The organism is Micromonospora sp. NPDC005173, from assembly GCF_040608515.1.
Classification (GTDB): domain Bacteria; phylum Actinomycetota; class Actinomycetes; order Mycobacteriales; family Micromonosporaceae; genus Micromonospora.
Map to the genome: position 1 here is coordinate 1 of NZ_JBEXIK010000044.1, position 53,882 is coordinate 53,882.

General features: G+C 71.2%; 39 protein-coding genes and 5 pseudogenes. 14 read left to right on the plus strand and 30 right to left on the minus strand.

Going from position 1 to position 53,882, the window contains the following annotated elements; genetic code table 11:
* The 3 genes and pseudogenes from ABZV00_RS30700 to ABZV00_RS30710 form a co-directional block, all read left to right on the plus strand.
* Positions 1 to 90, plus strand: a pseudogene (locus ABZV00_RS30700) (phytochelatin synthase); the annotation flags it as partial.
* Between the two features lie 243 nt (positions 91 to 333).
* Positions 334 to 1,227, plus strand: a complete 894-nt coding sequence (locus ABZV00_RS30705; RefSeq protein WP_355612616.1) for a DUF1996 domain-containing protein — start codon at positions 334 to 336, stop codon at positions 1,225 to 1,227.
* Between the two features lie 70 nt (positions 1,228 to 1,297).
* Positions 1,298 to 1,921: a DUF305 domain-containing protein gene (locus ABZV00_RS30710; protein WP_355612619.1), complete on the plus strand. Its 624-nt coding sequence runs from the start codon at positions 1,298 to 1,300 to the stop codon at positions 1,919 to 1,921.
* Positions 1,922 to 1,997: 76 nt separating this feature from the next.
* Here ABZV00_RS30710 and ABZV00_RS30715 read toward each other — a convergent pair whose 3' ends face one another.
* The 18 genes and pseudogenes from ABZV00_RS30715 to ABZV00_RS30800 all read right to left on the minus strand — a co-directional run bounded on the left by ABZV00_RS30715 (position 1,998) and on the right by ABZV00_RS30800 (position 23,988).
* Positions 1,998 to 2,819: an aldolase/citrate lyase family protein gene (locus ABZV00_RS30715; RefSeq protein WP_355612622.1), complete on the minus strand. Its 822-nt coding sequence runs from the start codon at positions 2,817 to 2,819 to the stop codon at positions 1,998 to 2,000.
* Positions 2,819 to 4,042 (minus strand): CoA transferase, encoded by a 1,224-nt coding sequence (locus tag ABZV00_RS30720; protein WP_355612625.1) that lies wholly within the window; start codon positions 4,040 to 4,042, stop codon positions 2,819 to 2,821. The genes ABZV00_RS30715 and ABZV00_RS30720 overlap by 1 nt, the downstream gene beginning before the upstream one ends.
* Positions 4,039 to 6,207: an alpha/beta hydrolase-fold protein gene (locus ABZV00_RS30725; RefSeq protein WP_355612628.1), complete on the minus strand. Its 2,169-nt coding sequence runs from the start codon at positions 6,205 to 6,207 to the stop codon at positions 4,039 to 4,041. The genes ABZV00_RS30720 and ABZV00_RS30725 overlap by 4 nt, the downstream gene beginning before the upstream one ends.
* A 4-nt stretch (positions 6,208 to 6,211) precedes the next feature.
* Positions 6,212 to 8,161 carry an SUMF1/EgtB/PvdO family nonheme iron enzyme gene (locus ABZV00_RS30730; RefSeq protein ID WP_355612631.1) on the minus strand — a complete coding sequence of 650 codons (1,950 nt, stop codon included), beginning with the start codon at positions 8,159 to 8,161 and terminating at the stop codon, positions 6,212 to 6,214.
* The gene (locus tag ABZV00_RS30735) at positions 8,158 to 9,096 is read right to left on the minus strand and encodes a ribokinase (protein WP_355612634.1); all 939 of its coding nucleotides are present in this window, start codon (positions 9,094 to 9,096) and stop codon (positions 8,158 to 8,160) included. Before ABZV00_RS30735 ends, ABZV00_RS30730 begins: the two co-directional genes overlap by 4 nt.
* Before the next feature lie 31 nt (positions 9,097 to 9,127).
* Positions 9,128 to 10,480, minus strand: a complete 1,353-nt coding sequence (locus ABZV00_RS30740) for an ADP-ribosylglycohydrolase family protein (RefSeq protein WP_355612637.1) — start codon at positions 10,478 to 10,480, stop codon at positions 9,128 to 9,130.
* A complete protein-coding gene (locus tag ABZV00_RS30745; protein ID WP_355612640.1) occupies positions 10,477 to 11,661 on the minus strand; it encodes an ADP-ribosylglycohydrolase family protein in 1,185 nt (394 codons plus the stop codon). The genes ABZV00_RS30740 and ABZV00_RS30745 overlap by 4 nt, the downstream gene beginning before the upstream one ends.
* A 3-nt stretch (positions 11,662 to 11,664) precedes the next feature.
* Positions 11,665 to 12,957: a sugar ABC transporter substrate-binding protein gene (locus tag ABZV00_RS30750; RefSeq protein ID WP_355612643.1), complete on the minus strand. Its 1,293-nt coding sequence runs from the start codon at positions 12,955 to 12,957 to the stop codon at positions 11,665 to 11,667.
* A 35-nt stretch (positions 12,958 to 12,992) separates the two neighbouring features.
* The gene (locus tag ABZV00_RS30755; RefSeq protein ID WP_328415669.1) at positions 12,993 to 13,832 is read right to left on the minus strand and encodes a carbohydrate ABC transporter permease; all 840 of its coding nucleotides are present in this window, start codon (positions 13,830 to 13,832) and stop codon (positions 12,993 to 12,995) included.
* Between the two features lie 58 nt (positions 13,833 to 13,890).
* Positions 13,891 to 14,826, minus strand: a complete 936-nt coding sequence (locus tag ABZV00_RS30760) for a sugar ABC transporter permease (RefSeq protein WP_328415667.1) — start codon at positions 14,824 to 14,826, stop codon at positions 13,891 to 13,893.
* Complete coding sequence (locus ABZV00_RS30765) at positions 14,823 to 15,929, minus strand: LacI family DNA-binding transcriptional regulator (RefSeq protein ID WP_355612647.1); 1,107 nt, start codon at positions 15,927 to 15,929, stop codon at positions 14,823 to 14,825. The genes ABZV00_RS30760 and ABZV00_RS30765 overlap by 4 nt, the downstream gene beginning before the upstream one ends.
* Positions 15,930 to 15,979: 50 nt before the next feature.
* Positions 15,980 to 16,291: pseudogene (locus ABZV00_RS30770) on the minus strand (ATP-binding cassette domain-containing protein); the annotation flags it as partial.
* Between the two features lie 613 nt (positions 16,292 to 16,904).
* Positions 16,905 to 17,055 (minus strand): annotated as a pseudogene (locus ABZV00_RS30775) (IS5/IS1182 family transposase); the annotation flags it as partial.
* 75 nt (positions 17,056 to 17,130) lie between these two features.
* Entirely contained in the window at positions 17,131 to 17,964 is an 834-nt protein-coding gene (locus ABZV00_RS30780) for an SMP-30/gluconolactonase/LRE family protein (RefSeq protein ID WP_355612650.1), read from the minus strand.
* Positions 17,955 to 18,677 (minus strand): SDR family oxidoreductase, encoded by a 723-nt coding sequence (locus tag ABZV00_RS30785; protein WP_355612652.1) that lies wholly within the window; start codon positions 18,675 to 18,677, stop codon positions 17,955 to 17,957. The genes ABZV00_RS30780 and ABZV00_RS30785 overlap by 10 nt, the downstream gene beginning before the upstream one ends.
* A complete protein-coding gene (locus tag ABZV00_RS30790) occupies positions 18,674 to 19,570 on the minus strand; it encodes a dihydrodipicolinate synthase family protein (RefSeq protein ID WP_355612655.1) in 897 nt (298 codons plus the stop codon). Before ABZV00_RS30790 ends, ABZV00_RS30785 begins: the two co-directional genes overlap by 4 nt.
* The gene (locus ABZV00_RS30795; protein ID WP_328418380.1) at positions 19,571 to 20,731 is read right to left on the minus strand and encodes a mandelate racemase/muconate lactonizing enzyme family protein; all 1,161 of its coding nucleotides are present in this window, start codon (positions 20,729 to 20,731) and stop codon (positions 19,571 to 19,573) included.
* Complete coding sequence (locus tag ABZV00_RS30800; RefSeq protein WP_355612658.1) at positions 20,731 to 23,988, minus strand: hypothetical protein; 3,258 nt, start codon at positions 23,986 to 23,988, stop codon at positions 20,731 to 20,733. The genes ABZV00_RS30795 and ABZV00_RS30800 overlap by 1 nt, the downstream gene beginning before the upstream one ends.
* Positions 23,989 to 24,102: 114 nt before the next feature.
* Here ABZV00_RS30800 and ABZV00_RS30805 point away from each other — a divergent pair, with 114 nt between their 5' ends.
* The 6 genes from ABZV00_RS30805 to ABZV00_RS30830 are packed head-to-tail and all read left to right on the plus strand — an operon-like array spanning position 24,103 to position 30,151.
* Positions 24,103 to 24,909 carry an IclR family transcriptional regulator gene (locus ABZV00_RS30805; protein WP_355612661.1) on the plus strand — a complete coding sequence of 269 codons (807 nt, stop codon included), beginning with the start codon at positions 24,103 to 24,105 and terminating at the stop codon, positions 24,907 to 24,909.
* Positions 24,906 to 25,853 (plus strand): sugar ABC transporter permease, encoded by a 948-nt coding sequence (locus ABZV00_RS30810; RefSeq protein WP_328418383.1) that lies wholly within the window; start codon positions 24,906 to 24,908, stop codon positions 25,851 to 25,853. The genes ABZV00_RS30805 and ABZV00_RS30810 overlap by 4 nt, the downstream gene beginning before the upstream one ends.
* Positions 25,850 to 26,695: a carbohydrate ABC transporter permease gene (locus tag ABZV00_RS30815; protein WP_355612664.1), complete on the plus strand. Its 846-nt coding sequence runs from the start codon at positions 25,850 to 25,852 to the stop codon at positions 26,693 to 26,695. Before ABZV00_RS30810 ends, ABZV00_RS30815 begins: the two co-directional genes overlap by 4 nt.
* 26 nt (positions 26,696 to 26,721) lie before the next feature.
* A complete protein-coding gene (locus ABZV00_RS30820) occupies positions 26,722 to 28,005 on the plus strand; it encodes an extracellular solute-binding protein (protein ID WP_328418385.1) in 1,284 nt (427 codons plus the stop codon).
* Positions 28,002 to 28,967 (plus strand): glycoside hydrolase family 88 protein, encoded by a 966-nt coding sequence (locus tag ABZV00_RS30825; RefSeq protein ID WP_355612669.1) that lies wholly within the window; start codon positions 28,002 to 28,004, stop codon positions 28,965 to 28,967. The genes ABZV00_RS30820 and ABZV00_RS30825 overlap by 4 nt, the downstream gene beginning before the upstream one ends.
* Complete coding sequence (locus tag ABZV00_RS30830) at positions 28,964 to 30,151, plus strand: mandelate racemase/muconate lactonizing enzyme family protein (protein WP_328418387.1); 1,188 nt, start codon at positions 28,964 to 28,966, stop codon at positions 30,149 to 30,151. Before ABZV00_RS30825 ends, ABZV00_RS30830 begins: the two co-directional genes overlap by 4 nt.
* A 145-nt stretch (positions 30,152 to 30,296) precedes the next feature.
* Here the strand turns inward: ABZV00_RS30830 and ABZV00_RS30835 are convergent, their stop codons facing one another.
* The 5 genes and pseudogenes from ABZV00_RS30835 to ABZV00_RS30855 all read right to left on the minus strand — a co-directional run.
* A complete protein-coding gene (locus tag ABZV00_RS30835) occupies positions 30,297 to 31,118 on the minus strand; it encodes an IclR family transcriptional regulator (protein WP_355612673.1) in 822 nt (273 codons plus the stop codon).
* A 143-nt stretch (positions 31,119 to 31,261) separates the two neighbouring features.
* Positions 31,262 to 34,150: a hypothetical protein gene (locus tag ABZV00_RS30840; RefSeq protein WP_355612676.1), complete on the minus strand. Its 2,889-nt coding sequence runs from the start codon at positions 34,148 to 34,150 to the stop codon at positions 31,262 to 31,264.
* Between the two features lie 21 nt (positions 34,151 to 34,171).
* Positions 34,172 to 37,249, minus strand: coding sequence for a TIM-barrel domain-containing protein (locus ABZV00_RS30845; RefSeq protein WP_355612679.1), 3,078 nt, complete (start codon positions 37,247 to 37,249; stop codon positions 34,172 to 34,174).
* Between the two features lie 134 nt (positions 37,250 to 37,383).
* Complete coding sequence (locus ABZV00_RS30850; protein WP_355612682.1) at positions 37,384 to 40,500, minus strand: hypothetical protein; 3,117 nt, start codon at positions 40,498 to 40,500, stop codon at positions 37,384 to 37,386.
* A 618-nt stretch (positions 40,501 to 41,118) separates the two neighbouring features.
* Positions 41,119 to 41,512, minus strand: a pseudogene (locus tag ABZV00_RS30855) (proton-conducting transporter membrane subunit); the annotation flags it as partial.
* A gap of 83 nt (positions 41,513 to 41,595) precedes the next feature.
* On the opposite strand from ABZV00_RS30855, the pseudogene ABZV00_RS30860 reads away from it, so the two are divergent.
* A pseudogene (locus tag ABZV00_RS30860) lies at positions 41,596 to 42,153 on the plus strand (transposase family protein); the annotation flags it as partial.
* On the opposite strand, the gene ABZV00_RS30865 reads toward ABZV00_RS30860, so the two are convergent.
* From ABZV00_RS30865 to ABZV00_RS30875, 3 genes are all read right to left on the minus strand, one after another.
* The gene (locus tag ABZV00_RS30865) at positions 42,122 to 43,549 is read right to left on the minus strand and encodes an ATP-binding cassette domain-containing protein (protein WP_355612685.1); all 1,428 of its coding nucleotides are present in this window, start codon (positions 43,547 to 43,549) and stop codon (positions 42,122 to 42,124) included. The pseudogene ABZV00_RS30860 and the gene ABZV00_RS30865 overlap by 32 nt on opposite strands.
* 235 nt (positions 43,550 to 43,784) lie before the next feature.
* Positions 43,785 to 43,940, minus strand: a complete 156-nt coding sequence (locus ABZV00_RS30870) for a hypothetical protein (RefSeq protein WP_355612688.1) — start codon at positions 43,938 to 43,940, stop codon at positions 43,785 to 43,787.
* Between the two features lie 83 nt (positions 43,941 to 44,023).
* Complete coding sequence (locus ABZV00_RS30875) at positions 44,024 to 44,629, minus strand: TetR/AcrR family transcriptional regulator (protein ID WP_355612691.1); 606 nt, start codon at positions 44,627 to 44,629, stop codon at positions 44,024 to 44,026.
* A 155-nt stretch (positions 44,630 to 44,784) separates the two neighbouring features.
* Here ABZV00_RS30875 and ABZV00_RS30880 point away from each other — a divergent pair, with 155 nt between their 5' ends.
* The gene (locus ABZV00_RS30880; protein WP_355612694.1) at positions 44,785 to 45,888 is read left to right on the plus strand and encodes an aldo/keto reductase; all 1,104 of its coding nucleotides are present in this window, start codon (positions 44,785 to 44,787) and stop codon (positions 45,886 to 45,888) included.
* A gap of 18 nt (positions 45,889 to 45,906) precedes the next feature.
* Here the strand turns inward: ABZV00_RS30880 and ABZV00_RS30885 are convergent, their stop codons facing one another.
* Positions 45,907 to 46,425, minus strand: coding sequence for a hypothetical protein (locus ABZV00_RS30885; protein ID WP_355612697.1), 519 nt, complete (start codon positions 46,423 to 46,425; stop codon positions 45,907 to 45,909).
* A 122-nt stretch (positions 46,426 to 46,547) separates the two neighbouring features.
* On the opposite strand from ABZV00_RS30885, the gene ABZV00_RS30890 reads away from it, so the two are divergent.
* Positions 46,548 to 47,222, plus strand: a complete 675-nt coding sequence (locus ABZV00_RS30890) for a TetR/AcrR family transcriptional regulator C-terminal domain-containing protein (protein WP_355612699.1) — start codon at positions 46,548 to 46,550, stop codon at positions 47,220 to 47,222.
* A 404-nt stretch (positions 47,223 to 47,626) separates the two neighbouring features.
* Here ABZV00_RS30890 and ABZV00_RS30895 read toward each other — a convergent pair whose 3' ends face one another.
* Both ABZV00_RS30895 and ABZV00_RS30900 read right to left on the minus strand, forming a co-directional pair.
* Positions 47,627 to 50,059 carry a M14 family metallopeptidase gene (locus tag ABZV00_RS30895; protein ID WP_355612707.1) on the minus strand — a complete coding sequence of 811 codons (2,433 nt, stop codon included), beginning with the start codon at positions 50,057 to 50,059 and terminating at the stop codon, positions 47,627 to 47,629.
* A gap of 411 nt (positions 50,060 to 50,470) precedes the next feature.
* Entirely contained in the window at positions 50,471 to 50,725 is a 255-nt protein-coding gene (locus ABZV00_RS30900; protein WP_355612711.1) for a LysE family transporter, read from the minus strand.
* A 228-nt stretch (positions 50,726 to 50,953) separates the two neighbouring features.
* Here ABZV00_RS30900 and ABZV00_RS30905 point away from each other — a divergent pair, with 228 nt between their 5' ends.
* Positions 50,954 to 51,712 carry an ABC transporter ATP-binding protein gene (locus ABZV00_RS30905; protein WP_355612713.1) on the plus strand — a complete coding sequence of 253 codons (759 nt, stop codon included), beginning with the start codon at positions 50,954 to 50,956 and terminating at the stop codon, positions 51,710 to 51,712.
* A gap of 10 nt (positions 51,713 to 51,722) precedes the next feature.
* Here the strand turns inward: ABZV00_RS30905 and ABZV00_RS30910 are convergent.
* A protein-coding gene (locus tag ABZV00_RS30910; protein WP_355612719.1) for an IS3 family transposase occupies positions 51,723 to 52,918 on the minus strand; the annotation gives its coding sequence in 2 pieces (ribosomal slippage) (positions 51,723 to 52,666 and positions 52,666 to 52,918; 1,197 coding nt in all).
* Positions 52,919 to 53,259: 341 nt separating this feature from the next.
* Here ABZV00_RS30910 and ABZV00_RS30915 point away from each other — a divergent pair.
* On the plus strand, positions 53,260 to 53,882 hold a 623-nt coding region (locus ABZV00_RS30915), incomplete at its 3' end, for a hypothetical protein (RefSeq protein ID WP_355612716.1).

Genomic DNA, 53,882 nt, shown 5'->3' on the forward strand with positions numbered 1-53,882 from the left:
GACTCCGCCGACCCGAACCAGGCCTCCTACGAGGTCACCGTCGAGCACCTCGCCGACTGGATCGCCACCCGCGGCTACGCCACCAGCTGACACCCAACAACCAACAACGAAGGGCCGGACCCCCACCAGGGGCCCGGCCCTTCGTCGTCATTTCCATCAACTGCGGCATGTATTGACAAGTGTCGACGTCGGGGTGAGGCTGGGACGGGAGAGCGCTCTCTCGCACCCGGGCACAACAGACCACCACCAAAGTCTGGCCAAGGGCAAACTCCGATGTCTTCGGCGGCGGCGCCGGAGCTGTCCCTGACCCGTCCCCCCGACAGGAGTCACGAGATGGACAGGGCCGCACCCCTCTCCGGCATCCACCGCCGGCTGCGCCTCGCCACGGCGATCGGCGCACTGCTGGCGCTACTCGGCACGTACATCGTGTCGACCACCGACCGGGCCGACGCCGCCTCGGGCGTCAACGTCATCCGGGTCGCCGAGTTCCCCGCCGACTGCACGTACAGCCACCGGCTGCCGGACGACCCGATCATCTTCCCCGGCCTGCCCGGTGCCTCGCACATGCACAGCTTCTTCGGCAGCACGGTGACGAACGCCCACACCACGCTCCCCGACCTGGTGAACTCTCCGACCACCTGTAACCCGCGGACGGACGTCTCGTCGTACTGGGTGCCGACGCTGTACAACAACAATGTGCCGGTCGAGCCGGCCATCTCCACGTTCTACTACCTGGGTGAGGGCGTACGCGCGGACGTCGTCGCGGCCACCCAGCCCATTCCGCAGGGGCTGCGGATCGTGGCGGGCAACGCTCGGGCGACGGGGCCGAACGAGAGCATCGCCCGCTGGTCGTGCCTGCACGCCGGGCACGTGCCCCCGTCGAAGGACTTCGTCAACTGCCCGGCCGGCACCATGCTGGAGTCGTACCTGGACTTCCCGCAGTGTTGGAACGGCCGCGACCTGGATTCGGCCGACCACAAGAGCCACATGGCGTACCCGGTGAATCAGGCCTGCCCGGCGACGCACCCGGTGCACGTGCCGAAGCTGCGGCAGGTGCTGCGGTACCCGGTCACCGGCAACCCCGCGCAGTTCCGGCTGGCCTCCGGTGCGGGCTACACGATGCACGGAGACTTCTTCAACGCCTGGCCGGTGGCGGAGATGGCACGCCGCGTCCAGGACTGCATCCGTCCGGTGATCAAGTGCGGGCACGACGGCCGACCGATCTGAGCCGACACGTTCGACCCGAGGGCGGGCTCGGTCACGACGGGCCCGCCCGCCCGGGCGGAAAGGAGGTCGGATGCGGGCCCTCGTCGCCGCACCGCCCACTCTGCTCATCGCAGTTCTGCTCGTCGCCGGCTGCGCTGCCGGGTCACCGGCCCCGGTCGGCAGCACCGCACCGTCCGCGATCGTGCCGCCGGCAGTCGCAGCGCCGAGCGCGGTGCCAGCCACGGGTACGGCAGGAGCGTTCAGCGGCACCGACATCGCCTGGCTCCAGTTGACGGTGGCGATGGCCGAACGACTGCAGCCGGTACTCGACCTGGTGCCGGCCCGGACCACCGACCCGGCGTGGCGGATGCTGGCCGCTCAGGTCGGGGCGGCCCACCGCGCCGATCTGGACCGGTCCCGCCGGCTGCTGGCCGACTCGGGTGCGCCGGCGACCAACCTGCATGAGGGGCACGACATGCCAGGCATGATCACCGGCGAGGAGCTGACCGCGCTGCGGTCGGCCGCCGGGAAGCCGTTCGACCGGCTGCTCGCTCAGCACCTGCGCGCGCACCTGGCGCAGTCGGTCCGGATCGCCGCCGCCGAGCAGCAGGGTGGAGTCCATCCGGCGACCACCGCGTTGGCCGCGGCCGTGGTCCGGGGCGGCAACGCCGAACTCGCGCGGCTCGACGGGCTCGACGGTGCGCCGAGCCGCTGACCCCTCAGCCCCGGTTGGTGACGATCTCGTCGAGCAGCGCCGGACACTCGCCAGCCGAGCCCGCCGACAGCGACGCTCAGGCGGTGTAGCGGGCGGCCAGGTCCACGGTGCGTCGGGCTGCGGCGACCATCGCCCGGTCGGCGAACCGGCCGTCCGGCAGCACCACCGTCCCCGAGTCCCGCCGGTGCGCCTCGGCCACCGCGGCCAGCAGCTCCGCGGCGCGGGCCACCTCCCGATCGGCCGGCCGGAACGCCTCGGCGATCACCGGCAGTTGGCGCGGGTGGATCGCCGCGCGGCCGAGGAAGCCGAGCCGCCGACCCACCGCGCAGGAGGCGGCCAGGCCGGCGTGGTCGGCGACGTCCGCGTACACCGACATCGCCGGCGGGACCAGTCCGGCGGCGCGGGCCGCGACCACTACCCGACCGCGCGCCCAGAGCAACCCGTCGTCATCGCTCACCCCGAGGTCGGAGCGGAGGTCGGCCTCGCCGAGCCCGATCGAGGCCACCGCGGGGTGGGCGGACGCGATCGGGTACGCCGCCTCCAGCCCGAGCGCCGACTCGACCAGCGGGTGCAGCGGCACGTCGACCCGGTCGGCGAGCGCCGCGACCGTCGCGGCCGACTCCACCTTCGGCAGGCGCAGCCCGGCCAGCCCGGGCCGACCGGACACCGCGGCCAGGTCGGCGTCGACGTCCGGCCCGGTCAGCTCGTTGACCCGGACCTGCACCGGAACCGGCTGCACCTCGGCGAGGAACTCGGCGACCGCGTCCCGGGCGTACGCCTTACGCCCGGCGACAACGGCGTCCTCAAGGTCGAGGATGACCGCGTCGGCACCCGAGGCGACCGCCTTGGCGAACCGGTCCGGGCGGTCGCCGGGCACGTAGAGCCAGCTGAGCAGCATCAGAGCACGCCCCGCTCGCGCAGCGCGGCCAATTCGTCGGCGCTCAGGCCGAGCGCGCCGAACACCTCGTCGGTGTCCTGGCCGTGCCGCCGACCGGCGTGCCGGATCTCCCCTGGAGTGTCGGTGAGTCGGAACGGCACGTTCTGCATCCGCACCTCGCCCAGCTCCTCGTCCGGGATGCTGCGCACGGTGCCCAGCGCCGCGTACTGCGGGTCGGCGAGGATGTCCCGCACGTCGTAGACCGGCGCGACCGCCGCCTGCGCCGCCTCGAACGCGGCCACCACCTCGTCCCGGTCCCGCTTCGCCACCCAGGCGCTCACGGCGGCGTCCAACTCGTCGGCGTGCTCGGCTCGGCCGCTGCCGGTGGCGAACCACGGCTCGTCGATCAGCTCGGGTCGGCCGACCAGCCGCAGCACCCGCTCGGCGATGCTCTGCGCGCTGGTGGAGACCGCCACCCAGCGCCCGTCCGAGCACCGGTAGGTGTTGCGCGGGGCGTTGTTGTTGGACCGGTTGCCCAGCCGGGGCTGGATGTAGCCGAGCTGGTCGTACCAGGTGATCTGCGGGCCGAGCATCGCCATGATCGGCTCGATGATGGCGAGGTCCACCACCTGCCCGGCGCCGGTGGCGTCCCGGGCCCGCAGGGCCAGCATCACCGCGTACGCGGCGGCCAGCGCGCTCACCGAGTCGGCCAACCCGAACGGGGGCAGGGTGGGTGGGCCGTCCGGTTCTCCGGTGGCCGCGGCGAAGCCGCTCATCGCCTCGGCGAGGGTGCCGAAGCCGGGCCGGCGGGCGTACGGGCCGACCTGCCCGAAACCACTGATCCGGGTGATCACGAGCCGGGGATTGACCGCGTGCAGCTCGACCGGGCCGAGCCCCCACCGCTCCAGCGTGCCTGGACGGAAGTTTTCCACCAGCACGTCGGCGTCGGCGAGCAGCCGGAGCAGCAGCGCGGCGCCGTCCGGGTCGGACAGGTTGAGGGTGACGGTCCGCTTGTTGCGGCCGAGCACCTTCCACCAGAGCCCGACGCCGTCCCGGGCCGGGCCGTGACCCCGCGACGGGTCCGGCTTGGCCGGGTGCTCCACTTTGATCACGTCGGCGCCGAAGTCGCCGAGGAACGCGGCCGCGAGCGGCCCGGCGAAGAGGGTGGCCAGGTCGACCACCTTCACCCCGTCGAGCGGGCCACGGGTGGCACGCCCGGCCCCCGGATCAGTCGCGGCGGTCACGGCGTTCCCTTCGTCGGGTCGAGGGCGGCGAGGAAGACGTCGCCGTTGCCGAGGGCGCCGCCGCCCACCGGCGCTCCGGCGGTGAGCCCGCTGACCAGCAGCCGGCCGTCGGCGCCGAGGGTCGCGTAGACGTTCTCCTCGCCGAACGGGTCGGCTGCGTCGTCCCGGACCGTGCCGTACTGGGCGACGCCGAGTTGGCGTCCCCGGGCGTCGAGCCGCACGGTCAGCACGTCCGCGCCGCCGACCGGCAGCCCGAGCGTGCTGTTGGTGAACCCGACCACGGCGACCGCGCCGTCGGGCAGCGGCACCACCTCCGCGCCGGCATCGGCCCCGTGGCCGCCGGTCACGGTCCGCCAGCGTTGCCGACCGGTCGAGGTGTACGCGACGGTCAGCACGTCGCTGCCACCGTTGGTCGCCTCGCCGCCGGTGGAGCCGGTGGCCAGCACCGTGCCGGTGGAGCTGATCGCGACGCCGCCGAGCAGGTCGTCTCCGGCGCCGCCCACCGAGGTCACCCAGCTGCGGGTGCCGGCCGGGTCGTACCGGGCCAGCCAGCCGTCTGCGCCGCCGAGCGCCGTCGTGCCCGGCAGGCCGGCCGAGGTGCCGCCGGCCACGTACACGCCCTGCGCGTCGGCCATCACCGCGTACGCCTTGTCCTCGCCTGGCCCGCCGAACTGCCGGCTCCAGGCGACGCGCCCGTCCGGGCCGATCCGGGCCAGCACGGCGTCCTTGTCGCCGGCACCGGTCTCGCCGGCGAACGAGCCACTGGTGTAGCCGGCGACGTACGCACCGCCGTCCGGCGCTGGCGCGACGGCGTAGAACCGGTCCGCCTTCGTCGGGTCACCGGCCTGGGTCAGCCAGGCCCGCTGCCCGGACCCGGTCAGCCGGGTCACCAAGGCGTCGTCGGCCGGGTTGCCGGGGTGCTTTCCGTCCAGGTCGCCGCGGGTGTAGCCGGCGGCGATGACCCCGCCGTCGGCGAGCGGCATCAGCCCGTAGAGGCGGTCGTTCGCGGCGGTGCCGAACTGGGTCGTCCACCGCGCGGTCGTGCCGTCGGCGGCGAGCCGGCTCACCACCGCGTCCAGCCCGCCGGCGTACGGCTGGCCGTCGACCGGGCCGGAGGCGGCGTAGCCGATGGTGGTCGTGCCATCCTGGTGGGCGGCGACGCCGCCGGCCCAGTCCGTGCCCGCGCTGCCGTGGACCGGCCCGGGCAGCCCGGCCGGCGGAGTGACGCTCAACGTGCCGGCGAGGTGCTTCAGACCGTCCACGAAGGCGGGTCGCCAGACATCCCAGTCGTGCCCCCCGTCGAGCACCCGCAGCTCGGCGGCGACCCCGTCGGCGCGGCGCACCGTGTTGTAGAGGGTGGCCGCCTCGTAGTCGAGGTCGTGCGCGGCGTCGGCCGGGTCGGGGTTGGCCCACTCGTCATCGCCGACCGCGACGTACATCCGGACCGGGGACTCCGGGTCCAGGCCGGGCAGCAGGGCGGGGTAGTTCAGCTGCTGGTAGACCTCGTCGGAGAAGCGCTGCGCGCCCGAGCCGAAGGCACCGAACTCGCGCGCCGACGAGTCGGCCGGCGGCAGTGGCCGGTAGACCGCCGGGCTGAGCACCAGCGCGTTGGCGAAGAGGTCCTGGTGGGCGAGGGCGTAGCGCAGCGCCCCGGCGCCGCCCATCGAGTAGCCGCCGACCAGGCGGGCGCCGCGGTGCGCGGCGGTGCGGTAGGTGGCGTCGACATGCGCCACCAGGTCGCGGGTGAGCGCGGTCTCCACCGGCCGGCCCGGGTCGTCCGCGCCGGTGTAGGAGGAGTCGACGTACCAGTTACCCCGGCTGCTCCACGGCGCGTCGGGCAGCACCGCGATCACCGGCGACACCTCGCCGTCGGCGATCATCCGGTCCAGGTCGGCCTTCACCTGGGTCCACGCCTGCATGGTGTCGCCCCGCCCGTGCAACAGGTACAGCACCGGGTAGCGGGCGGCGGTCGCATTGGCGTACCCGTACGGCAGGTAGACGGTGTAGTCGATGGTCCCGTCCAACGCCGGGGACGGCGCGGACGCGGTGGTCAGCGTGCCCGCGCGAAGGCGCTCCGCACTCGCCCCAACCGGTACCGCGCCGGTCAGTCCCAGCGCGAGGAGCACGGCGGCCACGCCGCCGCCGATCCGCCAGCGTCTGCCCATCAGGTCACTCCTTGGGGGTCGGAAGGTCTGCGGCACAGCGGAAGCCCACCTGGTCTGAGCGGGTGAGCCCGGCGCCGGTCAGTAGCAGCTTCACCGAGACGTCCGCCGGCTGCGGGCCGCCGTCGAGGTACCAGTCGGAGCCGTCCGCCCGGTACCCGGCGCCGCCCTTGAGGATGACGAATCGGGTACGTCCGTCGGAGTGCTCGCTCTCGGTCAGGTTCCACACCAGCGGCTCCCGGCGGACGAGCAGCCCTGCCTCGGCGGCCACCTGCCACTCGTCCTCGGTGGGCAGCCGCAGCCCGGCCCACGCCGCGTACGCCCGGGCGTCGGCCAGTTCCACCCCGGTCACCGGTGCGTCGGCCGGCCCGCGCCCCGCGGTGAACCGCTCGGGGCGCACCGGCCGGTAGTCGGTGGCCCGCAGGAACTCGGCGTACTCGCCGTGGGTGACCTCGTGGGTGGCGATGGCGAACCGGCCGAGCCGGACGCTGCGGCGCAGCGTGCCGGTGTGGTGCAGGCGGGGTGGCAGCGGCTTCCACTCGTCGACGTAGGGTGCCTCGCCGTACAGCCCGGTCTCCCGGACCCGGTGCCGGACCACCAGCTCCCGCCGGCCGGCCTCGACGGCGGCCATGCCTCGCGGCAACTGCGGCCGGGGTGCCCACGGAGTCCGGACGCGTACCGCGGAGCGGGCCGGGAAGGACGGGTCGCCGGTGGGTGGCTCGTGCCGGTGCACGGCGGCGTCGGTGACGAGCACGGCGGCGATCGCGCCGGCCGGCAGCGGACCGCCCACCGCCAGCCGGCCGTCACCGGTCTCGGTGACGGTCAGCTCGGCGCCGGTGACCAGGTCGACGAATCGTCGGTCGGCCTGGGCCTCGGTGACCAGCCACGGCCCGTCGTGGTCCGCGCCCCGGTTCACCACCGTCCACAGGGGCTCGTCTTCGTGCGTCCAGCGGGACGCGTACACCTGGCCCTGGCCGGCGTGGTCGGCGAGCGGGACCCAGTCCTCGGCGCGCAACCACGCCGCGTGGCTGGCCTGCACCCGGCGCATCGCCCGCAGCACCGCCCGGTCCCGGTCGTTCCAGCCGACCCAGACGCCGAAGACGCTCTCCCACACCAGCACCCCGACGCCGTTGAGCCAGGCCGAGTGCAACTCGTCGAGGTGGTCGCGGTGCCAACGGCGGGTGTGGTGCAGCACGTGCCGCCGCTCGAACCACTTCGCCCGCAGCACGCCGGGCACCTCGGAGTCGGCGAACCACTGCGCCCACGACATCGAGTGGTCGGCGATCCGGGCCAGCGGGACCCGACTCTCGCCTTCGAGGACCATGCCGGGGCGGACCGCGTCCAGCGCGGCGCGCAGCTCTCCGGCACCTTCCTTGAGGGTGTCCAGGAAGACGCCGTCGACGCCGAGCTTGCCGGCCAGCGCCGCGACCTCCTCGGCGTCGCTGCCCGGCTCGCGGCGGGTGCCGGTGTCCCACGGGTTGTAGTCGATGAAGACCCGCACCCCGCGCTCCTGGAACGCGCGCACCACCTCGGGCAGCTCCGGCACGTCCCGGTACCAGTCGAACTGGTTACGGTCGTCCAGGCCGATCACCGGGTACGCGTGCCAGAGCACCACCCCGTCGAAGCCGCCGAAATCCTGCCCGGCCGCGTCGAGGAAGTCGTCGACGGTGAAGACGCCGCGCTTGTGGTCGTAGAGCGCCTCGTCCCAGAGCCAGATCAGGCAGACGCTGAAGCAGTCGCCGGCGATCTCGTCGTAGTGCGTGCCGGTGTAGCCGATCCGGGCCCGGGCCTCGGCCCGCCAGCGGGTGAGTTGCTCCCGCCAGGCCGGCCAGACGGCCGGGTCGGCCGGCGCGGCGAAGATCTTCGCTTCGTCCAGGGTGGTCAGGTCGGCGTGCCCGCCGAGCGGCACCTCGGTCGGCCGGTCGATCGGGCGCGGGACATACGGGTTGAAGCTCACGGGGTACCTCGGTAGGTCGCGTCGTAGAGGGCGTCGATGGCGGACCGCTCAGGCAGGGCGGTGGACGCGCCGGGCCGCTGAGCGCAGGCCGCGCCGGCAGAGCATGCCCAGCGCAGGCTCGCCGTGACGGTGTCCTCGGTGCTGGCGCCGCCACGCTCGGCCCAGCCCACCGCGAGCGCGCCGGTGAAGGCGTCGCCCGCGGCGGTGGTGTCCACCGCGTCGATGCGCGGGGCCGGGACGGTCAGGCGCAGACCTCGCCGGTCGGCGTACGCGGCACCGCGCGCGCCGAGGGTCAGCACCACCCGGGGCACCAGCTCCAGCAGGGCGTCGAGCAGCACCGGCGGGTCGTCGGAGAAGACCCCGGCCACGACCGCCGCCTCGTGTTCGTTGACCACCAGCACGTCGACCAGGTCGAGCAGCTCCGTCGGCAGCACGGCGGCCGGCGCGGCGTTCAACACCACGGTGGTGGCCTCCGCCCGGGCCCAGTCGGCCGCACGGACCACGGCGGCCAGCGGCACCTCCAGTTGGAGCAGCAGCACGTCCGCCGCGGCGATCGTCTCCCGGTCGTCGGCGTCCAGCTCGGTCAACGTGCCGTTGGCGCCGGGCGCGACCACGATGAAGTTCTCCGCGTCCCGGTCGACGGCGATCAGCGCGATGCCGGAGGGACCGGCGACGGTCCGCAGGCCGCGAACGTCGACCCCCGCGCCGACCAGGCTCGCCCGCATCTGCGTACCGAACTCGTCGTCGCCGACCGCGCCCACGAAGTCGCAGGCGGCACCGGCCCGTGCGGCGGCGACCGCCTGGTTGGCGCCCTTGCCGCCGGGCACGGTCCGGAAGTTCTCGCCGAGCACCGTCTCACCGGGGCGGGGCAGCCGCGACGCGGTCACCACCAGGTCCAGGTTGCTGCTGCCCACCACCGCCACGCGCGCGCTCATGCGGGGCTCCTTTCCGTCCACCGGTGCTGGTTCACGACCCGCTCCCCGGCTGGGCCAGGGCCTGGGTACGCTCGGCCAGCTCGTCGAAGCCGATCCCGTCGAAGCCGGCGATGCTGCTGGCCAGCCGGTTGCGCAGCGGGGCGACCCACCGCGCCGGCAGCCCGGACGCCCCGGTGAGCGCCCCGGTGACCGCACCGACCGTCGCGCCGGTCGAGTCGGTGTCCCAGCCGCCGCTGACCACCGCGGTGATGGACCGCTCCAGGTCACCTCGGCCGTACGCCAGCGCGGCGGCCACCAGCGCGGCGTTGTTGCGTACGTGCACCCAGTGCAGGTGGCCGTGCCGGACATACAGCTCGTCGACCACGCGTTCCCAGTCGTCGGCCCCCGCGCCGAGAGCGCGCGCCTCGCGGACCGTGGCCGCGAACCGACTGCGCGGCGGCAGCACCGCCTCGGCGGCGTCCAGCACCTCGTCCACGCTCGCGGCGACCGGCGCGGCGGCGGCCAGGGCGGCGGCCCAGATCGCGCCGTGCACCCCGCCCCGGACGTGGCTGACGGTCGCGTCCCGCCAGGCCAGCTCCGCGGCCCGGTCCGGCCGGCCGGGGTTGACCCAGCCGTACACGTCGGTGCGGATCTGCGCACCGATCCACTCCCGGAACGGGTTGTGCCGACGGGCGCTCTCTGGTGGAGCGAGCCCGAGCAGCAGGTTCCGGTACGCCACCCGCTCGGCGGTGAAGACCCGCCCGGCGGGCAGCCAGTCCAGCCACGCCTGCGCCACGTCGGCGCTGGTGAAGTCCCGCCCGTGCGTCTCCAGCACCCGCAGCGCCAGCAGCGCGTAGTTCAGGTCGTCGTCCTCGGGCATGCCGTCGATGTTCTCGGCGAGGCTGGTCGGTGCGCTGCGCCGGTTCCACGGCCAGCGGGCGGCGACCTCGGCCGGCAGCCCCTTCGCGGTGAACCAGTCGCGCAGCGGCCACCGGTCGGTCGCCGTGAGGATCTCCCGGATTCCCTCCCGGGGGATCTTCTCCACCGGCTTGCCGAGCAGGCAGCCGGCCGCCCGGCCGAGCCACGCGCCGTGCAGCCGGTCGTGCGTCACGTCGGTCGGCAGCGACCAACTCGTCGGCCATTCGGCCCGGAGTGCGGCCAGCTCATCCGGCTCATCGTCGGCGGCGACGGCGGGCAGCGCGTCGGCGGCGTCCAGCAGCTCCGCCGCGAGCGCCCGCAGCGCCGGCGACGCCGGGGTCGGCGACGCCCCGCTGACCGGCGGGGTCAGGTCCCCGCCGGCCACGGCCCACCGCTGGGCGAGCGCCGCGACGTCGCGCCCCTCGTCCCGGCTGGCCGCCAACTCGTGCGGCAGCAGGTCCTCCGGCTGAACCCAGGTGATCCTCACCGGGGCGACTCGCCGTCGGATGCCTCCGCCACGGCCCGACCGGCGCCGCCGGCCAGCCCGGCGAAGCGCTCCGCCCGCCGGGTGAACCGGGCCTGGTCCCGCTCGAAGACCTCGCCGGCCACCGCCGCGAGAACCCGGGCCGGCTCCACCAGGTTGGTCCGGGAGGCGGTGGCGACCACCTCGGACCACTCCGCCGGCACCGCCGCGGCGCCGCCGAGCGCCCCGGCGATGGCAGCGGCCATCGTGGCGGTGGAGTCGGCGTCCCGGCCGTAGTTGACCGCACCGAGCACCGCCGGGCGGAACTCGCCGCCGGCCACCACGAGCATGCCGATGGCCACCGGCAGCTCCTCGATGGCGTGCAGCCGACTGGGCCGTCGCGCGCCGAGCCCGGGGCTCCGGTACTCCTCCCCCACCGTGTCGAAGGGGGCGACCGCGGCGCGCAACGCCGGAATCGCCTGCTTCCAGTCGTGGTGGCTCCGGGCCTCCTTGACCACCGCGTCGATGGCCGCCCGGGTGCCGTCTCGGGCCAGGTCCAGCGCCGCCGTGACGACGTCCTCGACGCCCGCGCCGGGGGTCGCCGCCGCGGCGACCGCCGCCGCGAAGACGGCGGCGGCCTCCCGCCCGTAGCTGTGCTGGTGCGCTCCGGCGATCTCCACCGCCTCGGCGTACGCCCCGGCCGGGTCGCCCGCGTTGACGATGCCGACCGGGGCCATGTACATGGCCGCACCACAGTTGACGATGTTGCCGACCCCGGCCTCGCGCGGGTCCGCGTGAGCGTGGTGCAGGCGGGTGACCAACCACCGCTCGGCGGCCGCGAGCCGGTGGAAGGTCACCCCCTCCCGCTCCAGGTCGGGGATGTAGACCACCCGCTCGATCAGATCGGGGACCAGCAGCTCCACCACGTCGTACGCGTCGAGGTGGTCCCGTTTGGCCGCATAGGCGCGGACCAGGGCGTGGGTCATCAACGTGTCGTCGGTGATGTGCCCGTCGCCCTTGTGGTACGGCGCGAGCGGTCGCGCGGTGGACCAGTCGGCGTGGTACGGGGGCACGATGCCCTCGACCCAGCCGCCGAACCGCGCGCGGATCTGCTCCGGCAGTGCCGTCTCGGTGGCGCCGCCAAGGGCGTCTCCGACCGCGGCGCCGACCAGGCAGCCGACCGATGTGTCGAGCAAGAGTGACATGTCCTACCTCAGAACCTGCTTGCCACCGTCGACCAGCTGCGTACCGAGCTGATCGAGGGTGATCTTGTTGGCGAAGTACTGCTGGAGAGCCGGGGTGGCGTACTTGGTCTTCCACTCCGGGTAGCCGTCGGCCTGCTGGAACGGGGCGACGGTCAGGTCCGCGGCGCTGTCCGCGGCGACGTCCCAGCCCTGCTTGCCGGCGGTGAGCTTGACCAGTTCCTCGTTGGCCTGCTTGCCGGTCGGTACCAGCCAGTCACCCTTGGCCAGCGCGGCCATGTTGGTCGGGTTCAGGAAGTACTCGAGGAACTGCGCGGCCTGCTTCTTGTGCTTGGAATCCTCGGAGACGGACAGCGTCTGCGGGTTGGCCGCCTGCTTGGCGGAGAGCCCCTTCACCGGCGGAAGGGTGACCCATTCGAAGCCGGCCGGTGCCTGCTCGACCATCTGCTGACGCAGCGACACCGAGCCGGGCAGCATGGCGTACTTGCCGCCGAAGAAGCCGGGCAGGGTGTCCGCGCCGCTCATGCCGAGCGCCTCCGGGGAGGCGGACTTCGCGGTGTAGATCATGTCGTGGATCCGCTTCGGGATCTCCTTCTCCGCGTCACCGACCCGCACCTCGGTGCGCCCGCCGTCGGTGTAGAAGAACTTTCCGTCGTAGTTGAGCGCCAGGTTCAGCACCCGGTTTGTCGGCGACTTCAGCGCCCAGGCCACGCCGTACTGGCCGGGCTTGGTGAGCTTCTGCGCGTTGCCCTGGAACTCGTCCCAGGTCCAGCCGCCATCTGCCGGCGGCACCGCGACACCGGCGGCGTCGAGCAGCTTCTTGTTGGCGATGACGACCTGCGACTCCAGCAGGAACGGAATGCCGGTGATCTTGCCGTCGACGGTGGCCGTGTCCCAGACGCCCTGGTCGATCTGGCCCTTCAGATCGTCGGAGACCAGCCCGGAGAGGTCGGCCAGGTAGCCCTGCTTGCTGAACTCGCCGATCGCGGACGCCTCGTAGTGCACGATGTCGGGTGCGTCGCCGCCCTCGAAGGAGGTCAGCAGCTGGTCGTGCACCGAGTTCCAGTCACCCTGGACGTACTCGACCTGGATGTCCGGGTGCTCGGCGTTCCATTTGGCGACGAGGTCCTTGTTGACCTGCAGCGACTCCTTCTGCCAGGCGAGGCTGAGGAAGCGCAGCTTGACTGGGCCGGACGTGGCCTCGTCGCCGCCGCCGTCACCGCACGCGGCGAGCGCGCCGAGGCCGACGACCGCGACCGCGGTGGCCGCGGCGAGTCGACGAAATCGGGTAGGGAGCATGGGGGTTACCTCCTTGGTGGTGGTTGGGGGACGGTTCAGCCCTTGACCGCGCCGGCGAGCGACCCGGACGAGAGCCGGCGTTGCATGAACGCGAAGAAGATCAGGCTGGGCAGCGTGGCCAGCAGTGAGCCGGCGGCCAGCGGCCCGAGTCGGGCGGTGCCCTCGATGCCGACGAACCGGGCCAACGCGACCGGCAGGGTGGCCAGCTCCGGGGTCTTGATCAGCACCAGCGCGAAGAAGAACTCGTTCCAGGCCGAGATGAAGGAGAACAGCGCGGTCGCGACCAGGCCCGGGGCGAGCAGCGGGAAGACCACCCGGCGCAGGACCTGCACCCGGCTCGCACCGTCCACCGAGGCGGCCTCCTCCAGCTCCCGAGGGATGTTGCGGACGAAGCCCTGCAGCATCCAGAGCGCGAACGGCAGCGCCCACACCACGTAGATCAGCACCAGCCCGGCGTGCGTGTTGGCCAGGCCGACCTGCCGCAGCACCAGGAAGATCGGGATGATCAGCAGCACGAACGGGAAGAGCTGGGACAGCAGCACCCAGCCCAGCGCCGCGGTGCCGAGCTTGGAGCGGAACCGGGCCAGCGCGTACGACGCCGGCATGGCGACCAGCACGGTCAGCACCGCCGAGGCGAGCGAGACCTGGAGGCTGTTCAGCGCCGCCCGGCCCAGCTCCTGCTCGGTGAAGGCCTGGACGAAGTTCTGCACCGTCGGGTTGTCCGGGATCAACGTCGGGTGCAGTCGCACCAGCTCCCGCGGCGGCTTGAACGCCGTCGAGAGCAGCCAGACCAGCGGGAAGCCGAGGAAGATCAGGTAGCCGGCGAGCGCCAGGTACTGCAACACACGTCCGGTGCGGCTCGGTTTTCCGAACATCAATGCCCTCCGATCAGGACTGTGCGGCTCGCAAGCTCACTCCTCGCACTGAGCACGACTAGTTCGCCTCCCTCAGCCGGCGGCGGAGATAGACGGCGAGCAGCGCGATGATGATCACGACCATCACGTTGCCGAGCGCCGCCGCGTAGCCGTAGTTGCCGTAGCGGAACGCCTCCTCGTAGGCGAAGAGCATCGGCAGCATCGTCTTGCCGCCCGGCCCGCCCGCGGTCAGCACGTAGACCAGGCCGAACGAGTTGAAGTTCCAGATGAAGTCCAGCGACGTGATCGCCACGATCACCGGGGCCAGGGCGGGCAGCGTGACGTGCCGGAACCGGTGCCAGGTGCTGGCCCCGTCCACCGCCGCCGCCTCGTGCAGCTCGCGGCCCACCCCCTGCAGACCGGCGAGCAGAACGACGGTGGTCTGCGGCATGCCGGCCCAGACCCCGACGAGGATCACGGCGGGCAGCGCGGTGCTGAAGTCGCCGAGCCAGTTGGTCCGCAGCCCGTCGGCGCCGATCTGGTGGAAGAACTCGTTGATCAGTCCAGCGTCCGGGTGGTAGACGAGCTTCCAGAGGATGCCGACCACGACCGGCGGCATCGCCCACGGCACCACGGCCAGCACCCGGGCCACGCCCCGGAACCGCAGCTGCTGGTTGAGCAGCAGGGCCAGCCCGAGGGCGAGCAGGAACTGGAGCACGGTCACCCCGACCGCCCAGAGCAGCCCGATCTTGAACGAGTTCCAGAACAGCTCGTCGCCGAGGAGTTCCCGGTAGTTGGCCAGGCCGGTGAAGCTCACCTCGACGTTGCGCCCGGCCCGGGCGTCGGTGAAGCCGAGGTAGATGCCGCGCAGCAGTGGGAACACCGACAGCACCAGAATCGGCAGCAGCGACGGCAGCAGCAGCAGGTAGATGGTGGTGCGGTCGGAGCGGAACCGGTTCGGCCGACGGGCCGGCTCGGCCCGCTCGACGTCCGGCTGCTCGGCCAGCGTGGTCATGAGGTCACCCCTTCGCTGGACGGGTGGGTGGTCGGTGGGCCGGCCGGCCGAGGGGTCGGCAGCGCCGTGCCACTGGACGCGCGGACGGCGAGGCTCGGTGGCACCTGCTCGCGCCGCGGCGGCAGGGTCGGGTCGGCAATGCGTTGCAGGAGCAGTTCGGCGGCTCGGCGACCGCGCTCGGCCGAGCCGAGCGAGACGCTGGAAAGCTGGGGAAACATCATCCGGGCCAGCTCGGTGTCGTCCATGCCGACCAGGGCGACGTCCTGCGGCACCCGGCGTCCGGCAGCCAGCAGGGCGTGCAACGCGCCGACCGCGATCAGGTCGTTGGCACAGAACAGGGCGTCCGGGTCGGTGCGGGCGAGCAGCCGCTCGGTGGCGGTCCGGCCGGCGGCGTACTGGAAGTCGCCGACCTCGATCAGGTCCTCGTCGAGCGGGATGCCGTGCCGGAGCAGGGCGCTCCGGAAGCCGGCGTCACGCGCGATGCCCGGGACGGTGTCGAGCGGGCCGTTGACGAAGCCGATCCGGCGCCGGCCTGTGGCGACGAGGTGGTCCACGGCCAGCGCCACACCGTGCCGGGAATCGGTACGCACATTGTCCACCGCTGCGTCCGCGCCGAGTTGGCCGACCACCACCACCGGCACCGGGCTGTCCACCATGGCGCTCAGGTGGTCGTCGGTGACCCGGATCGGCGAGACGATCATCCCGTCCACGTAGCGGTTGGCCAGTCGGCGCAGCAAGGCGGTCTCGTTGTCGATCCGCCCGCCGGTGGCGTGCACCAGCAGCTGCCGCCCGGAGGAGGCGACCACCGCCTCGATGGCGCGCATCATCTCCACGTAGACCGGGTTGCCGATGTCCTCGACGGCGAGCGCGACCAGGCCGGTGCGCTGGGACTGCAGCGACCGTGCGATCGCGTTCGGCACGTAGCCCACCTCGGCCGCCGCGGCGCGTACCTTGCGGATCGTCTCCGGGCTGCCGCCGATCCCGTTGAGCACCCGCGAGGCGGACGCGATGGAGACACCGGCCCGGGCGGCGACCGTGTGCACCGTGGGCCGGCCGTCAGCCGATTCCTGTAAACGTTTACGACCCACGTCTGGCACCTCCACCCGATAGCTGTAAACGTTTCCGGGAGTCTGCGCCGCCTACGGCGGAGAGGTCAAGGGCTCGTTACGAAAACGTTTCCAACGACCGACGGCCCGACGGCGAGAGTGACCTCCCGGCCCGGCCACCGGGACCTGAGTCGCCGGTCGTGACTGGCGACGACGATGGCGCCCGGTCCGGTGCCCAACGCCTCCTCCAGTTCGTCGCAGAGCCGCGGCGAGAGATGATTGGTCGGCTCGTCCAGCAGGAGCAGCTCCGGCGGATCGGCGACGAGCACCGCGAGGCCGAGCCGGCGGCGCTGGCCGGCCGACAACTCGCCCGCCGGTCGGTCGAGGTCTGTGGGTGCGAGCAGTCCGAGCGATGACAACGGCACCGCCTCGGCCCGTTCCACACCGACGGTTGTCCGGTACAGCCCCCGGCCGACTCCTTGCGGCACGGGTTTCGCTCACCCTCACCGCGGTGTCGCCACCGACACAAGGACGACTTTGCGCATCTGCACAAGTCAGAAGCTCGCCGAGGGAGAGCCGATCCGAACGGCATACCTGGTCGGGGCCGATGGTGGGCGCAGTGTCATCCGCAAGCCGCCGGCATCGACTTCGTCGGAGCGGAGAGGGCGGGCGTTCCCCGGTGAGCGCGGTACAGGTCGACCGCGCGGCAGTCTTGTTGAAATTCGGTGGCCTGCCGCCCGATCGGCCGCACTGCTTGGGCTTGGCGATCTGGTCGACGGGCTGAGGGATGACGGCCCGGATGCCACGGTGACGTAAGTGCTTGCGGATGGCGTGGGAGGAATACGCCTCGTCTGCTAGGACCACCTCCGGAGTGGTCCGTGGCCGTCCGATCATCCTGGGCAACCGCAAGCGAGCCATGATCTGCGTGAACGCGGGGGCCCGGCTGGCGGCGGGCTGGCCGCCCGCGCGTCCCCGGCCTGTCCCCGGGGTGGAGGTGGAAGGTCAGGGGCCGGCACGACTGTCAGCAACCAAGTGGATCTTGGTAGTGAGTCCGCCGCGTGAGCGGCCGAGGGCATGGTCGTCCGGCTCTCCAACTGGCCACCTTTTGACGCGCCCCGGCGGCGTGTTGATGTACGCGGATGATGGTGGAGTCGACCGCGACGACCCACTCGAGGTCACCTTCGGCATCCACCTGGGTCAGCAGGGCCGTGAAGATCTTCCCGTCCCGTCAGCCGCCCAGACGTCGAAGGCGCGGCCGTCATTGCTGGACGGCGAAGCGGGCGGGCGGAAGACCGGCTACGCCGACGTCCGCGGTGAACACGGCTCCGGACAGCTCGGCGCCGTCCGACCGGGCGGTCGTGACGAACATCCACCGATAGCCAGGACCGCCGAACGACACGCTCGTGACCAACGGCGCGGGCACGCACAGCGCGCGGTCCGGAGCGAGGTCTGGCGTATAGCGGAACAGCGTGCCAGATCCCCACGAGGCCACCCAGACTCCGCCGTCGGCGTCGACGGCAATCCCGTCGGGGTGCGCAACCCGCACGGCGTAAACGGATCGGCCGTGCTGCCCGTAGGCGGTGACCGTGTCGGTGAAGCTGTCGGCGTGGTAGAGGAGGCGCCCGTCCGGGCTGGTGTCGACGCCGTTGGATGCCCCCACGTGCCCGGCAAGGACTTGGTGGTTCAGGTCGGGCTCCACCACGTACAAGTCGGCGCGTGCGGCCCGGCTGTGGTCGATCGAACCGACGTAAAGGTTGCCGTCGCGCCCGCACACTGCGTCGTTTAGTGCCAGGTCGGACGGCCCGGGTAGGGACAGCAGGGGTTGGAAGGCTCCGTTGTCCGGGTCGAGGGCGCCGACGTCCCGCCCGGAGACGCCGAGCCATCCCCCGCCGGCCCGCGGCACCAGGGCGGTGATCGGTCGGTCGCAGGTCACGCCGGAGGCGGTGCCGGTGGTGGGATCGAGGGTCCAGAGGCGTTGGCCGCTGATATCCACCAGGTGCAGGCGGGCAGAAGTCTCGTCCCAGACCGGACACTCCCCCAGCTCACAGCGCAGGTCGCCCAGCACCGACCAGTCCTCGGCTGTCACAGCCATCTCGCCCGCAGGTCAGGGCGGAGCCACGCCGCCGGTGAGGCGATCGACAGGCCACCGTCAACGGGCAGGACGACGCCGGTGATGAAGTCCGCCGCCGGAGAGGCGAGGAATGTCACGGCGGCGGCGACATCGGCGGGTCGGCCGACCCGCCGCAGGGGATAGCCTTCGGTGACCGAGGGCAGATCGGCCTTGCCGATCATGCCGGGGGCGACGGCGTTGACGCGGATGCCCGCGGGACCGTACTCGAGGGCGAGCTGGCGGACGAGTCCCTCCACGCCAGCCTTCGCGGCCGCGTAGCCGGGCAGGCCGGGCGCGGCGAGGGTGGCGTTGACGGAGCTGACCGCGACGATGGCGCCGCCGCGCGGCAGCAGAGGGAGGGCCGCGCGGACGACGTAGAACATCGAGCCGAGGGTCACGTCGAGGGCCGCCCGCCACTGCGCGTCGGTGGTCCGCGTCACCGCGGCGACGGGCATGGCCGCGGCGGCGGGCACCACCACGTCGAGCTGGCCGAGTGTGCGGTGGGCATCGGCGACGGCGCGGGCTGCCGCGTCCGGGTCGGCGCAGTCGGCCACCAGTTCGGCCGCGAAGGCGGGGTCGCTGTGCTGTTCGAGGGAGACGCCCACGACGCGATCGCCGGATTCGGTGAAGGCGCGGGCGATCGCGGTGCCGATCGGCGAGGAGGCGCCGATGACGAGGATCCCGCGTCCGCTCACCGGGCAAGCCCAAGGTCGGCGAGGATGGTGGCGAGTGAGTCGCGGCTGGCCGGGTCGAGCGGGCGGGCCGGCGAGCGGACGGTGGCGTCGGCGATGAGGCCACGGCGCACCAGCACCTCCTTGTGCACCGCCCAGGCGATGCCCTGCTGGAGGCCGAACAGGATCAGCGGCAACAGCCGGGTGAAGCCCGCGCGGGCGTCGGTGTGCCGGCCGGCCTGCCAGTCTGCGAGCACCGGGCCGAGCAGGTCGGGGAACTCGCAGGCGGGCATGGTGCCGATCGCTCCGCGGGCGTACTCCTCCAGGCAGAACTGGGCGTTCTGGCCGCCGAGCACGGCGAAGCGGTCGTCGGCGCGGGCGGCGACCACCGCGACCACCTTGGGCGCGGTCGGCGGCGATTCCACCTTGACGGAAGTGACGCCGTCGAGCTTGCCGAGCTCGGCGATGAGGGTGGGCGGCATCGTCACGCCGGTGGCGCCGGGCGCGTCCTGGACCATGACCTCGACCCCGGCGGCGGCGGCCACGTCGCCGTAGAAGGCGAGCAGCTGGTCGGACGTCGGCTTCACCATGAACGGAGGAAGCACCATCAGCGTGGTCGCGCCGCCGGCCACCGCGACACCGGCCTGTTCGATCGCGGTCACCGTCGACGTGCCGTTGACCCCGGCGACAACTGGGACCGCGCCGGCGACCACCTCGGTGACGGTGGCGAGAATCCGGGCCCGCTCCTCGGTGGTGAGCGCGAAGCCTTCGCTGGCCATGCCGAAGACGGCGACGCCGGTGACGCCGCTGGCGAGCTGGAACTCGGTGAGCCGGCGCAGGCTGGGCAGGTCGAGGGCGCCGTCGGGCCCGAACGGGGTGGCGAGGATCGGCACGAGGCCGTGCACGGTGTGGGGCACTCAGGACTCCTTGACCAGGGCGCGAACCGTCTCGGCGTCGACATCGACGCCGAGACCGGGACCCGCGGGCAGATCGAACGCGGCCGGGTGCACAGGCACCGGCCCGGTGAGGATGCGGGATCCGACCTCGGTGGAGGTCGGCTGGTACTCGAACGCGGCGAGGTCGGCGACCGCCGCGGCGACATGCAGGCCGGCGGCGAGCGAGACACCCATGCCGACCGAGTGGTGCGGTGCGACGGGCACGTGCCGGGCGGCGCACAGCTCGGCGATCGCCATCGCCTCGGTGATGCCCGTACGGGCCACGTCCGGCTGGGCGATCCGCAACGCCCGCGCGTCCAGCCACTGCGCGAACTCGTACCGGTTGCGCAGCGTCTCCCCCACGGCGATCGGCACGGTGGCGCGGCTGACGAGTTCGGCGTGCCCGGCGATGTCCTCTGGGGCAAGCGGCGCCTCCAGGAACCACGCGCCGCGATCGGCGAGACCACGCGCCAGCGCGGTTGCCTCGTCCACCCCGTACGCCCAGTGCCCGTCCACGGCGATGCGCAGGCCAGGCGCGGCTTCGCGGACCGCGTCGACGGTGGCGAGGTCGGCGGCGACGCCGTGCCCGAGGTGCAGCTTGACCGCGGCGGCGCCCCGCTCGGCCCAGTTCCGGGCCAGCGCCGCGCGCTGCGGGTCGGTGGGGCGGGGCAGTCCGGAGACGTATGTGGGCAGCCGGGTGCGGAACGCGCCGCCGAGCAGCTGGGCGACGCCGAGCCCGGTCAGCCGTCCGGCGAGGTCCCAGAGCGCGATGTCCACGGCGGCGAGCGCGTCGGCCTGGTGGCCGACCAGGTGCCCGCGCTCGCGCATCAGGTCGCGCAGCCGGTACCAGGCCGGGCGCGGCGCGGTGGCGTCCATGCCGACCAGCACCGGCGCGAGCAGCAGGTCGACCACGGCCGCCGGCACCTCCGGCGCCACCGGCGCGAGGGCCTCCCCCCAGCCGGTGGTGCCGTCCTCGGCCACCACCTCCACCAGCAGCGTCTCGTAGCGGGACGAGTAGAGGCTGCGCCACGGTTCGCGGACCTCGTAGCCGCCGCCGATGGCGCTCCCGTCGCTCTTCGGCCCCAGGTAGGCCTCGTCAGCGCGTACCTTCAGCACGTGCGTGCGCACCTCGCGGACCCGCATCACGCCTCCTTCCCGCAGGACAGCCGCACCGGCCGGGACCGCCGGTCGCCGATCTGCACGATGTAGGTGAACGCCGCGGACAGGTCGTCCACGGGCACGGTCCACTCGTTGGGGTGCACGGTGCGGTCGAGCTGCCGCCAGGTGGTGCCGTCGTCGAGCGACCAGTGCAGGGTCGCCGGCTCGCGCCGGGCCGCCTGCACGTAGGCGTGGTAGCGGCTGCCGTCCGGCTTGGGGATCAAGATGCCGCGCACCGGACCCACCGGGCCGTCGTCGAAGTGGTGCGCGCCGACGGGGGCCGCGTCGGTGCGGTGCAGCGGTACGTCCAGTGGGCCGACGCCATGTACGACGATCGCGGTGATGCCGTGCCCGGACACCTGGACCGTGAGCTGGTGGTCGAGCACGGTCGCCTCGTGCGGTGCGCGGCGGTCGCGGATCACCGTCGCCCGGTACGGGGTGGCGGCCGCCATGGGCACCCGTACCGGGTCCAGCGTGACGGTGACCGTGGTCGGGGTGGCCGACGCGTTGGTGAGGCTGACGCAGAGCCGGTCCCCGCCTTCGGCGGCGATCCAGTTGACCTGCTCGGTGTCCAGCCGCACCAGGCCCTTGGGCAGCCACAGCCAGACGCCGTCCTCGCCGTGGAAGCGGCCGGGCCGGTGGCCGTAGACGTGGTAGACGAACCAGACGTAGTTCTGCTCGAACTGGGCCGGGAAGGCGATCGCGCCGCCGGAGCGGGTCTCGTGCTCGGCGATCAGGTAGTCGATGGCCATGCCGAGTTGGGCGGGTGCGTGGTGGTAGTAGATGGTGGTGTTGCCGAACGGGCCGGTCCAGGGAAAGTCTGGGCGTAGATGGTGGACCGTCAGCTGCCGGTAGTAGTAGCCGGGGTAGTTGGTGAACCGGCCGACCAGCGAGTTGTGCGCCACGTCCCGCAGCAGGTCGTCGCCGGTGTGCGCGGCGAGGCGGAGCAGGAACGGCGCCCACGCCGGGTTGAGGGTGAACCCGTTGAACCGGTAGGTGTTCACCGCCTCGATGCTCAGCCCGGTCGGTGACACCTGCCAGGCGGGCACCACCTCGTCGGGCACGTCGCGGGCCGGATAGTCGTACAGGGCGGCGGGGTCCCACCAGCCGGTGAGCTCGATCTGCCGGTCGACGAAGAGCGGGCGCTGCGGCACGGGCACCGGGCCGTCCGGCACCGGGCGGGCGAAGATCATGGTGACGAACCGCTTCGCCTCCCGGTACGCGGCGTCCAGGTAGCGCCGCCGGCCGGTCTCCTCGAACATCTCGAGCAGCTCGACCCAGGCACGGCAGTAGTAGATGGCGAAGTCGTGCGGGTCGGCCGCGCCGCCGTACGGCTGGTCGAGCTCCTCGGCGATGTAGCGCTCGGCGGCCTCCTCGGCCTGCTGCCGCAGCTTCGGATCCCGCGTCATCCGGTACGCGGCCAGCGGCTCGCTCATCGGGGTGCGCTTGAGCCAGTAGTCCTGTGTGTCGAGCGAGGAGAGCGCGAGCTCTCGGGCGGCGGTGAGTGTGCCCCGGGACAGCGCGTACAGGGGGCCGAGGGCGGGCGCGCCGAACGGGGTGCCGCACAGCTGGTGCTTCGTCGGGTCACCGTAGACAGTGGCGTCCTCGCGTGGCGTCCAGCCGTACCCGTTGCGGGACAGGTGGAACTCGGTCGTCGGTAGCGCCCGTGTGTCGTACAGTTCGTCGTCGCCGGTCAGCTGGTAGGCGCCGAGCAGCACCCCGGTGGTGGTCGCGCGGACGGCCTGGTCGTTCTCGATGTCGATGAAGCCCTTCGCCCGGCTCCACCAGCCGCTCGGTGACCCCTGGTAGTCGACCTGGTCGTCGGTGTCCGGGCCGGCCTTCATCAGGTCGATCAGGTTGTGCACGGTGTCGGTCAGCGAGGCGTGGACGTTGCGCCGGTACGCGGTGTAGCCGTACTCGCCGCGCAGCAGGTCGCGGTACGCGTCGTACAGCTCGGCATGGGCGGCGTACACCCCGACGGTGAACCGGTAGGGCTCGCCGGCGCGCCGGTCGGCGCGCCGGCCGTACTGCGGGGCGTAGAGAGTCGGCTGCACCGTGCCCTCGGGGGTGCCCAGGCTCATCCCGAACGGCTGGTCGTCGTCGCCGCGCGCCGACTCGTATTCGAACGGCAGCTCCGCGGCCGGGGCGAACAGCCCGGTGGTGACTGGGCCGCGCTGCACCAGGCACAGCGGCGCGAACAGCTCGTCGCGGCCCACGGACGCCGGTCCGCCCACCATCCGGGCGTGCTGCAGCGGCCCGCACAGCACCTCGTCGATCTCGTCGACGGGTGCCGCGGCGAAGGCCCGGTAGGCGATCACGAACCTGCCGTCGACCTGCGTGGTCAGCTCGATGTCCACCGTGGGGTGCGGTCCGGACAGCCGCCAGGTGACCGTGAGGGAGAACAGCTCTGGGTTGCCACCGCTCAGCCGGACCGCGTCCGGGCCGAGCAGCTCGACCTGGTCGAGCACCACCGGGTGCCGATCGAGTGTCCGTTGTGGATTCCGGCGGCTGCCGCCACCGCCGTGCAGCACCAGCCACCGCTCGCCGAACCGGTCGCCGCCCACCGGTTCCCAGCCGCCGTCCGCCCGGATGGACAGGTCGGCGGCGTACCCGGACCCGCCGTCCCACCGCAGCGCGGCGATCTCCAGGCGGTGCGCGGCCCCCTCGACGGCGGCGTACGGCTCGACCACCGCCTTGGTCAGGTCCGGGCTGGCGGTGTCGGCGCGGTCGGCGGCGGGCGGCGTACCTGGGCCGAGGTCGACCACCTGCACCGGGGCGAACCCGGCGGCCATTCCGGTGGCCCCGACGCCGACCCCGCCGCCGTCGAGCGGCTCGGGGTCGGTGACGGTCACCGGGGTGCGTCCGTCCACCGTGATGGTGAGCCGGCCGTCGACGACGGTGACCTCGACGGGCAGATACCGCCCGAAGTCGAAGGACACGATGTCGTCGGCAAGCAAATCGTCGCGCCCGCCGGCGTGCCGGAGCACCGACAGGTACCGCACGCCGGTGCGGATCCGCAGCCGGATCGCGTACCAGCGCTCGGCGTTGGCGTTGACCCGCAGTTCGGCGGTGCTGACACCGGTGCCGTGGCGCGGTTCCGGCACCCGCACGGCGGTGCGGACCACGTAGTTGCCCGTCATCGCCGGCAGCGCCGCGCTGAGCAGGTGCCGCCCGTTCGGGTGGCCGTGGCCGTCGACCTCCGTCGGGCCCTCGAAGGGCAGGAATGCAGGCTCAAATGTCACAGGACCGCCCCCGTGGCGCGGTTCTGCAACTCGCATGCAATCGGCGGTTGACACGATGCAGCATGGGGGTCACTCTGGCACAGCAATGGATGGGACGTCCAGAAGGAGATGCCGGTGGCGAGTGATCAGGGCACCAACCAGAGCGTCGAGAAGGCGGCCGCCGTGCTCAACGCCTTCCTCGGCGGCCAGCCCGCGCTGCGGGTCTCCGATGTCGCCCGTCACGCCGGCCTGGGCCAGTCGACCGCGTCCCGCCTACTGACCACACTCGAGGCCTGCGACCTCGTACAGCGCGACCAGGTCAGCGGCCTTTACCAACTAGGCCCCGCGCTCATCACGATGGCCGGCGTCGCCCTCAACAGCCACCCGGTGCACCGCGAGGCCCGCCAGCGGGCGCAGAACCTCGCCGCCGAACTCGGCCTCGGCGCCAACGTCGCCGTGCGCTGCGGCGCCACGCTGTTCTACCTGTGCAACTTCGAGGGCACCCTCGCCCCGCGGTCGTTCGTCCTCATCGGCCAGCACAACCCGCTGCACGCCACGGGCATCGGCAAGTGCCTGCTCATCGGCACCGACCCCGAAGAGCGCCGGGCGCTCCTGCCCGATCTGCGCGCGTACACCCCGTCCACCATCACCGATCACGCCGCGCTGGACGAGGCCATCGCTCAGGCCGCCGAGCGCCGTTACGCCACCGAGGTCGAGGAACTGGCGCTGGGCCGCGCCTGCATCGCGTCCCCGATCCTCGACCACACCGGCACCGTCTGCGCAGCGCTGTCGGTCTCCGGACCGCTCTCCGCGATCGCCCTGGACACCCGGGAGGCCGACCTGTCCCGCATGGTCATCGAAGCCGCCGACGCCATCAGCACCGACCTGGGCTACCTCGGCCCCGCCGACCGCGTCCTGACCCGCTTGCAGGCCAGCCGATGAGCACCGAGACGACCCGTCGCGGGACCGCCGGCCGCGTGCCGGCGTCCCCGCCGGGCGGCGAGCGGCCCCCGCGACGGCTCGGCGACGGCGCGTTCGCCGCGCTGCTGATGCTCCCCGCCCTGGCGATGCTCGCCGCGATCGTCGTCTACCCGCTGGTCGCCTCCCTGATCACCGCGTTCTTCGAGCAGAGCCTGGTGGAACCCGGCCGCACCTTCGTCGGCCTGCAGAACATCACCGACCTGCTCGGCGGCGACTTCTGGCGGCTGCTGCGCCAGACGCTGGTTTTCACCGTCGGCGCCACCATCGCACCGTTCCTCGTCGGCCTGGCCCTCGCACTCGCCCTGAACACCCGCATCCGCGGCCGCGCCACTCTCCGCGGCCTGCTGCTCATCCCGTGGCTGGTGCCCAGCGTCGTCGTGTCGTTCCTCTGGATGTGGATCTTCAATGCGAACTACGGCCTCGCCAACGGCGCGCTGGAGGCGCTCGGCCTGATCGATGCCCCACAGGCCTGGTTGGCAGGCTCGGGCACCGCGATGACCGCGGTCATCGTCGCCAAGACCTGGGCGAGCTTTCCGTGGATCATGGTGATGGTCCTCGCCGGGCTGCAGACCGTACCGGTCGAGCTGCACGAGGCGGCCGAGACCGACGGCGCCGGCGCGGTCCAGCGGTTCTTCGCCGTCACTCTGCCGCACCTGCGCGGCATCATCGGCATCGTCCTGCTGCTGGAACTGATCTGGAACTTCCAGCACTTCGACCTGATCTACGTGATGACCGGCGGCGGCCCCGCCGGCACCACCGAAACCTTCGCCACCGCGGTTTATGAGACCGCCTTCCAGGGCTTCGACCTCGGCCGTGCCGGTGCACTCGGCCTGCTCTGGATGGTGCTGCTGCTCGTCATGGTCGCGGTCTACGTCCGTCGGTCCGAGCGGGAGGGACAGCTGTGAGGAAGCGCTCCGCACGGGAGAGCCGCGGTTCCCGCGCCGCGGCGTGGACGGCCGTCGTCGTCCTCGGCGGATTCGGGCTGCTGCCGGTGTACTGGATGCTGGTCACCGCCTTCACCCCGGCTCAGCAGACCTTCCGCTACCCGCCGTCGTTCGTCCCCACCGAGCTCACCCTCGACAACTTCACCCGCCTCGCCGACGAACCCGCGCTGGCCCGGTACCTGGTCAACAGCCTGATCGTCTCGGTCGTCACCGCGGTGCTGAGCGTCGTGGTGTCGGCCTACATGGGCTACGCGTTCTCCAAGTTCCGCTTCCGCGGCCGGCGCAGCCTGATGTACTTCGTGCTCTCCTCCCAGATGTTCCCCCAGGCCCTTCTGCTGGTCACCCTCTACGCCTTGTTCAGCGCCTACCACCTGCTCGACACCTACACCGCGCTGGTGCTGTCGTTCACCACCTTCACGCTGCCGCTCTGCGTCTGGATGCTCAAGGGCTTCTTCGACACCATCCCTGACAGCCTCGTCGAGGCCGCCCGCGTCGACGGCGCATCGCGGCTGCGCACCATCCACTCGGTCATCCTGCCGCTGTCGGCGCCCGGTCTCATCGCCGCCGGGCTCTTCGCCTTCGTCCGCGGCTGGAACGACTTCATCTTCGCCCTCACCCTCGCCGGACGCGAGAAGACGACACTGCCACCCGGCCTGGTCAACGCCTTCCTCGGCGAGGCGACCGCGCAGTGGGCCGAGCTCATGGCCGCATCGCTGATCGCGTCCCTGCCCGTCGTGCTCGCGTTCATCGCGCTGCAGCGGTTCCTTGTCGGCGGCATCACCGCCGGCGCCATCAAGGGATAACCACCACCCGTCCCGGAGGTCCAGCAATGAACAGCAACGTTTCCCGCAGGGACATGCTCCGCCTCGTCGGACTCGGCGCCGGCGCCCTCGGCCTGGGCGGCGTGGCCGCCTGCGCGCCGAGCGCCGACGCCCCCGAGGCGGATACCGCCAAGTCCGCCACCAACTTCTCGTTCGCGTCCTGGAGCCTGGCCGACAACGCCTCCAAGGCCAAGATCGAACAGCTGATGACCGGATACGGCAGCAAAGCGGGCATCACCGTCAACGGCGTGCCGCTGGCGTACAACAGCTACCTCAACCAGCTCACGCTCCAGGTGCGCGGCGGGCAGTTCACCGGCGCCGCGCAGATGGACATCGCCTGGCTCGCCGGCCTCGCCGCGCTCGGCAAGCTTCGCGACCTCGGTGACGTGGCCAAGGACGCCGGCTACACCGCGGCCGCCCTCAGCTCGGGGCAGGTCGAGGGCAAGCAGGTCGGCCTGCCCTGGACCACCGCCGCCATCGGTCTGATCGCCAACCGGGACCTGATGCAGAAGGCCGGCATCACCACCGCGCCGACCACCATCGACGACTTCGAGGCCGCGCTGCGGGCGCTCAAGGGCACCGGCGTCATCCCGTACGCCGCGTCCACCAAGGTCGCCCAGCTCAAGGACATCCTCATCTGGATGCAGACCTTCGGCAGCCCGCTGCTGGACGGGGACAAGGTCGCCGTCGGCGACGACGCCAGCATCGAGGCGGTCGCCTGGTACAAGAAGCTGTACGACGCGAAGCTCATCGCTCCGGACGTGGAGCGGGTCGACGCGCGCACCCTGTTCGCCCAGGGCAAGGCCGCCATCTACGACGACGCCATCGTCGGCCGCGACTTCGTCGTCAAGGGCTCCCCGGACAAGTCCATCGCGGACAAGCTCGACCCGGTCGCCCGGCCGGTGAAGAACGCCGGCGACAAGCCGCGCGCCGTGCAGTGGGGCCACGCCGTCGTCGTGGTCGAGGGCGAGGGCGCCAACACCGCCACCGACTTCGCGAAGTGGCTCACGTCCGACGAGCAGACCGTCCTCGGCTACTTCAAGGACCTGTCCCTGCCGCCCACCACCACGGCGGCGCTGGCCTCCGAGCAGGTGAAGACGGACGCCTTCACCTCCCAGTTCAGCGAGCGGATCACCGCCACCGCCACCCCGAACCCGTTCTGGAAGTACCCCCAGTACGCCCAGATGGAGACCGCCATCTCGGAGCACGTCCAGGCGGTGCTGGTCGGCAAGAGCAAGCCGGCGGACGCGATGCGTGAGGCCGGCGCAGCGGTGCAGGCCCTCATCAAGTGACCAGCGCGCCCGGCACCCGGCTGGTGGCGGCGATCGCGGACGCGACCGCCGCCACCACGCCGCGGATCTGGGGCTTCGGCATCGGCGGCACGCTCACCGCCCTGCTCCGCGCCGGCGACGCGCTGCACCGCTCCGACCTCACTCAACGGGTGGTCGACCTCGTGACGCCGTCGCTGACCGCACCGCCGGACCGCACCGACCACCTCATCGCGGTCGAGGCGCTGCTCGCCCTCACCGACCGCCGACCCGACATCGACGTGACGGACGCCTGCCGCCGCTGGCTCGCCGCCGTCCGGCACGCCCGACCGGCCCGCCCCGGCGGGCCTCGCCTGCACCGTCCCGACCTGCCACCCTGGTCGTCAACGGTCTGGGTCGACTGCATGCACACCGACGGACCCGGCCTCGCCACACTGGGCCACCCCGATGAGGCCGTCACCTACGCCACCGAGTACGCCGACGCGCTGCAACTGCCCAACGGGCTGTTCCAGCACGGCTACGACACCCGGGCCGAACGGGGCAATGGCGTCGCCTGGGGACGCGGGCAGGCGTGGGCGCTGCTCGGCCTCACCGACACCCTGATCCACGCCCCCGACCACGGGCTCGCCGAGCGGCTCACCCGCCTGGTCGACGCGCTCGCCACGCACGAGCGCGACGGCGAGTGGACCACGGTGGTCGACGACCCGGACACCCCGGTCGAGGCGAGCACCTCCGCGTACCTGGCCTGGGTCGTGCCGCGCGCTGTCGACGCCGGGCTGGTCGACCCCGCCCACCGGGCGATGGCCGACCGGGCCTGGCACAGCACCCTCCGTCGACTCACCGGCGGCGCCCTCACCGTGTCCGAGGCGACGCCCGTCGGCACCGCCCTCGACTACCACCACCGGGCCCTCGGCGTCTTCCCCTGGGGCCAAGCCCCGCTCCTGCACGCCGCCCTGGAGCGAACCACAGCCAAGGAGAACGGATGAAGGTCGTCGACGTCCGCAGCTTCGCGGTACGCGCCAAGCCCGCCGAGACGTACTGGGGCGCCCGGGCGTGGAGCGCCGAGCACGGCAGCGCCTTGGTGGAGTACCCGCCGAGAGAACGCCGCCGCTACGTCTACAGCGAGACCATCGACGCCGTGCTGGTGCGGGTCGAGACTGCTGACGGGGTCGTCGGCTGGGGCGAGGCCAAGGCACCCGTCGGGGCCCGCGCCACCGCCGCCATCCTCGACGACCTGATCGCACCGCTCGCCGTCGGCTCCCGGCTCGACGAGATCGGCCGCACCTGGGACCGGGTCTACACCGGCATGCGGGTCCGTGGTCACGACAGTGGCTTCTGGCTGGAGGCCCTCGCCGGCCTCGACATCGCTCTGTGGGACGCGTTCGCCCGCACCCTCGGCCAGCCCCTGCACGCCCTGCTCGGCGGCCGCTACCGCACCACCCTGCGGCTGTACGCCTCCGGCGTGCCCGCCGCACCCGCCGGCTCCGGCGCCGAGGGCCAGCGCCGGGTGCGCCAGGAGGCCGAGCGGCTGCGCGAACTGGGGTACGACGCCGTCAAGGTGGCCATCGGCGCCCGCCCCGAGGACGACATCGCGTCCGTGCAGACCGTCCGCGAGGTGTTCGGCGACCAGGCCGCCGTCTACGCCGACGCCGCCGGGCAGTACGAAGTCCCGCAGGCGCTGCGGGTCGGCCGCGCCCTCCAGGACGCCGGCGTCGGGTTCTTCGAGATGCCGCTGCCGCCGGAGGACCTCGACGGGTACGCCACCGTCGCCGCCCGCCTGGACATCCCCCTCGCCCTGGACTCCCTGGCCACCCGGCACCGGGCGCTGGAGTTCCTCCGCGCCGGCGCGCTCCGCGTGCTCCAGCCCGATGTGTGCCGGGCCGGCGGCATCACCGAGACGATGCGGATCGCCGCGCTCGCCGACGCGTTCGGCGCGCAGGCCACCCCGCACGTCAGCATCGGTTCGGCCGTGCACTGGTACGCCAGCGTGCAGTGCGCCGCCGCGATGCCGAACTTCGCAGTGCTCGAACACTGGATCGGCACCAACCCGCTCACCGCCGTCGCCCCGGACGCGGTCGCCCCGGTTGGCGGGCGATTCGAGGTGCCGGGCGGCGCTGGCCTCGGCATCACGGTCGACGAGGACGTCGTACGGGCGTTGGCGGGCGCCTGACGACAAGCCCGTTGTCCGCCGGTCCCGTTGAGACCCACGGGGGACGGAATCCGGCCGGGGATCTAACCTGCCCCGCCTCGGCGAGTTCCCGGCCAGCCGGGGCCGGGGAGCCGGATGCTGGCGATGACGCGGCCAAGCTGGGCGGTCAGGACACGACCTCAGCGGCGACGGCCTGCTGGGGCACGACGTGGGCTGGCCCGATGTACCCGAGGTTGATGCTGACGGAATCGGCCGCCTCGATCACCGACTGGACGAGTTCGGTCTCGCGGTTGGGTAGGTCGATGGCGGAGAGCGGGCCGGACACCGAGAGGGCCGCCACCACCTCGCCCGAGCCGTCGCGGATGGCGGCGGCGATGCAGGCGCGGCCGAGGGCGAGTTCCTCGATTTCGGTGGCGTAGCCCCGGGCGAGGGTGCGGGTGAGTTCCTCGTCGAGCTGTTCGTGGGTGGTGATGGTGCGGTGGGTGTAGGCGTGCAGGGCGGTGTCGGGTAGCAGGGTGCGCCGCTCGTCCCCGGTCAGCCCGGTCAGGAGTGCCTTGCCGAGCCCGGTGGCGTGGAGCGGGTTGTACTGTCCGGCGAGGAGGAACGGGCGGGGTGCCTGCCGGCCTTCGAAGTTGAGCAGGTAGAAGAGCCGGTCGTCGCGGCGTAACGCCACGTTGACACCGAGGCCGAGTTCAGCGGCGAGGTCCTGGGCGGTCTGCCGGGCCTCTCGGTGGACGGGGTGGTTGTTGAGCACCGCCCCGCCAAACGAGACCATGTCGAGTCCGAGCCGGTACAGGCCGCTGACGGGGTTGCGGTCGACGAAGCCCATCCCTTCGAGGGTGGCGAGGAGCCGGGAGGCGGTGGAGAGGCCGAGTCCGGTGGCTCGGGCGACGTCGGAGACGCGGAGTTCGGTGCGGCCGGCCGCGAGGGCGCGGAGCACGGTCAGGGCTCGCTCGACGCTCTGGTTACTGCCCGGTTCGGCCGCCATGCCAACCCCTCTCTGGAAGCTGCTTGCGATATGTGGCACCTAATTCTGCACCGTGCACGAGATTGACCATGATACGGGGTGAAACGGGTGACGCGAGACGGGCATGGTGCCGGGCGGCCCAGCCGCCCGGCACCGCGAGCGGGTCAGGCGTCCGGACCGTCCTGGTCGATCTGGTCATTCCCGCCGCCGCCGACGACCACGTCCCGGTCGGCGCCGCCGTGGAGCCGATCGTCACCGGGGCCACCGACGACGACGTCCGGACCCGGCCCGCCGAGCAGGGTCGCGCCGCCGGGTCCGCCGACCAGCCGGTCCGCGCCCCCACCGCCGCAGATCACGTCATCGCCGCCGAGACCGACGATCACGTCGTCGCCGCCCCGGCCGGCGATCACATCGGCCCCGGCCGTGCCCACGAGCCGGTCCGGGCCGTCGGTTCCGATGATGGTGGGCTCCCGACCCGCGCACAGCGGCGCCGCGACGGTCACGGTGACCTGGCGCGCGAAGTAACCGAGGCCGTAGGAGACGGTCACCGTGTCGCCGAGCGTCGCGCCGAGAGCGGCCAGCTCCAACTCTGCCGTGTACGTGGTGGCGTTCAGCCCGTCCTGCACCGCGACCAGCCGCTGCGGTGCGCGGTCGCCGACCCGGACCTCAAGGTCGCCGTGGTCGAGCGCGGCCGGGTCGAGGTTCAGGGGCGCGGTCAGGCGTACGCTCGCGCGGCTGCCCTCCGGCACCCGGTCCACCGGCCCTCCGGCGGTGTCCACCACCCGTACCGTGGTGGTGTCGGCGGCCCGCCAGGCCAGTGTCTCGTTCCAGGCGGTGTTGAAGGTGACCCAGCCCTCGGAGTGGCCGATGTTGCCGGCTCCCGGGTTGTACGGGTAGTGCCCGTTCTTGGGGCTGCCGTCGAGCACTCCGCGGGCGCCCTGGAGGCGACCCGCCCCGCCCTGGAACTCCGAGTACCAGCCGCGATCCACGCCTTCGAAGCCCCATTGCTCCGTCGGCCCGCGGTACGAGGCGTGCCGTCCGGTGGGGTTACGGCCGAAGACGTTGTCCACATGCGCCACCGCGATCTGCCGCAACCGTGCGGCGAGCGGATCGTCGCCGAGCACCTGCGCGGCGGCCAGCGCCGGGGCGGCGAAGCCGGCCACGTTGCCCGTCTCGTTGGGGTCGCTGGCCGAGCCACCGCCGGTGAAGGACGGGATGGTCCACCGGTCCGCGGAGTACCTGCGGAAGTCCCACAGGTTCGCCGAGCGTTCCGCGACGACCTCGGCCCAGCGGCGGATGAAGTCCCGGGTGCCGGGCGGCGCCTGGTCGCGGTGCGACAGCAGCAGCCGTGCGAGGCCGGTGACCAGGTGGTACTCGCCCTGCCGCTGACCCTTCGTGACGGTTGGGTCGGCGACGTCGAGGTTGCCGACCAGCCAGGTGGCCTGGGCCTTCGCGGCGGCCAGGTAACGGTTCGCGTCAGCGCGACCCTCCCGCTTGGCGACCTCGTACATCATCACGTTTGGCCACACCGAATGGCCGGGTGGCAGCTCCCCCTTGCCGGAACCCACCTGGGTGTAGACCTGCAGCAGGTCGGCGGTGTGGGAAGTGGTGTCGTACCAGGCGAAGCGATCTTTCGCCGGGTTGTCCCAGATCGGGAAGAGGTAGTCGCGCGCCCGCTCGTAGACGCTGTGGGGGATGTAGTCCGCCAGGTACGGATAGGCGTAGAGGAAGGCGGCCAGCTGTTCCTTGAGCAGCGTGTGGTTCACCCGTCCGCCCAGGTACACCTCGACGGCCCAGTGGATCAGCCGGACGATCTCCGGGGTGTCCGTCGGCAGCTGCACCGGCAGCCCGACGTACCGCGCCTCGGGGTCCTTGATTTGCGCGAACGCGGAAGGGTTGGCCAGGTACATGTCGATCAGCGACGGCAGCTCAAAGGACATCTGGTGCGAGTCGCGCCAGCCGACGCCGAGGTAGCAGTTCTGCGGATCGGTGCCACCGTAGACCATCCTGCTGAAGTCGCCGTAGTAGCAGCGCACGTCGGTCATGAACTGCACCGCACGGCGGTAGGAGACGCGCTCGATCCAGTCGGCGCCGATACCGAACGGATCGGACCGGCCGGTCCCGGCAGCGCCCTGGACCTCCACCGTGTACGGCCCGGAATCGGCCGGGTCGAAGTCGGTGAAGTCGCCGACCTGGCCGCGGAAGGTGCCCTCGTGGCGAACGTTGCCGGCGGCGTCGGTGATCCGGAAGTGCTCGCCGTCGGCGGCGCGGGGTGCGGTGAACCGCTTGGCCTGGCCGAGGTTGTAGCCGCTCTGGTTGACCAGGATCGGCTGGTCGACCTCGGGCTCGCCCGGCTCGGTCCAGGAACAGCCCGATGCGGTCGTGGGGTGGTCGGCGGGCACGGTGGGCAGCGCGGTGACCGCGACGGCGGCGAACGACGCCTGGGCGTGGTATACGCCGAGGCCGATCGTCCCGCCGGCGGCGGGCGCGGCCACCACGGCAACGCGTTGGGCGTCGATCTCCACGACCGAGATGTTGTTGGCCCGGCGGATGACCAACTCGTGCCACTCCCCCTGGCGCACAGGGGCGGGGCCTCGGCACACCGTCTGCGTCACTGGACGGGAGATCTGCACTCCGGACCAGCCGGTCAGCTGCGCAGCGAAGTTGTTCTGGGTGACGGCGTACGGTTCCCGGAAGTCGGTGAGCACCGAGACTGCGGGTGAGTCGCTGGCCGCATCGACGCGGACCCTGGTGCGCAGCTCGTACGCGTCGGGCAGGCCCACCGGCGTGACCGGGGTGATGTACCGGCCCGACGGCTGGGTGCGGCTGTCGATCGAGACGTAGGGGAACTCGGCGGTGGTGGTCGTCCACTCCGTCAGCGCTCCGGTCAGCTCCCGCCACCGGCTGAGCCCGGTGGTGAAGTCGTCGGTGAACACCGGTGCCGCTGGCGCTTCCGGGGCGGCGGCCGCGGCGGGCGCCGCCGTCAGACCCACGGTCGCCATCAGCACCGACGCCATAGCCGCACCGGCCCACGCTCGCACAGGTGTCGTCAACAGAATCTCCTTGTCAGCGTGTCAGGTGACCTTCACGGTGAAATGCGCCAACCGGCGCCCGTCCGCGGCCTTCACGACGACGATGTAGGCTCCCGCGACGCCGGCCTGCGTCCTCAGGACGGTGTGGACGCGGTTCTGGTCGTCGGTCTCGAACTCCAGTTGCCGTTCGGCGCCGTCCGGTGCCGCCTGCACCACCTCGGTGACGACGCGGCCGGCGGGGGACCCGGACTGATCCACAAGTCCGAACCGCACGGGCACTGCCCGGCCGGTGACGACCGGCCCGGCCGGCCGGACGTCGATGACCTCGAGGCCCCACTCGGGCGAATCAGCGTCCGAGACCACGTAGTCCAACCCCGCCTCGACGGAGAACTCGATCGCCCCGGTGACCGGGTTCCTGCTGAAGGCGATGTCGGCGCCCGACGAGTCGCGAACGACGATGTCCTCCGCCGACCACGAGGTGTTCTTCGCGGTGATCCGGCTTCGGGCGTGTCCGTCGCTGCTGGTGAAGGTGAAGGTGGCGCCGGGTGCGGCGACGGGGTAGACGCTGGCCCGCACGTCCCCGGCGGCGACGGCGTCGGACGGATCCCGCGCTCCGGGATCGTGCACGAGGATGCCCGTACCGCCGACGAAGGCGGGAATCTTGCCGAACGGCTGCTGGTAGGCGGTGAGGGTGATGGGGCCGGAGAACCGCTCACCGGTCTCGATGTCCATCCACTCACCGGCCGGAAGGTAGACGTCACGGGACATGGCCGTGTCGGTGTCGCCGCCGTACAGCGGCGCTACCAGCAGTGACGGACCGAACATCCACTCGTACTGTTTCCTGGCCGCGGACGCCAGGTCGCGGACCCGGGGGTCGTCGGGGAACGCCACGGGCAGCGGCGTCGCCGTCGAGGGGAAGCCGGTCTCGTACGAGGTGACGGCCGCCGAGTAGATGTAGGGCTGATACTCGGCGTGCCACTGTGCGGCCTTTCGGGTCGCCGCCACCAGGGCGGGGTCATTCATCCGCCACGGCTCGTTGCCGAAGGACATCGCCGGCGACATGGCGGCCATCATGGCGTTCCGGGTCAGGTACCGCTGCTTCGAGGTGTTGGTCTCCAGATCGCCGATGATCCGACCGCCGATGATGTCCGGATAGAAGTTGGGCTGACCGCTGGCGGCGTAGGCGAGGCCGTTGACGACCGTGCGGTCGCGGTCCCCCGGCCCGTGGTTGTAGTCGGTGTCGTTGATCCGCAGGATGGAGCCCGCCACCGAGAAGGCGCTGTTGCGCACCATCATGAGCTTGCCGTCGTCCTCGAGGCCCTCATTGATCGGGTTCACCAGCGCGTTGTTGACGTACCGGTTCGCGGTTCCGTCGAACATGTGGTCTTCCTTGTACCCGTCTGCGCCCCACTCCCGGCTGCGGGTCACGAACCACCGGACAGCCTCCTCGTTGTGCGGATCGATCAGGTACATCGCGGTGTTGGGGAACGACACCGGCCGGAACACCCGCGGCTCGCCGTTCGCGTCCTTGATGAAGTAGCCCCGTTCGATACCCACGGCGGTGCCGTCACCGTCGAGAGCGGGGTCGTACGTGCCGCCGTCGGCCGGCAGCGCGCGGAACGACTGCCGGGCTCCGAGCAGCAGTTTGATCCCGTTGTCGTGCAGGAACTTCTTGTAGCCGTCGGGATCCGGGTACTTCGCGCCCCAGAGGCCGAAGGTCGATGTCGTGCCCTGGGCGCTGCCCGAACCGTACGGCCAGAACCCCGAGCCGGTCACCACCCAGCTGAGGGGGAAGCCCTTGTCCAGGTACGTCGTCACCGAGTCGGTGATGGTCTGCTGGTTGGTGTTGTAGCCGAGCGCCCCGTAGGACTCGTAGCCGACGCCGAAGAGCGTGTAGTCCGGCTTGGAGTCGACGTAGCCCGCGCTCCGCCGGACTTCGGCGTAGCGCCGGTAGATCGTCTGCATGTCCCCGAAGAAGTAGTGCAGCCCGGACATCTGCGGGCCGTTGACTCCGAGCAGGGTGGCGGCATTGTCGACCTGCACGGCCAGGCTCTCGTCCGAGAGCACGACCTGGGCGAGCTTCCGGCCGGGGAAGACGGTGAACGTTGAGACGAAGCGCTGGTTCGTCGTGCCCGCGCTGTTCTGGGCGTAGTAGTCGAGGTTGCGGATGCCGTAGACGTTCAGGTCGGTCCGGAATCCGCCCAGGTCACCGAGCCCGTAGGCGGGGTTCATGCCGCCGGCCACCTGCGCGCGCACGCTGCCGGTGCTCGCGTCCGCGGCACTGACTCGCAGGTTCACGGAATGGTCCGCCGGTACCACCGTGACGTCGGACCGACGGCCGTTGGAGAAGGTCACGGAGAACCGCGCCCTCGACGCGTCTGCGGCCGTGAGTGTCGCCGCGACGGCGTCGCACGGGGCGCGGCCCGGGACGGCCAGTTGCAACCCGGCTGTCGGATGCGGCGCCGCGGCCGGCGCGCCGTCGACCTGGAGTCCGTAGCGGAAGCCTCGACGGTCGATTGACATGGTCCAGCCGTCACCGGCCAGCGAGACCATGGTGCCGTGCTGCGACAGCCGGTAGGAGGGGAAGCGTTGTTCGGCCGCGTCGACGATCGGTGCCGCCGTGTCGTCCGTACCGCAGTCGGCGACCGGTTCCTCGTCGTCGGCCACCTCGAGCAACCGCACCGCGTTGGCCCGGGTGATGACGTTGAGGTTGGGGGTGGTGACCGCCGGACCCGCGGTCGCGGTGACGGTCAGGGTGTAGGTCTGCCCCTCGTCGAGGTAGGTGGAGCCGATCTGGCGCCAGGCGTTGCCGCCGACGGCCTGGTTGACCACCGTCGGGGTGTCCGGTCCGCCGGTCCAGGTGTACTCCACCTTGGCGTTGTCCACGCTCGCGCTGTAGTAGACGGCCAGGTCGTACCTGGCGGAGGCGGGTGCGACGACGGTCCAGGTGGCCGTGGAACCGGGGGTCCGGCTGTACCGCGAGGGAGAGCCGTCGTAACCGGGGTCCCTGGCGTTCGCCCAGGTTCCGGTCTCGGAGTAGGCGCCGGGAGTCGAGGGGGTGACGACGACTGCCTCGGCGGCCGCTGCCGGGGACGACGGGACGACGACTGCGAATGGCACCAGGAGCGCCGTCATCATCGTGAGAAGGACGCGACGTGGTGGACGGGAGAACATCTGTTTACTCCATCCTCAGCGATGGGCTACCGTCGGGCGCGCCGCACCGCCCGGTTGGGCGAACGGCCGCGGTGGGACGGTCATCCGGTCGGCGTGAAGCGGACCGCATCGGCGCGGGTGGTGCCCGAGCCGGAGGTCAGGGTGACCGGCGTGATCCCCTCGGTCAGCTGATGCGTGCCGATCGAATGCCATTCGCCCCCGGTGGCGCACTGGTCGACGGGGACGCTCGTGCCGGCGACGGTGTACGTCGTGCTGGTGCTGCAGATGGTGTGCTTCGGTGACCAGACGTCGACCTGGTAGGTCCCCGCAGGCAGGTCAGCTCGCCAGGTCACGGTCAGGCCGGCGGTCGAGGTGTAGCGGGTGCCGGAGCCGTCGAAACCCTTCAAGCTGCTCGACAGCCAGCGTCCCTCCTCGCTGTAGGCCGGATTGTCGGCATCGCAGGTCGGCGGGGTGCCTTCGTTCGTCACGACGACCGCCGCGGCACCGCCACCACCGGTTGTCGGTGCGATCACGTGAAGCGCGGACGGTGGTCCGCTGCCCGCGCTGTTCGTTGCCGTCACCCGGTATGTGCCCGCCACACCGTCGCTGCCCAGTACCAGGCTCGCGCCGGTGGAGGAGCCGATGATCTGTTCCGGGGCGACGACGCACGCCTGCTTCAGCGATGCGGTCACGACGTAGCCCCGGGCGTTGTCGGTGGCGTCCCAGTTCAGTGTCGTGATCCCGTCGACCGTGCGGTGCCCGACTCCGGTGACCTGCCCGGGAGCGGTGGTGTCCAGCCCGACGGTGTGCTCAGCGGTCCCACCGCCCACAAGGCGGTAGGTGTGGCCCACGGTCACCGGGAACCGCAACACGCCAGTGACCTGGTCGACTCGGTACGCGACCGACTGCCCGCTCGTGCGGTCGACGACGGCGAGGGAGCCGGTGTCCCAGCCGGTGTTGGCATTCTCGATGGTGATCGCGTCATCCCCACGCCCGGCGGTGTAGTGGGATCTGGTCGACACCGGGTACACCTCGGCCGTCAGCGCGCCAGCCTGCGTGGTCACCAGAACGCCCTTGCCGCCGGCGAACGCTGGGATCCGGTCGGTGCCGATCGCGTAGTTCCGCAGCGTCGTCGGCCCGTGGAACACCGCGCCACTCTGGACGTCGATCCACTTGCCGGCCGGCAGGTACACGTCCCGGGCCTGCGCTGTTTCGAAGTCGGCGCCGAACACCGGCGCGGCGAGTAGGGACTCGCCGAACATCCATTCGTACTGGCGGGTGGTGTCGTTGGCCAGCCCGTAGGTGTTCGGATCGTCGGGATAGGCCAGTGGCAGCGGGGTCACGGCGGTGGGGAAACCGCTCTCGTGCCCGTCCAGCACCGCGTCGTAGATGTACGGGCGCAGCGCCTCGTGCCACAACGCCATCTTCTTCACCGCTGCCGCGTAGTCGCCGCGGCCGAGTTCCCACGGGCCCTTGCCGAACGCCATCACCGGCAACATGGCGCTGAACTGCGCGTTGCGGACGAAGTACTGCTGGTACGCCGGGTCCCGCATCGACGGCCCAGGCGTGCCACCCACGTAGTCGCCGTACAGGTTGCCGGCACCGGATGCGGCGTAGTTGAGGAGGTTGACCGGCATCCGGTCCGGGTCCTCGTGGTAGACCTCGCCAGTGCCGTAGATGGTGTCGTTGATCCGGACGATGTCGCCCGGCACGGAGTACGCGGCGTTCCGCACCATCACCAGGTCGCCAGCATCGTGCATCGCGGTCTGCACCGGGTTCCAGTTGCCGTCGAGGTGGAGGTTCGGGTCGTAGAGCATCGTGTCCTCCTTCCACCCGTCCACACCCCAGGCGCGCAGCCGCTCGACGAACCAGCGCACCGCCGCCGGGTTGGATCCGTCCAGCACGTAGCTGGCGCCGGCGGGGAACTGCGCCCGCGTCACGACACGGGGCGTGCCGTCGCCGTCGCGTAGCAGGAAGCCGCGCTCCAGCGCCTCCTGCAGGAACGGCCCGTCGTACCGCAGGTTGTAGTTGCCGCCGTCGGCTGGCAGAGCCTTGATGTTGTTTCGCGCCCCCAGCAGCAGCTTGATGTCGTTGTCGGCGAAGAGCCGCTTCAACGCGTCGGGATCCGGGTATCGCGGGTTCGGCAGTCCGTCCGCGCGCCCGTCCTCGGCGGTGTCGTCCCACATGCCAAAGCTGTTCGTGGTGCCCTCGACTTTGTTGCCGCGGGGGCCTGGCCAGAAGCCGGATCCGACCACGCCCCAACTGAGCGGATAGCCGTGCGCGAGGAAGTCCTGCACCGTCTCGACGACGGACGACTGGTAGGTGTCCCAGCCGAGTGCGCCGTACGCCTCCCAGCCGAGTCCGAAGAACGACTCGTCCGGCCGGGAGTCCAGGTAGCCGTGCCGGTTGCGGACCTGCTTGTAGTCGGCGTACACCTGCGGCAGGTCACGGCCGACGAAGTAGTACAGGCTGTCGACGGAGTCCACGTCGGCGGCGCCGAGCCGGTTCTCGGTTCCGGTGAGGCCGACTCGCTTCCGCCCGTCCTCGAACCACACCTGAGCGAACCGCTGCTTTGGGAACACGGTGAAGTTGCTGACGAAGCGCTTGCAGCTGCCCTCGTTCGTCAGGTTGTCCAGCACCAGCCCCGTCAGCTCCGTACTCGGCCTGGCCTCGACGTTTCCACTGCACGGCGTCCCCTGCTCAGGTTGGCCGTCGGCGAACGACCCGTAGTCCCCGAGCCCGTACGCCGGGGCGACCGCACCGGTGCGGAAGTCGATCGTGCTGCTGGATCCGGGCAGGTTCGGCACCAGGATCCGCGCGTAGCTGTCGGATGGAAGCACGTGCACTTTGACCTGCGACCCGTCCGTCATCGTCACGTCCAGCACGGCCGTGCCGGACCTCGGACCGGAGACGAGCCGAGTGTGCGCGGCGTCGCTGACGTTCTGCCCGCCGGCGTACCTGATCCGCAGACCCGAGTCCGGATGGGCTGGTGCAACCATGGCGCCGGAGGAATTGTCGAACGAGTACCGGAAGCCGTCCTTGATGATCCGCATCCGGTAGGTCTCGCCGGTGATCACGATGCTGTCACCGGCGTCCACCACTCGCTGGCGCGGCGGGTCGCCGCCGGTCCGGCCGGCAGCGGGGACCGCCCCGACCAGGCCCGACCCGAGGGTGACCGCGGCGACGAGGAGAACCGACAGTGCGGGGCGTTTCAGCATGGTGGCTCCTAGCTGAGAGCGTCGCGATGCGGCAGGGCGGGTTCACGCCGAGCGTGGTGCGAAGTCGGCTGCGGTTGGGCGGCGACGGTGGGCTGTGCCGGCGCGTGGGGGCGGAGCTTTCGGTGCGAGCGACCCGGCAGCATCCAATCTGGAATTTGCTTGCCTAGTACGGAAAGATATCCCGCATGCTGCATGGGGTCAACCGCGTCGTGGAAGCCCCGGTGAGGATTGAGCGCGTCGAGACGTAGATCGTGGTCCTATGGCGTCTGTAGACGCACGGGACTGTAGATCAGAACCCGGCGGACAGGTCGACTCCGTCCGTCGCCCACCGGGTGAGCCACCGTCGCATGGTGGCTGACCCTGCTGCTACTCACCGCCCGATCACGGTTCACGATGCCCGAGCACCTGCGCAATGCCGCTGGCCGACTGAGTGTCGCCATGCTGGTCCTCCGGCATGCCCGCTTCTCGGAGAACGTTGGAGCTCTACACCCAGGTGTCGTGACGACCCGGGATGCCCTCAAGCGCCTCGGCGGCTCGCTCGGCATCTAACGGAGACGGGCAGAGGCGGGTACCGGTTCATTTGCGGCGGTTCGGGTGGCCGAGAGTGTCCCACTCCTCAGGAGCCGTGGGAAACGGCTGCCAGTACGGCAGGTAGAACGGATCCAGCGCAGGCAGTAGAACGGGCTAAATACCGTGTTCACGAAGAACGACGACGGCGAGCCATGCGTACCCGCCGTCCCATGCCGCGATTGCGGTGGTGAGTTTGCCGGCGAACACGGCGGTGGGTGGGGTGCCGACCAGGCCGAGCAGTGCTAACAGCAATGCCGCCGCCAACCATGGGCGCTGGGCTCCTACTCCCCCCAGCTAGTGAGGTCCCGATGCTGCGGGGTGCTGCCGTGACCGCGAACGCGGCGATGTTGGTGATCACGTAGCCGGCGAGGTAGATCAGCAGCGACGGCAGGGCAAGGTCGCTGCGGCCGGCGATCACGATCGGCACGAGCAGAAATCCGACCTAACGACCTCGTGCACAGTTGCGAATCCTTGAGTATCGATGATCGTGCCATGGTTGGTGCTGCGATCATGATGGATCGTCGGATGACAGGGCTGTCCCGGCAGGTGATTGAGGGCCTGGTCGCGGAGTTGGCACCCCAGTGGCAAGCCCGGCAGCGTGACCGGCTCGCTGCGCGAGCGCGTCGTCGCCGCATCGGCGGCGGCGCGAGGTACCGGTTCGGGTTCCCGGATCGGCTGGTGGCCACGCTGGTGCATCTGCGGCACGGGTTGACCCACGATGTGGTGGCCGCGTGGTTCGGGGTGCACCGCTCGACGATCACGCGCAGCGTCGCGGAGGTGCGGCCGCTGCTGGCTGAGCGTGGTTGCAGGGTGCATGACGGCGTCCGGCTACGCACCCTCGCCGACGTGGTGGCGCACCTCGGCCATCACCCGCGGGCGTTGATGGACGCCACCGAGGTGCGGGTACGCCGACCGATCGCGGGACGGGCAGGTAGGGACCGGTTCGTGTCCGGTAAGGCCCGGCTCAACACCATGAAGGCCCTCGTGATCTGCGATCCGATTGGCAGGCTGTTGTTCTGCGGCGAGACACGTCCGGGCTCGATGCACGATCTCACCCAGGCCCGGACCGCCGGGCTTGTCGACCTTCTCCTCCACGGACCGCTCGGGGTTCAGGTCCTCGCCGACGCCGGCTACCAAGGACTGGGCGCCGAAACCGGCGGGGCGGTGACGTCGCGAAGATCTCCCGGGCGGTCCGGTGTGGATCGGCGAAGACGCTGTCCTGGGTCAGCAGGCCGACGCGCAGGTCAGGCCGCCGCCAGACGGCTCCGGCGGAGGTCAGGCGGCCGGCGAGGACGGCGAGCAGGGTGGACTTGCCCGCACCGTTCGGGCCACTCACCACCAGCCGGTCGCTGGCCATGACAGCAAAGTGCTCAACCCGCAGCCGGCCGGGGACCTCCACCTGGTGCATCGTGACGATGGCGTCGTCGCCGGCACCGGTGGCGAGAACGGGTGCGTGGAAGCGCAACGGCTCCGGCGGGGCGGCGACCTGATGGCGCTCCAGCGCCTCCAGCCGCCGGGCGGCGTCGCGCACGCGGCGGGAGATCTGGTTCTGCACCCGGCCGGCAGTGTGCCCGTACCCCATCTTCTCGCTGTCGCGGGGGCCGCGGCCGTGGGCGACGTGATGCCCGGTCACGGCGGTGGCATCGCGCAGCTCGGCGAGCTGCGCCTGCTCGTCGTCGTAGCGCCGACGCCAACGCTCGGCCTCGGCGCGCTTCTGCGTCAGATAGGCGGTGTAGCCGCCGCCGTAGCGGACGGGACCCTCGACCGCCGGGTCCAGATCGATGACGTCGGTGCACACCGCGTCCAGGAACGCACGGTCGTGACTCGCCACCACGACCACCCCGCGCATCTCGCGGAGCTGGGCCTCGCAGAACGCCGCCGCCGCGTCGTCCAGGTGGTTGGTGGGTTCGTCGAGCAGCAACGCGTCCGGCCGGCGGATCAGCATCGCGGCCAGCGCGAGTCGGCCACGCTGACCGCCGGACAGTGCGGCGAGCCTCCGCTCGTGGGGCATCTCGCCGAGGCCGAGGCCGGCGAGCACCGTCATGGCGCGACGGTCGGCGTCCCAGGCGTCGCGGTCCTGCGCCCGCTCCAGGGTCTCGCCGTACGCCGCCAGCAGCTCGACGTGCCGCTCGGTGTCCTCCGGCGCGTGGGCTAGCGCGGCACCGAGCCGATCCAGCTCGGCGAGGTCCGCCCGGGCCTCACGCAGCGCGTCGTCGAGGACCGCGGCGACGGTCGCGGACGGGGTGTGGGGCATCTCCTGGTGCAGGAAGCCGAGATCTGGAGGGCGTGCCACCGTGCCGGAGTCGGGTTCGTCGACGCCGGCCAGGACCCGCAACAGGGTCGTTTTGCCGGTGCCGTTCTCGCCGATCAGGCCGATCCGGTGGCCGGGCGCGGCGGTCAGGGAGACACCGTCGAGCACCCGGCGGTTGCCTCGGATACGCAGGAGGTCGTGGGCGATGAGCGCGGGTCGAACAGACATGAGGACCTCGGAGAAGGGAGATCCGGGCGCACGCGGGTGGCCCGGCGGGAGCAGGGCATGACGACAGAGGCCACGGCGACGGCGGCGCGATCACGCGCCCGTCGGCGGCCGGTCCGGGCTCTCACCCGGAGATGTCGTCGTCACCTGCCACGCTTGCTCCGATCTCCAACAACTCGGGCGAAAGGATAACTCACCCGACAGGGGCCGGTACCGCGTTCTCGGCGGCCCTCCGGCCTCAGCTTCCGCCCATGCTCGACGAGCTGTTGTCCGACGAGTTCCCCGGCCGCGAGGTGTATCGGCCCGCCCGTCGCCCGGCCCGCGCACGACGCCCCAGCATGCTGATGATCAGCAGCAGCACCAGGGCGAAGAGCAGGATCGAACCGCCCAGCATCGCAGCGATCGTTCCAACCGACATGCGCGACCGCCCCTCTCCGGCCCCGACCCTTCCGGCCGGGTGAGCAGATCCTGACACGATCAGGCGGCGCGGGCACCTGCCCGGAGGGAGTCGATGGTCAGGTCGAGGGCAGCCTCAAGGTGGTCGATCCTTCCGGTGGAGAGCAACAGGAGTACGCCGCCCTGGATGCCGGCCAGCAGGGCCGCGGCGGCGCGATCGGCGTCCACCTCGGGGGCGATGTCCCCGGTCGACTGCATGTGCCGGATGCCCTCGGTGATCGCCTTCTGCCAGCGCGACATGAGCCCGGTCACCACCGCCTGCGCGCCCGGCGCGCGCCGGCCGGCCTGACCGAGCAGACCGTTGAGCGGGCACTTCACGCCCTGCGCGAGGTAGCGCTCGATCAGCCGATCGCGCCACGCCAGCCAGGCTGGCCAGGACGTCAGGTTGCTGAGCATCGGCTCCTGGTCGATGAGCACCTGATCGGCCTCGTGCTCGGCCACCGCGAGCAGCAGCTCATCCTTGCCGTCGGCGAAGTAGTGGAAGAGCTGGCCCTTGCTGGTGCCGGTACGGGCCATGACGTCCTCGAGACGTACCTCGTCGACACCGCGCTCGCGGATCTCGGCGGCCGCCCCGGCGACGATCCGCGCCCGGGTCGCCTCGCCCTTGCGGGTCAACGCGCGAGTCATGCGACCTCCCGATGATGCCTGCGGCGCCGATTCTCGTCTGGACCGGCCGGTCCAACCGTAGCTCATTTTTTGGACTTGCAGGTCCATTTTTGCCGGGCAAGAGTCTGGGCCACGCGGCCCCTCCGGGCCGGACAAGCGATCGGAAGGACGCGACGATGAACCACTACTACCTGCTCGGGCGGTCCGGTCTGCGGGTGAGCCGGCTGGCTCTGGGCACGATGAACTTCGGCGTCGACGGGTTCCACGCCGCATACGGCAAGACCGAGGAGGAGGCCGAGCCGATCTTCCGGCGGTACCTGGAGGCGGGCGGCAACTTCATCGACACGGCGGACTTCTACACCGCCGGGGAGAGCGAACGGATCCTCGGCCGCCTGATCGACCGGGCCGGCGTCCGGGATCGGCTCGTACTCACCAGCAAGTTCACCAACACCGTCGACCGGAGCGACCCGAACGCCAGCGGCAACGGTCGCAAACACATCGTGCGGGCCCTGGACGCCTCGCTGCGCCGGCTCGGCACCGACTACATCGACCTGTACCTGCTGCACACCTGGGACCGGATCACCCCGGTCGAGGAGGTCGTGCAGACCTTCGACGACCTGGTGCGCGTCGGCAAGATCCGGTACGCCGGCCTCTCCGACGTACCGGCCTGGTACGCGGCTCGGGCGCAGAGCTACGCCGAAGCGCACGCGCTGACCCCGATGGTGACGCTGCAACTCCCGTACTCCCTGGTCGCGCGCGACATCGAGGCGGAGTACGTGCCGATGGGCCAGTCCCTCGGCATGGGCCTCACCGCGTGGAGCCCGATCGGCGGCGGCCTGCTCAGCGGCAAGTACCGACGGACCGGCGACGGCCTGAGCGGGAACGGTCGGTTGACCAATCCGGCTGCCCCGGGTCGGGAGATCAACCCTCGGGGCTGGCAGGTGATCGAGGCACTGGAGAGCGTGGCCGCCGACCTGGATCGGAGCATGGCCCAGGTCGCCATCAACTGGGCGGTCACCCAGCCCGCCGTCGCATCGGTGATCATCGGGGCGAGCAGCCCTGAGCAACTGGACAGCAACCTCGCGGCACTCGACTTCGAGATCCCGGTGGACGCCCGTCGTCGGCTCGAGGAGGCCAGCGCGCCGCACGTCGGAATGCCCCACGTGATGTTCACCCCGGAGTACCAGTCCTGTGTGGTGAGCCCCGGCCTCGGCATCGGCGACAAGCCGGCGGGGTACGCGCCGCCGGTGTTCAACGGCGCCACCCAGCCCTCCACCTGACGGAACCCGACCTGCCGGTCAGGCGAGGGAGACGGCGACCAGGGCGACGGCGGAACCGGCGAAGACCACGGTGTTGCGGAGGTAGGTCTGGGCGCGCACCCAGCGAGGGAAGGCGTTCTCGGCGGCCTGGAGGAAGGGCTTGACCTCGACGCGGGTCAACTCCGGGTCGCCGTTGCGGCGGAAGGCAGCCTCGACGGACTTCACGGCGGTGAGGTTGCTGTAGACGATCACCACGTTCATCAGCACGACCAGCGAGGAGAAGATCCAGGTCAGCGGCTGGGCCAGGTCGGAGCCGGCGAGGTGCAGGGCGGCGACGGTGGTCATCACCGCCGCGACGGCCACCGGGGCCGCGGTCTCGTGGCCGCTGGCGTCGAACCGGAGCTTGTTCTCCGCCAACACCTCGGGGCGGACGTTCTGGCGGCGAAGCTCGGCCTCTGCGGCGGCCTTCGCCACAGGGCCGAAGCGGTGACGGACCACCGGGATGCTGACGAAGGCGGCGGCGACGAGCAACTGCATGACGGCGGCGAGGGTGTTCATGGAACTCTCCTTGGAGTTGCACTTAGTTCAACTGGCTGGCGGAGATGACGGTAACCGGCTACTTGAACGTTGTGCAAGCCCTGGGTTGAACTTTGTGCAAGCGACTGCGTACCGTGAGGGGCATGGCACGCGACACCCTCACCCGAGAGCAGATCGTCCGCACCGCCGTCGAACTCCTCGACGCCGAGGGCCTCGAAGGCCTGAACATGCGCGCCCTGGGCAAACGACTCGACTCCGCCGCCACCGCCATGTACTGGCACGTCAAGAACAAGGACAACCTCGTCCTGCTCGCCACCGACCAGGTGTGGGGCGAGCTCAAGCTGCCCGACCTGGACGCCGTCGACTGGCGGACTGCGACCACCGCCATGGCCGTCGACCTGTACGAGATGTTCACCCGACACCCCTGGCTGGTGCAGGCGTTCGCCGCGCATGTCCTCTACGGCGAGGGCAAGGCCCGCCACGACGACCACAGCCTCGCCGTCTACGAGGCCGCCGGCTTCACCGGCGCCCAGGCCGACCAGGCCGCCTCCGCCGTTTTCACCTACGTTCTCGGCAACGCGGCAGGCGCCGCCGCGACCGCCTCACTCACCCGGAAACTCACGCGGGACGACACCACCGCCGAGGAACAGTTCCAGGACGCCATGAGCAAGGCCAAGGAGATCGCCATGCGCTACCCGCGCCTGCGTACCCGCCTGGAGACCCCAGCGGCGACCGACTATGCCGCCGCGCCCGACGACGCCTTCGAGTTCGGGCTCCAGGCTCTCCTCGACGGCCTGGAGCGGCAGCTCGCCGCCTAGCCCGGCCGCCGAGCTGGTTCGGCCGCGCCACCGGAGGCGCAGGCCGGACCTCCGAGCCGAACAGGACTCGGGATCACTCTTGCACGATGTTCAAGACGTGCCTAGCGTTGGCCCGGCAACCACTTGAACAAAGTGCAATCGGGAAGCGTCCGGTTCATCCCTGATGTTCGACACGAGATGGAGGAACCACGCGAGGGCGCGTCCACCGGCGGGATGAACGGTCCCGGCGTGAACGACGGTCAGGCGGCAGAGTCGGCCTCGATCTCGCCCGATGGCTCGGTCGCGCCTGGGACCGCTAGCGAGTCCTGGACCTCCCGCAGGATCGACACGGCCAGCATCGTCGTTGAGCGGTGACGGCCGCAGCGCCCAGGAGCGCCGCGGCCGTCCCTACCTGCCGTGATTCGTCAGCTGGTCGGCAGGACCGCCTGGCCCTTGCGGTAGTTCTTGCCCCTGCCGTCCGGGGTGTAGTTGTTCTCGACGTTGCCGGCCGAGTCGACCGAGAACCAGTTGATCCGGGTACCGGCCGGGATCGTCAGGGTCTCCCCGCCCTCGCGGATGCCCGCCGAGCCGTAGAGCGTCGACGAGTACGTCGGCGTAGCGCCGTCGAGGGTGTAGAAGACCGAGGCGGGCTCGGAGACGCCGAAGGTCACGTTCACCATGCCCGGTGTCGAGCTGGGGGCGACCGTGAGGGTGCTCTCCGGGCGGGTCCGGTCCTTGGCGAAGTCCCGGGCCACCCGCATCAGCTCGACCAGGCCATTGGAGAACTCCATCGCCTCGGAGTGCGCCTCCTCCCAGTCAGGTTGGAAGGACGTGCCGACCTCGAAGTTCCAGGCGTAGATGCCGTACTTGTACCAGAGCATGTCGCCGGAGTTGCCCGCCGCCGAGTAGAGCACGTCGGAGATCGGGCCCGTGCGGGCCGGGGTGACCGCCATGTTCCGGTGCTGCTTGATGGCGGTCAGGATCCGCGAGGACGCGCCCCAGAAGGCCGACTCCTCGGCCAGCGTCGGCCGCGGCGCCGAGGTCCGGTCCGGCAGGGCGTACGCGCCCGGCGACCACATGAAGTAGTTCCCGGAGGAGTGCAGGTTCATCGAAAACTTGATGTTGGGGCGGGCGGCCAGCCAGTCGACGTTGCGGTTCTCCGGCTCGGAGAGCTCGCTCGGCCCGGCGTAGGTGCCGCTGGTGCAGCTGCTCGACGCGCCCGAGTACCCGTCGAAGAGGCTGTACTCGGTGTAGTTGCGGTTGTTGTCGACGCCCCACGAGTCCCGGCCGAGGAAGTCTGCGGCCCCGGTCGACGGGCAGTGGTTGGTCATGTTCTTGCGCTGGGAGTTGAAGTCGTAGAAGGAGTAGTGGCCGCCGTCCGGGTTGACCGACGGAGCGATCCAGATGTCCAGGTTGTTCAGCAGCTGCTTGGTCTGCCCGTCGTGCGCGTAGTTGCGCAGCAACCGCTCGGCGGTCTCGACGGTGACCAGCGGCGGCACCCACTCCCGCGCGTGTTCCTGCGCGTAGGCGAGCACCCCCGGCTTCGAACCGTCCCGAACCTTGCCGATCCGGATCGCGTACACCGGCTGCGGATCGCGGGAGACGGAGGCCGGCGCACTCAGGTCGTCGGTGAGCGCGGTCCGCGCCGCCGGCGCGACCACGCCGCCGCCCGGGCTGCCGCGATAGGTGTACGCCTTGACCAGCGACCCGGCCACGGCGTTGAGCGCCGCGACGACCTCGGCCGCGGTGCTGGTCACCGCGCCCGCTCCGTCGGTACCGAGGGCCACCCGGATGGCCTTACCGCTCACGGTCACCGCCAGCGCCGCGTTGCCGACGCCCGGGTTCACCAGCTCCACCGAGATGTCGTTGCCACCCTGGTGCCCCCAGGCCAGGGAGTCCACCGCGACCCGGCTGGCGTTGGCGCTGCCGAGGACGGCCTGGGCGTGCCGCCGGTAGCCGTTCGTCTTGTACGGCAGCTCGACGATCTCGGCCAGGTTGGGGAACTCGGCGGCGAGCTGGTGGATCCGCGCGTACAGCTCGGTCGGGGTGAGGTAGCTGGTGACGAAGTCCTTCTGGTAGCCCGGCCCCTCCGGGCTGGTCTCCGGCGTGGGCAGCCACTCCTGCACCTTGACCTCGGCCACATCCCCGGTGGGGCTGGTGATCCGGATACGGTCCGGCCGGCTGGTCACCGCCGAGGCGCCACGGTGGTAGAGGTAGACGCCGGCGTCGACAAAGCGGGAGATGGTCTGCGTGCCGCCGGAGCCGATCGCGGTGCCCGGCCCACTGTCCCGCTCGACGGTGAGCGTGTTGCTGGCCGTCTGGCCCTGCGCCCACTTCGCCTCGACGGAGAGGACCTGGCTGGCACCGGAGGTGTAGTAGTCCGCGCGGATGATCTTGATGTCGGAGACGTCCGGAGCGGTCGGGTCGGCCGCGGCGGCGGCGAACTCCCGGTTCTCGGCGAGGTGCTCGGCGATGGTCGACTCGCGCTCCTCGACGCGGGCCCGGGCGTCCTCGGGGCGATGCAGCACGTCGCCGAGGGTGAAGCCGGCCGCGGTCAGCCGGGCGGCTTCGCTCGGCGTGAGCACCGCGTGCGCGACCACGCCGTTCTCCGAGCGTTCGACATGGTGGTCGAGGTCCACTCCGGTGGCGACCAGCGCGTCCAGCTCCGCGGTGCCGGCGAGCAGCACCTCCACGACGTTCGCCGGCTCACCGGCGACCGGGCCGGAATCGGCCGGTGCGGCGGCGTCCGGCGCGGTCGCCGAGGCCGGACTGACCAGCAGCACGACGGCCATGGCGGCGGCCAGCGCCGCCGGGACCGGGAGGCGGCGTCGCCACCGCGCGGGTAGGGATTTCGGCATGGTGATGTCTGCCCTTCTGGCTACTCGGCCTGATGGCCGTAGGAGATGGCCGAGGGGCACGCCCGGGGTACGCGGCTCCATCCGTTGGGTCGCGTGCGGTCGTTGCGGCAACCGAGCGCGCGACACGCTGAGAAAGGGAAGGTGACGTCGTCCGGCTCCGTCGCCTCGACAGGACCCGCGTCGCCGAATTGCGGGGTGTCGAACGATGGTGACGGAGGTTCTCCGGTGACAGTTGGTGGACTGAGGCAATCCTCAGCTGTCACAGCGTGAACTGTCAATCCTCTGCTGGGCCCGTTGACTCTCGGGCGGTAGTCCTCACCGAACACGCCGAAGAGGTGGGGTAGGTGGGCAGGTCCCGCGCCAAGCCTTCCCGAGCCCAGAAGGCGTCGACGGACCGCCTGCTGTCTCGGGTCAGGTCACCGCGGAGCGGACGCCGAGGCCGATGAGGACGGTGCCGGTGAGCCGGTCGAGGGTACGGCGCACGCGTGCGGTGCGCAGCAGCCGTGCGGCTGCGCCGGTGACCGCGGTCCAGCCGGCCAGCCAGAAGGTGTGCAGCAGGGCGTGTGCGGTGGCGAGCACCAACATGGGGACCAGCACCGGCCCGGACGGGTGGAGGAACTGCGGGGCGAGGGTGAGGTAGACGGCGGCGGCCTTGGGATTGAGCACGTCCGACACGGCTTACCGACCGCGGCAATTCCAAGTTTGTCGTCGGTTGTCGAGTTCTGCAGTTGACCTGCCCGAACGCCAGCAATCGATGATCGCCGCTTGTCACTGATTGTCGTCCGTCCACCGGGGTTTTCGGGGGGTAAACGAGGGGTGCGATCTTGACAAGAACGATACGACCACCCGTCCGATGGTCACGGTCGCTACGGCGTCATCGACAGTACCGAGGCCATGAACGAGTACTTCCGGGAACGCATCGGCCTCATGGTGTTCACCCGTACCTCGGGTGCCAGGGCGTGGGAGCTTGTCCAGTCGTCGGCGATACTCGACCGCAAGCTGGCGCGGACCTCGCCCGGATACGGCACAACGCACGGGTGTCCGCGCGCAGCAACCCTCGTCCACGCCGCCGGGACACTCCTGCTGCTGGCCAGCGGCGGCTGGCTGATCGCCCGTGGTGACATCGGCATCGGCGGCTTGGCCATGGCGTACGGGTACATGTCGCGCCCCGCCAAGGTGCTGTGCGACTGGATGAGCTGGCACCGCGAGGCGGGCGAGGCGACGGAGCGGGTCCGGCGGATCGGCACCCTGCTCCATGAGCTGGCGGAGGAGGTTGCCGCGTCCCAGCCGCCCGAGCACATCGACCGTCTCGAACTGCGTGGCGTCTCGGTCGGCTATCCGGGCCGCGGTACCGTCCTCACGGACCTGCACCTGGCACTGCGGCGCGGTCAGGCGGTCGCCATCGTCGGTGCGAGCGGTGCCGGCAAGAGTAGGCTCGCCGATCTCATCGCGGGTCTGATCACGCCGGAGCGAGGCGAGATCGTCATCAACGGTGATGCGTTACTTCGCGACGTCGACATCGACCGGTGGCGCCGGCGGATCGCGTACGCTTCGCAGTTTCCGTACTCCTTCACCGACTCGTTGCGCGCCAACCTGTACTACGGCACGTGGCGGCTGTCTGAGGAGCCCCGCGTTTTCCGGACAGCTGTTTAGGTGGCCTGATTTATGCGGCGAGCTGTCGGTTCAGGTACTCGGTGTGGACCTCGTTTGGGGTCTTGTAGCCGAGTGCCGAGTGGAGACGTCGGGAATTGTATCGGAGTTCGATGTAGCGCGCAATGTCGTCCACGGCGCGTTTCCGGGTCGGATACACGGTGCGGTTGACTCGCTCGTTTTTCAGGGCGCCGAAGAACGATTCGGCGAGGGCATTGTCGTAGCAGGTCCCGGTCCGGCCGACGGACTGCCGGATGTCGAGCCGCCCGAGTTTTCTGGCGAATTCCGTCGACGTATAGTTGCTGCCCCGGTCGGAATGGAATATGGCGCCGGGCTGCAGGCGCTGATTTCTGGCGGCCATCTCGATCGCGGCGGTGATCAGTGGTGTCTTGTAATTGTCGTCCATCGCCCAGCCGATAACGGCTTTCGTGCAGCAGTCGATGACGGTGGCCAGGTACACCCAGCCCTGCCAGGTGGGAATGTACGTAATGTCGCCCACCAGTTTCGTGCCAGGGGTCTCGGCGGTGAAGTTCCGCTGGACGAGGTCCGGGATGGCCGCGGCGGCCGGGTCGGCGTCGGTCAGGCTGTGCCGCCACGGTCGGGGCTGGCAGGGCACCATGCCCAGCTCGCGGATCAGGCCGCGGACGAACTCGACGGAGCAGTGCTCGCCTCGACGAGCCAGCTCGGCGTGGACGCGCCGATGCCCGTACGTCTCGTCGGAGTCGGCGAAGACCGACACGATGAGCGTCTTCAGATATTCGCGTCGCTGCGCGGTCGCGGACAGCGGACGGCTTCTCCATTCGTAATACCCGGACGACGACACGCCCAGCCACCGGCACATGTTCACGACGGTGTAGACCGCCTTTTCGTGCTGGTCGAGGTTGTGCTTCTGCGCGTCGATGAGCTCATATTTAGCTTCTACCGATACTCGCTGGCGAAGAAGGCGGCGGCTTTTCCCAGGAATTCCTTCTCCTGGCGTAGCTCGCGGACTTCTTTCTCCAGCTCGCGCAGCCGGGCCCGTTCCGAAATTGTCAACGGCGACTCCTCGCTGGCGTGCGCGTTCCGGTAGGCGTTGACCCAGTTCCGCAGGGTCTGCTCGTTGACCCCGATCTCCCGGGCGGTCGACGCGATATTCCGCGACTCCTCGACCACCAGACGGGCGATCTGTTCTTTATATTCCGGCGTGAACGACCGGCGCTGTTTCGGCATCGGAACCTCTTCCTTCAACGGAACCATTTTAGTGGGTTCCGTGTCCGGGAAATCTGTGGCGCCTCAGTCCTGGTCCAGGACTCGGCTAGTGCGGTGGCCGCTAACGTTCGCCGGGTTGGTGAGTGGTTGGGAAGTTGTCGTACCGGTGGTGTTGGGTTCGGTTTGTGCCTCGCCGTCGGGATTCCGCTGCGCCGCGGGTCGTGTATCGCACGGCTCGGGTTGGGTTGCGGGTGACGTCAGGGCAGCGGCGGCGGTGTTTCGGCTTGCTGCGTTCGGGTGGTGATGTGTGGGCGTGTGTGTTGGAGGTCAATGCGTGGCGGCGTCGCCGCGGGGATGCGCCGGTGGCTGGCTATCAGGAGTTGTGTCGGGAGTTGGCGGCGTCGGGGCCGGGCACGTTCGGTGAGCTGGACAGTACGGGTGCCCGGTCGGTGTTGCGTCGGTTCTCCGATGCCTGGTTCGCGGCGGCGAAGCGCCGTAAGGCCGGTGACGACTCGGCGCGGTTTCCGCGTCGCCGGCGGGGGTTGGTGCCGGTGCGCTGGTATCACGGCACCTTCACGGTTGACGGGCGGCGGGTACGCATCCCCAGCGCGAGAGGCACCTGCCCGTTGTGGGTTCGCCTGGCCCGGGATCTGCCGTACCCGGTGGAGCAGGTCCGCTCGATCACTGTGCTGTCTGAGGGCGGGCGGCTGTTCCTCGACGTGACCGCCGAGATTCCGGTCGCGACCTACCCACCGGGGGTGGGGCCGCAACCGGGTCGGGTGGCCGGGGTGGACCTCGGCATCATCCACCCCTACGCGGTGGCCGGGCCCGACGGTGCCGGGCTGTTGGTGTCCGGGCGGGCGGTCCGCGCGGAGCACCGGATGCACCTGGCCGACACCAAAGCCCGCCGCCGGGCGGTGGCGCGGCGGGCACCGAAACCGGGCCAGCGGGGGTCACGGCGGTGGCGTCAGTATCGCCGCCGGGC

Coding starts and splice junctions, on each gene's coding strand:
- ABZV00_RS30705 (WP_355612616.1), top strand. CDS start 334: ATGGACAGGGCCGCACCCCTCTCCGGCATCCACCGCCGGCTGCGCCTC.
- ABZV00_RS30890 (WP_355612699.1), top strand. CDS start 46,548: ATGGCACGCGACACCCTCACCCGAGAGCAGATCGTCCGCACCGCCGTC.
- ABZV00_RS30715 (WP_355612622.1), bottom strand. CDS start 2,819: ATGCTGCTCAGCTGGCTCTACGTGCCCGGCGACCGCCCGGACCGGTTC.
- ABZV00_RS30870 (WP_355612688.1), bottom strand. CDS start 43,940: ATGCTGGGCGGTTCGATCCTGCTCTTCGCCCTGGTGCTGCTGCTGATC.
- ABZV00_RS30760 (WP_328415667.1), bottom strand. CDS start 14,826: ATGACCACGCTGGCCGAGCAGCCGGACGTCGAGCGGGCCGAGCCGGCC.
- ABZV00_RS30745 (WP_355612640.1), bottom strand. CDS start 11,661: ATGTCACTCTTGCTCGACACATCGGTCGGCTGCCTGGTCGGCGCCGCG.
- ABZV00_RS30750 (WP_355612643.1), bottom strand. CDS start 12,957: ATGCTCCCTACCCGATTTCGTCGACTCGCCGCGGCCACCGCGGTCGCG.
- ABZV00_RS30795 (WP_328418380.1), bottom strand. CDS start 20,731: ATGCGGGTCCGCGAGGTGCGCACGCACGTGCTGAAGGTACGCGCTGAC.
- ABZV00_RS30820 (WP_328418385.1), top strand. CDS start 26,722: ATGAACAGCAACGTTTCCCGCAGGGACATGCTCCGCCTCGTCGGACTC.
- ABZV00_RS30885 (WP_355612697.1), bottom strand. CDS start 46,425: ATGAACACCCTCGCCGCCGTCATGCAGTTGCTCGTCGCCGCCGCCTTC.
- ABZV00_RS30725 (WP_355612628.1), bottom strand. CDS start 6,207: ATGGGCAGACGCTGGCGGATCGGCGGCGGCGTGGCCGCCGTGCTCCTC.
- ABZV00_RS30755 (WP_328415669.1), bottom strand. CDS start 13,832: ATGTTCGGAAAACCGAGCCGCACCGGACGTGTGTTGCAGTACCTGGCG.
- ABZV00_RS30865 (WP_355612685.1), bottom strand. CDS start 43,549: ATGTCTGTTCGACCCGCGCTCATCGCCCACGACCTCCTGCGTATCCGA.
- ABZV00_RS30780 (WP_355612650.1), bottom strand. CDS start 17,964: ATGGCTGTGACAGCCGAGGACTGGTCGGTGCTGGGCGACCTGCGCTGT.
- ABZV00_RS30830 (WP_328418387.1), top strand. CDS start 28,964: ATGAAGGTCGTCGACGTCCGCAGCTTCGCGGTACGCGCCAAGCCCGCC.
- ABZV00_RS30875 (WP_355612691.1), bottom strand. CDS start 44,629: ATGACTCGCGCGTTGACCCGCAAGGGCGAGGCGACCCGGGCGCGGATC.
- ABZV00_RS30735 (WP_355612634.1), bottom strand. CDS start 9,096: ATGAGCGCGCGCGTGGCGGTGGTGGGCAGCAGCAACCTGGACCTGGTG.
- ABZV00_RS30810 (WP_328418383.1), top strand. CDS start 24,906: ATGAGCACCGAGACGACCCGTCGCGGGACCGCCGGCCGCGTGCCGGCG.
- ABZV00_RS30710 (WP_355612619.1), top strand. CDS start 1,298: ATGCGGGCCCTCGTCGCCGCACCGCCCACTCTGCTCATCGCAGTTCTG.
- ABZV00_RS30835 (WP_355612673.1), bottom strand. CDS start 31,118: ATGGCGGCCGAACCGGGCAGTAACCAGAGCGTCGAGCGAGCCCTGACC.
- ABZV00_RS30895 (WP_355612707.1), bottom strand. CDS start 50,059: ATGCCGAAATCCCTACCCGCGCGGTGGCGACGCCGCCTCCCGGTCCCG.
- ABZV00_RS30850 (WP_355612682.1), bottom strand. CDS start 40,500: ATGCTGAAACGCCCCGCACTGTCGGTTCTCCTCGTCGCCGCGGTCACC.
- ABZV00_RS30880 (WP_355612694.1), top strand. CDS start 44,785: ATGAACCACTACTACCTGCTCGGGCGGTCCGGTCTGCGGGTGAGCCGG.
- ABZV00_RS30905 (WP_355612713.1), top strand. CDS start 50,954: ATGAACGAGTACTTCCGGGAACGCATCGGCCTCATGGTGTTCACCCGT.